57 protein-coding genes and 1 pseudogene (1 of these 58 running past the window's edge) are annotated in these 57671 nt (G+C 28.0%); 47 read left to right on the top strand and 11 right to left on the bottom strand.

Going from position 1 to position 57671, the window contains the following annotated elements:
- From GXK56_RS12565 to GXK56_RS12550, 4 genes are all read left to right on the top strand, one after another.
- A protein-coding gene (locus tag GXK56_RS12565; protein ID WP_160687818.1) for a diphthine--ammonia ligase crosses the window boundary here: on the top strand, nucleotides 1-363 show its 3' portion. The gene continues 297 nt to the left of window position 1, outside the view; 363 of the gene's 660 nt are visible here — the last part of the coding sequence; its start codon lies beyond the left edge, outside the window; the stop codon is at nucleotides 361-363.
- Between the two features lie 102 nt (nucleotides 364-465).
- Complete coding sequence (locus tag GXK56_RS12560) at nucleotides 466-1965, top strand: cobyric acid synthase (protein ID WP_160687816.1); 1500 nt, start codon at nucleotides 466-468, stop codon at nucleotides 1963-1965.
- 20 nt (nucleotides 1966-1985) lie between these two features.
- Nucleotides 1986-2501 carry a hypothetical protein gene (locus GXK56_RS12555; protein ID WP_160687814.1) on the top strand — a complete coding sequence of 172 codons (516 nt, stop codon included), beginning with the start codon at nucleotides 1986-1988 and terminating at the stop codon, nucleotides 2499-2501.
- A 36-nt stretch (nucleotides 2502-2537) separates the two neighbouring features.
- On the top strand, nucleotides 2538-3047 hold the full coding sequence (locus GXK56_RS12550; protein ID WP_160687812.1) for a hypothetical protein: 510 nt from the start codon (nucleotides 2538-2540) through the stop codon (nucleotides 3045-3047).
- 42 nt (nucleotides 3048-3089) lie between these two features.
- Here the strand turns inward: GXK56_RS12550 and GXK56_RS12545 are convergent, their stop codons facing one another.
- The 3 genes from GXK56_RS12545 to ytaF all read right to left on the bottom strand — a co-directional run bounded on the left by GXK56_RS12545 (nucleotide 3090) and on the right by ytaF (nucleotide 6208).
- On the bottom strand, nucleotides 3090-4154 hold the full coding sequence (locus tag GXK56_RS12545) for a response regulator (protein WP_160687810.1): 1065 nt from the start codon (nucleotides 4152-4154) through the stop codon (nucleotides 3090-3092).
- Nucleotides 4147-5217, bottom strand: a complete 1071-nt coding sequence (locus GXK56_RS12540; RefSeq protein ID WP_160687808.1) for an HD domain-containing phosphohydrolase — start codon at nucleotides 5215-5217, stop codon at nucleotides 4147-4149. Before GXK56_RS12540 ends, GXK56_RS12545 begins: the two co-directional genes overlap by 8 nt.
- Nucleotides 5218-5581: 364 nt before the next feature.
- Nucleotides 5582-6208 carry a sporulation membrane protein YtaF gene (ytaF, locus tag GXK56_RS12535; protein ID WP_160687806.1) on the bottom strand — a complete coding sequence of 209 codons (627 nt, stop codon included), beginning with the start codon at nucleotides 6206-6208 and terminating at the stop codon, nucleotides 5582-5584.
- A 235-nt stretch (nucleotides 6209-6443) separates the two neighbouring features.
- Between ytaF and yidA the strand changes: the two genes are divergently transcribed.
- On the top strand, nucleotides 6444-7250 hold the full coding sequence (yidA, locus tag GXK56_RS12530) for a sugar-phosphatase (RefSeq protein ID WP_160687804.1): 807 nt from the start codon (nucleotides 6444-6446) through the stop codon (nucleotides 7248-7250).
- Between the two features lie 205 nt (nucleotides 7251-7455).
- Entirely contained in the window at nucleotides 7456-8565 is a 1110-nt protein-coding gene (locus tag GXK56_RS12525; RefSeq protein WP_160687802.1) for an HD-GYP domain-containing protein, read from the top strand.
- Nucleotides 8566-8741: 176 nt separating this feature from the next.
- On the opposite strand, the gene ade is transcribed toward GXK56_RS12525, so the two are convergent.
- Both ade and GXK56_RS12515 read right to left on the bottom strand, forming a co-directional pair.
- Nucleotides 8742-10511, bottom strand: a complete 1770-nt coding sequence (gene ade / locus GXK56_RS12520) for an adenine deaminase (RefSeq protein ID WP_160687800.1) — start codon at nucleotides 10509-10511, stop codon at nucleotides 8742-8744.
- Nucleotides 10512-10911: 400 nt separating this feature from the next.
- Nucleotides 10912-11973 (bottom strand): lactonase family protein, encoded by a 1062-nt coding sequence (locus GXK56_RS12515; protein WP_160687798.1) that lies wholly within the window; start codon nucleotides 11971-11973, stop codon nucleotides 10912-10914.
- A gap of 452 nt (nucleotides 11974-12425) precedes the next feature.
- Here GXK56_RS12515 and metA point away from each other — a divergent pair, with 452 nt between their 5' ends.
- Both metA and GXK56_RS12505 read left to right on the top strand, forming a co-directional pair.
- On the top strand, nucleotides 12426-13340 hold the full coding sequence (gene metA / locus GXK56_RS12510) for a homoserine O-succinyltransferase (RefSeq protein ID WP_160687796.1): 915 nt from the start codon (nucleotides 12426-12428) through the stop codon (nucleotides 13338-13340).
- A gap of 158 nt (nucleotides 13341-13498) precedes the next feature.
- On the top strand, nucleotides 13499-14104 hold the full coding sequence (locus tag GXK56_RS12505; protein ID WP_160687794.1) for a DUF2238 domain-containing protein: 606 nt from the start codon (nucleotides 13499-13501) through the stop codon (nucleotides 14102-14104).
- A gap of 106 nt (nucleotides 14105-14210) precedes the next feature.
- Here GXK56_RS12505 and GXK56_RS12500 read toward each other — a convergent pair whose 3' ends face one another.
- Nucleotides 14211-14477, bottom strand: a complete 267-nt coding sequence (locus GXK56_RS12500; protein ID WP_160687793.1) for a DUF1294 domain-containing protein — start codon at nucleotides 14475-14477, stop codon at nucleotides 14211-14213.
- Between the two features lie 219 nt (nucleotides 14478-14696).
- Entirely contained in the window at nucleotides 14697-15338 is a 642-nt protein-coding gene (locus GXK56_RS12495) for an undecaprenyl diphosphate synthase family protein (RefSeq protein ID WP_160687792.1), read from the bottom strand.
- A 537-nt stretch (nucleotides 15339-15875) separates the two neighbouring features.
- Between GXK56_RS12495 and GXK56_RS12490 the strand changes: the two genes are divergently transcribed.
- From GXK56_RS12490 to GXK56_RS12410, 17 genes are all read left to right on the top strand, one after another.
- Nucleotides 15876-16700: a DNA-formamidopyrimidine glycosylase family protein gene (locus GXK56_RS12490; RefSeq protein WP_160687791.1), complete on the top strand. Its 825-nt coding sequence runs from the start codon at nucleotides 15876-15878 to the stop codon at nucleotides 16698-16700.
- A 167-nt stretch (nucleotides 16701-16867) separates the two neighbouring features.
- Nucleotides 16868-17683, top strand: a complete 816-nt coding sequence (locus GXK56_RS12485; RefSeq protein WP_160687790.1) for an EFR1 family ferrodoxin — start codon at nucleotides 16868-16870, stop codon at nucleotides 17681-17683.
- Between the two features lie 121 nt (nucleotides 17684-17804).
- A complete protein-coding gene (locus GXK56_RS12480; protein WP_160687789.1) occupies nucleotides 17805-18296 on the top strand; it encodes a GNAT family N-acetyltransferase in 492 nt (163 codons plus the stop codon).
- Nucleotides 18297-18323: 27 nt separating this feature from the next.
- Entirely contained in the window at nucleotides 18324-18737 is a 414-nt protein-coding gene (locus tag GXK56_RS12475; RefSeq protein ID WP_160687788.1) for a GNAT family N-acetyltransferase, read from the top strand.
- A gap of 29 nt (nucleotides 18738-18766) precedes the next feature.
- A complete protein-coding gene (locus GXK56_RS12470; protein ID WP_160687787.1) occupies nucleotides 18767-19180 on the top strand; it encodes a GNAT family N-acetyltransferase in 414 nt (137 codons plus the stop codon).
- Nucleotides 19181-19252: 72 nt separating this feature from the next.
- Nucleotides 19253-19882: an HD domain-containing protein gene (locus GXK56_RS12465; protein WP_160687786.1), complete on the top strand. Its 630-nt coding sequence runs from the start codon at nucleotides 19253-19255 to the stop codon at nucleotides 19880-19882.
- An 81-nt stretch (nucleotides 19883-19963) separates the two neighbouring features.
- Complete coding sequence (gene rfbC, locus GXK56_RS12460; RefSeq protein WP_160687785.1) at nucleotides 19964-20509, top strand: dTDP-4-dehydrorhamnose 3,5-epimerase; 546 nt, start codon at nucleotides 19964-19966, stop codon at nucleotides 20507-20509.
- A gap of 119 nt (nucleotides 20510-20628) precedes the next feature.
- Nucleotides 20629-21042, top strand: a complete 414-nt coding sequence (locus tag GXK56_RS12455; protein ID WP_160687784.1) for a GNAT family N-acetyltransferase — start codon at nucleotides 20629-20631, stop codon at nucleotides 21040-21042.
- 71 nt (nucleotides 21043-21113) lie between these two features.
- Nucleotides 21114-21617: a hypothetical protein gene (locus tag GXK56_RS12450; protein WP_160687783.1), complete on the top strand. Its 504-nt coding sequence runs from the start codon at nucleotides 21114-21116 to the stop codon at nucleotides 21615-21617.
- A gap of 414 nt (nucleotides 21618-22031) precedes the next feature.
- On the top strand, nucleotides 22032-23237 hold the full coding sequence (gene hemA, locus GXK56_RS12445) for a glutamyl-tRNA reductase (protein ID WP_160687782.1): 1206 nt from the start codon (nucleotides 22032-22034) through the stop codon (nucleotides 23235-23237).
- Nucleotides 23195-23875: an NAD(P)-dependent oxidoreductase gene (locus GXK56_RS12440; RefSeq protein ID WP_160687781.1), complete on the top strand. Its 681-nt coding sequence runs from the start codon at nucleotides 23195-23197 to the stop codon at nucleotides 23873-23875. The genes hemA and GXK56_RS12440 overlap by 43 nt, the downstream gene beginning before the upstream one ends.
- 29 nt (nucleotides 23876-23904) lie before the next feature.
- Nucleotides 23905-24780, top strand: a complete 876-nt coding sequence (gene hemC, locus GXK56_RS12435) for a hydroxymethylbilane synthase (protein WP_160687780.1) — start codon at nucleotides 23905-23907, stop codon at nucleotides 24778-24780.
- Between the two features lie 92 nt (nucleotides 24781-24872).
- Nucleotides 24873-26336 (top strand): uroporphyrinogen-III C-methyltransferase, encoded by a 1464-nt coding sequence (gene cobA / locus GXK56_RS12430; RefSeq protein WP_160687779.1) that lies wholly within the window; start codon nucleotides 24873-24875, stop codon nucleotides 26334-26336.
- A gap of 70 nt (nucleotides 26337-26406) precedes the next feature.
- Nucleotides 26407-27744 carry a UDP-N-acetylmuramoyl-L-alanine--D-glutamate ligase gene (gene murD / locus GXK56_RS12425; RefSeq protein ID WP_160687979.1) on the top strand — a complete coding sequence of 446 codons (1338 nt, stop codon included), beginning with the start codon at nucleotides 26407-26409 and terminating at the stop codon, nucleotides 27742-27744.
- A gap of 69 nt (nucleotides 27745-27813) precedes the next feature.
- A complete protein-coding gene (gene hemB / locus GXK56_RS12420; protein WP_160687778.1) occupies nucleotides 27814-28779 on the top strand; it encodes a porphobilinogen synthase in 966 nt (321 codons plus the stop codon).
- Between the two features lie 332 nt (nucleotides 28780-29111).
- Nucleotides 29112-30401 (top strand): glutamate-1-semialdehyde 2,1-aminomutase, encoded by a 1290-nt coding sequence (hemL, locus tag GXK56_RS12415; protein ID WP_160687777.1) that lies wholly within the window; start codon nucleotides 29112-29114, stop codon nucleotides 30399-30401.
- A gap of 282 nt (nucleotides 30402-30683) precedes the next feature.
- The gene (locus GXK56_RS12410; protein ID WP_160687776.1) at nucleotides 30684-31127 is read left to right on the top strand and encodes a TerB family tellurite resistance protein; all 444 of its coding nucleotides are present in this window, start codon (nucleotides 30684-30686) and stop codon (nucleotides 31125-31127) included.
- 190 nt (nucleotides 31128-31317) lie between these two features.
- On the opposite strand, the gene GXK56_RS12405 is transcribed toward GXK56_RS12410, so the two are convergent.
- Complete coding sequence (locus tag GXK56_RS12405; protein WP_160687775.1) at nucleotides 31318-31470, bottom strand: hypothetical protein; 153 nt, start codon at nucleotides 31468-31470, stop codon at nucleotides 31318-31320.
- 98 nt (nucleotides 31471-31568) lie between these two features.
- Here GXK56_RS12405 and hisS point away from each other — a divergent pair, with 98 nt between their 5' ends.
- The 3 genes from hisS to GXK56_RS12390 all read left to right on the top strand — a co-directional run bounded on the left by hisS (nucleotide 31569) and on the right by GXK56_RS12390 (nucleotide 34427).
- Nucleotides 31569-32864, top strand: coding sequence for a histidine--tRNA ligase (gene hisS / locus GXK56_RS12400; RefSeq protein WP_160687774.1), 1296 nt, complete (start codon nucleotides 31569-31571; stop codon nucleotides 32862-32864).
- A 227-nt stretch (nucleotides 32865-33091) separates the two neighbouring features.
- The gene (locus tag GXK56_RS12395; protein WP_160687773.1) at nucleotides 33092-33715 is read left to right on the top strand and encodes an epoxyqueuosine reductase QueH; all 624 of its coding nucleotides are present in this window, start codon (nucleotides 33092-33094) and stop codon (nucleotides 33713-33715) included.
- A 151-nt stretch (nucleotides 33716-33866) separates the two neighbouring features.
- Nucleotides 33867-34427 (top strand): DUF3867 domain-containing protein, encoded by a 561-nt coding sequence (locus GXK56_RS12390; protein WP_160687772.1) that lies wholly within the window; start codon nucleotides 33867-33869, stop codon nucleotides 34425-34427.
- Nucleotides 34428-34496: 69 nt separating this feature from the next.
- Here GXK56_RS12390 and GXK56_RS12385 read toward each other — a convergent pair whose 3' ends face one another.
- Nucleotides 34497-35471, bottom strand: a complete 975-nt coding sequence (locus GXK56_RS12385) for an alpha/beta hydrolase (protein WP_160687771.1) — start codon at nucleotides 35469-35471, stop codon at nucleotides 34497-34499.
- Nucleotides 35472-35945: 474 nt separating this feature from the next.
- Between GXK56_RS12385 and GXK56_RS12380 the strand changes: the two genes are divergently transcribed.
- From GXK56_RS12380 to GXK56_RS12365, 4 genes are all read left to right on the top strand, one after another.
- On the top strand, nucleotides 35946-36881 hold the full coding sequence (locus GXK56_RS12380; RefSeq protein ID WP_160687770.1) for a hypothetical protein: 936 nt from the start codon (nucleotides 35946-35948) through the stop codon (nucleotides 36879-36881).
- A gap of 162 nt (nucleotides 36882-37043) precedes the next feature.
- A complete protein-coding gene (thrC, locus tag GXK56_RS12375; protein ID WP_160687769.1) occupies nucleotides 37044-38498 on the top strand; it encodes a threonine synthase in 1455 nt (484 codons plus the stop codon).
- A 15-nt stretch (nucleotides 38499-38513) separates the two neighbouring features.
- The gene (thrB, locus tag GXK56_RS12370) at nucleotides 38514-39413 is read left to right on the top strand and encodes a homoserine kinase (RefSeq protein WP_160687768.1); all 900 of its coding nucleotides are present in this window, start codon (nucleotides 38514-38516) and stop codon (nucleotides 39411-39413) included.
- Complete coding sequence (locus tag GXK56_RS12365) at nucleotides 39413-39850, top strand: ACT domain-containing protein (RefSeq protein WP_160687767.1); 438 nt, start codon at nucleotides 39413-39415, stop codon at nucleotides 39848-39850. The genes thrB and GXK56_RS12365 overlap by 1 nt, the downstream gene beginning before the upstream one ends.
- A 389-nt stretch (nucleotides 39851-40239) precedes the next feature.
- Here GXK56_RS12365 and GXK56_RS12360 read toward each other — a convergent pair whose 3' ends face one another.
- Nucleotides 40240-40812: a zinc dependent phospholipase C family protein gene (locus GXK56_RS12360; RefSeq protein ID WP_160687766.1), complete on the bottom strand. Its 573-nt coding sequence runs from the start codon at nucleotides 40810-40812 to the stop codon at nucleotides 40240-40242.
- A gap of 618 nt (nucleotides 40813-41430) precedes the next feature.
- On the opposite strand from GXK56_RS12360, the gene GXK56_RS12355 reads away from it, so the two are divergent.
- The 3 genes from GXK56_RS12355 to GXK56_RS12345 all read left to right on the top strand — a co-directional run bounded on the left by GXK56_RS12355 (nucleotide 41431) and on the right by GXK56_RS12345 (nucleotide 44703).
- On the top strand, nucleotides 41431-42489 hold the full coding sequence (locus tag GXK56_RS12355) for a hypothetical protein (protein ID WP_347707952.1): 1059 nt from the start codon (nucleotides 41431-41433) through the stop codon (nucleotides 42487-42489).
- A 345-nt stretch (nucleotides 42490-42834) separates the two neighbouring features.
- Nucleotides 42835-43389 (top strand): sigma-70 family RNA polymerase sigma factor, encoded by a 555-nt coding sequence (locus tag GXK56_RS12350; protein ID WP_160687975.1) that lies wholly within the window; start codon nucleotides 42835-42837, stop codon nucleotides 43387-43389.
- A complete protein-coding gene (locus GXK56_RS12345) occupies nucleotides 43390-44703 on the top strand; it encodes a hypothetical protein (protein WP_243156108.1) in 1314 nt (437 codons plus the stop codon).
- 142 nt (nucleotides 44704-44845) lie between these two features.
- Here the strand turns inward: GXK56_RS12345 and GXK56_RS27795 are convergent, their stop codons facing one another.
- The gene (locus GXK56_RS27795) at nucleotides 44846-44998 is read right to left on the bottom strand and encodes a hypothetical protein (RefSeq protein WP_202127878.1); all 153 of its coding nucleotides are present in this window, start codon (nucleotides 44996-44998) and stop codon (nucleotides 44846-44848) included.
- A 391-nt stretch (nucleotides 44999-45389) separates the two neighbouring features.
- Here GXK56_RS27795 and GXK56_RS12340 point away from each other — a divergent pair, with 391 nt between their 5' ends.
- The 12 genes and pseudogenes from GXK56_RS12340 (at nucleotide 45390) to lon (ending at nucleotide 57366) form a co-directional block, all read left to right on the top strand.
- Nucleotides 45390-45833 carry a GNAT family N-acetyltransferase gene (locus GXK56_RS12340; RefSeq protein ID WP_160687765.1) on the top strand — a complete coding sequence of 148 codons (444 nt, stop codon included), beginning with the start codon at nucleotides 45390-45392 and terminating at the stop codon, nucleotides 45831-45833.
- Between the two features lie 47 nt (nucleotides 45834-45880).
- Nucleotides 45881-46284: pseudogene (locus tag GXK56_RS12335) on the top strand (VOC family protein).
- A 102-nt stretch (nucleotides 46285-46386) separates the two neighbouring features.
- Entirely contained in the window at nucleotides 46387-46881 is a 495-nt protein-coding gene (locus GXK56_RS12330; RefSeq protein ID WP_160687764.1) for a kinase, read from the top strand.
- Between the two features lie 165 nt (nucleotides 46882-47046).
- Nucleotides 47047-47478, top strand: coding sequence for a GNAT family N-acetyltransferase (locus tag GXK56_RS12325; protein ID WP_160687763.1), 432 nt, complete (start codon nucleotides 47047-47049; stop codon nucleotides 47476-47478).
- 159 nt (nucleotides 47479-47637) lie between these two features.
- A complete protein-coding gene (locus tag GXK56_RS12320; RefSeq protein WP_202127880.1) occupies nucleotides 47638-48129 on the top strand; it encodes a prolyl-tRNA synthetase associated domain-containing protein in 492 nt (163 codons plus the stop codon).
- 434 nt (nucleotides 48130-48563) lie between these two features.
- A complete protein-coding gene (locus GXK56_RS12315; protein ID WP_243156107.1) occupies nucleotides 48564-49640 on the top strand; it encodes an FIST C-terminal domain-containing protein in 1077 nt (358 codons plus the stop codon).
- A gap of 220 nt (nucleotides 49641-49860) precedes the next feature.
- A complete protein-coding gene (locus GXK56_RS12310; protein ID WP_160687761.1) occupies nucleotides 49861-50541 on the top strand; it encodes a response regulator transcription factor in 681 nt (226 codons plus the stop codon).
- Nucleotides 50538-51914 (top strand): HAMP domain-containing sensor histidine kinase, encoded by a 1377-nt coding sequence (locus tag GXK56_RS12305; protein WP_160687760.1) that lies wholly within the window; start codon nucleotides 50538-50540, stop codon nucleotides 51912-51914. Before GXK56_RS12310 ends, GXK56_RS12305 begins: the two co-directional genes overlap by 4 nt.
- A 101-nt stretch (nucleotides 51915-52015) precedes the next feature.
- Nucleotides 52016-52156, top strand: a complete 141-nt coding sequence (locus GXK56_RS27790) for a hypothetical protein (protein ID WP_202127877.1) — start codon at nucleotides 52016-52018, stop codon at nucleotides 52154-52156.
- A gap of 162 nt (nucleotides 52157-52318) precedes the next feature.
- A complete protein-coding gene (locus GXK56_RS12300) occupies nucleotides 52319-54136 on the top strand; it encodes a sulfite exporter TauE/SafE family protein (RefSeq protein WP_160687759.1) in 1818 nt (605 codons plus the stop codon).
- Nucleotides 54137-54313: 177 nt separating this feature from the next.
- Nucleotides 54314-54877 (top strand): TetR/AcrR family transcriptional regulator, encoded by a 564-nt coding sequence (locus tag GXK56_RS12295; protein WP_160687758.1) that lies wholly within the window; start codon nucleotides 54314-54316, stop codon nucleotides 54875-54877.
- 107 nt (nucleotides 54878-54984) lie between these two features.
- Nucleotides 54985-57366: an endopeptidase La gene (lon, locus tag GXK56_RS12290; protein WP_160687757.1), complete on the top strand. Its 2382-nt coding sequence runs from the start codon at nucleotides 54985-54987 to the stop codon at nucleotides 57364-57366.
- The last annotated feature ends 305 nt before the right edge of the window (nucleotides 57367-57671 follow it).

Below are 57671 nucleotides of genomic sequence, written 5' to 3'. Positions count from 1 at the left end.
ATAGAGCATCATAAAAAGTGGTGTTTAGATAGATGCAAGGCTGCTGAAATTAAAGGTATGTTTCCTTTATGGCAAGAAAACAGAGAAGGTCTTACAAATGAATTTATAGAATATGGATTTAAAGCTGTAATTAAAAAGGTTAATTTAAATTTCTTGGGTGAAGAATTTTTAGGTAAAGAGCTAGAAAAGGATGTTATCAATGAAATCAAAAATTTAGGATGCGATCCAAGTGGTGAAAATGGAGAATACCATACTCTAGTATTTGATGGACCTATTTTTAAAGAGCAAGTTAAATTTAAAAAGATTAGTAAAGAGATTTCTGGAGATTTTGGATATTTGACAATTGATAGTTCAAATATGTAATATAAATATTAATATTTAAGGATTTATTGTGACAACATACATAATACTTTAATTTTATTCACACAATTGGACATCGAAATTAAAGGTGATAGGAGGATAAAAATGAAAAAGAAGAGCATAATGTTTTTGGGGACAGCGTCTTCTGTTGGAAAAAGCACTTTAGTGACAGCTTTATGCAGATATCTAAAAAAACAAGGATTAAGTGTAGCTCCTTTTAAAGCTTTGAACATTTCATTAAATTCATATGTTACAAAAGATGGTTTAGAAATGGGGCGAGCACAAGTAGTTCAAGCTGAGGCTTGTGAAATAGAACCAGAAGCATTAATGAATCCTATATTACTTAAGCCAAGCGGAAATTATACTCAAGTAATAGTAAATGGGAAAGTTCATTGTAATATAGAACCTTACCAATATAAAGAATTGAACAAAGAGCTAAAAGCTAAAGTTAATAAATCTTACGATAAGTTAAGTAAAAAATATGAAGTGATTGTTTTAGAGGGTTCAGGAAGTTGTGCAGAAATTAATTTAAAAGATAGTGATATTTCAAATATGTATATGGCTGAGGCTTCTGAATCACCTGTTATTTTAGTTTCTGATATTGATAGGGGAGGAGTATTTGCATCTATTGTAGGAACACTTGCATTACTGTCTGAAGAGGAAAAAAGCAGAGTTAAAGGAGTAATTATAAATAAGTTTAGAGGTAATATAGATTTATTTAAACCTGCAATAAAACAATTAGAGGAAATTATTAATATACCTGTTTTAGGAGTTATGCCCTATGAAAAATTTGATATTGAAGATGAAGATAGTGTAACTGAAAGAATTAAAAATGAAAAAATAGAAGGAAGTTTGGATATTGCTGTAATAAGGCTGCCACATATGTCTAATTTTACTGATTTTAACATATTAGAAAGAGCAAAAGGGGTAAATGTAAGATATGTTACTGAACCTGAGGAATTAAAAAATCCTAATTTGATAATAATTCCTGGTACCAAAAGTACTATTGAAGATTTAAGAACTATAAAAGAAAATAAATTATATGACAAAATAAAAGAATTAAAGGAAAGTGGAGTTTTAATATTTGGAATATGTGGTGGTTATCAAATGCTTGGAACTTTAGTTCTGGATAAACTAGGAGTGGAAGGGCACATATCTCAAGAAGAAGGTTTTGGTTTTTTGGACATAAAAACAAGATTTAATGAGAGAAAAATTACGAAACAAACGAATGCTGAGATTTTATGTGATTTAAAAACAGTAAAGTCTATAAAAGGTAATACTATAAATGGTTATGAAATACACAATGGTATTAGTAAAGTAGGGAAAAAGTCGATTCCTTTTATAAAGGATAATGATGGAAATATTGTAGGGGTATGTGATGAAAATAAAATGGTTGCAGGAACCTATCTTCATGGTCTGTTTGATTCAGAAGAATTTATAAATTTATTTATAAGAGCTTTAAAGGAAAATAATAATATGACTATATCAGAAGATGCAATCATAGAAAAAGTAAATGAGTATAAAACTAATGAATATGATAAATTGGCCAAGAGCTTTGAAGAAAATATAGATATAAAGAAACTAATGGAAATAATTAATATTTAATAATTAGGGGTGGGATCTAAATGCTTACAGCTTCAGAAGAAAGATTATTGAAGTATATAGAAGATTGCGCAAGAAAAAATGTTGAGGGAAAAAGTTTTTATAAGATGACAGATATATTAGAACATGCTTTTTGGATATCAGAAGAAAAAGCCTATGAAGTATTAAAAAATATTATTTCCAGAAAAGATATTGGTAATTCTAAGAATGAAGTTATAAATGAGTATATTGATATGTTAAAAAAAGGATATGGTTCGATTCAAGAGCAAGTAGAGGTTTTTGGAGGGGATAAATATTCAAGTGTAGTATATACTGCAGAAAAAAGATTGAAAAAATATGGAGGTGGATCATTTTATGATGTCCTTAGAGAAGTTTATAAAGTTTCAGAAGAGGATATTCCAGAGCTAGTTGAAAAATACTTAACTTTTTTACATTCTGCATCCTTTGTATTTAGATTGGAAAAGGATACCTTTCATAAATTTTTACAATCTGATTTAGATGAATTAAATAAGCAATTTGAAAGATATGTTAAATTGTAATAAATTAGTAGAGAGTACATAAGGAGAGAAGTTATTATGGCATTGAGCAATCAGGAACTATTAGAATATATTGAAAAGCGTGCAAAGTACAATGTTAAAGATAAACAATTTTTTAGGAATACAGATATACTAAAAGAAGCATTTTTAGTATCAGAAGAAAGAGCATATGAAATTTTAAAAGATATTATGCTTAGAAAGAACATTAAAAATACTAAAGAAGCTATTATAAATGAATATTTATCTATGTTAGGAAATGGATATGCTTCATTAAAAGAACAATTGGAATTGTTTGGTGGGCATAAGCTTACTGCTATAAAAAAGGAAGCAGAAAGAAGATTAAAGAACTTTGATAAAGGATCAATTATAGATATTTTTAGTAAAGTGTATAATGTGGATGAAGAGGAAATTTCAGATCTTCTCATAAAATATATGAGCTTTATAAAAGCTACAGATTTTTCTTTTAAAGTAAATGAATCAACTTTTAATAAATTTTTAGAGGATAATTTTGAAGAAATAGATAAACAAGCTAAAAGATATGGTTTTTAGTAACAAGAATCCCAAAGACTTATAAAGTTTTTGGGATTTTTGTTAAGAATTTCTGTGCATATATAAGCTGTTTTTAAAATTTTTAATTTCGTTACTTGCATTATCATAATCGAAAATATTTATAAACGATTTGGTTTTTTCAATAGATGCCATTTCATATTGAGATAAATCATAATGAAGTAAATGATCTAAAGATTCATTGATTGCATCTAAATCAAAATTATCAATTGATTCTAAAGCGAAATTCGCTAAAGCATTTAAATCTTCAATAGTATAATTTTTATTTTTTTCTTTAATAACTAAATGTTCTTCAGGAAGAACTGATTTTATATTATTTAATAATTCATCATAAGAAGCAAGAAGAAAATCAACATTTTTTAAAATAAAGGAAAGATTATTATTTGTACCTGCAATTTCATGACGTTTTGATAACTGAGCTAGTTTATCATGACCGATTAAGTTTGCTACAGTTTTTAGCGCATGAACTTCAATTGTATAATTTGTAATGTCTTCTTTTAATGCATAATCCTTTATTAATTTAATTTTATTTTTACCATCATTATATGCAACTGAAAGCAAAGAAAGGTAATTATCTATAATCCCGCCACAATTTTGAATAGCCTTTTTTGTATCTACATCTTTTATTAATATTTCTCCTAATCCGCTTTCTTTATTATTAAATAATTTTGTTTCTATAATATATTTTCTTGGTAAATAAGTTCGAAGAAAATCATTTAATTTGAAAGTATTTATTGGTTTTTCTAAAAAATCATTAAAGCCATTTTTTATATATACAGAGTAGATATTGGGAGCTATGCTGGCTGATAAAGCAATAATAATAACATCTCTATAATAATCATCCTTCATTTTTCGAATTCTTTTAGTTGTTTCAATTCCATCCATTTCTGGCATTAAGTGATCCATAAATATAATGTCGTATCTATTAGCATTAAGTAAAGCTATACATTCTTTGCCACTTTTTGCAGTAGTTACATCCACACCATAAGATTTCATTAAGTTTTCTTCAATTTTTAGTGTTACAATACTATCATCTACTATTAATACTTTTGCTTTTTGATCAGTAAGAGGTTTATTATTTTCATTCATTTTCAATAATCTCCACCTTTTGTTTATATATTTCTGATATAACACTAAACTTATCGCTTATGGATTTAAATGTATCTACAATACAAGGTTCAAAATGAGTTCCAGAACCGCTTAAAATTATTTCAACAGCTTTTATGTGTGAATATGGCTTTTTATAGGGGCGTTCAGAAGTTAGAGCATCATAAACGTCAGCTAAAGCCATAATTCTTGCACAAAGAGGAATATTATATTTTGAAAGACCTGATGGATATCCAGTACCATCCCATTTTTCATGGTGACAAAGGGCCATATCCCTAGCTACGTATAAAAAATTTTCATTAGCAGTAGCATCGATTACTTTTTGAAGAGCCATACCTCCAAGAGTTGTATGCTGTTTCATGTAATCGCGTTCATTTTCATCAAAACTGCCTCTCTTAAAAAGAATTCCATCAGAAATTCCTATTTTACCTATATCATGAAGTGGAGCAGAACGTATAATGTCATGAATATATTCTTCTGTTAATTTCTCAGAATATACTCCTGCTTCTTTCATAGCATAAACTAAAATCTCAAGATATTTAGCAGTTCTTTTTATATGGCCACCAGTTTCTCCATCTCGGCATTCAACTAATTCAGCAAGACCAACAACCATACTATCTTGAAGATTTTCTATAGTTTCAGTTTTTTCACGTACAAGAAATTCGAGATTTTTTCTATAATTTGAAAGTTCTAAATGGGTTTTTATTCTACTTAACATTAATTCGGGAACAAATGGTTTTCCAATGAAATCTATAGCTCCAAGCTTTAAGCATTTTAATTCACTTTCAATATCGTTTAAAGCAGTTAAAAAGATTATTGGTATATTTTTCAATCTATCCATAGATTTAATGGTTTTGAAAATTTCATATCCATTTACTTCTGGCATTTTAATATCTAGTAATATTAAATCTGGTATATTTTTTGATAAAAATTTCATGGTTTGCATAGCAGAAGTTAGTAAAGTAACTTTATAATGTGGTTTTAATGCTTGCTCTGCAAATTTTAAATTTGTTACATTATCATCGACAACTAAAATATGTTCCACTAATCTATCCCCCTCATTAAAATGACATACATTCCCTTTAAATATTAAAATAAATTATTATGTTAATTTTTTATAAACAAAATTGCTATTAAAAGATTTAAAAAGTTGAATTTTGGTATAATAATTTTAAATGTTAATAATATCCTATTAATATTTTAACAGAAAGATAGAATTAAGTAAAAGATAATGTAATTTAAAAAATAAAATCAATAATTTCTTATAATTTGTAATAAAGAAATTATTGACTATATATTATTTTCTTATTACATACTTTGTAGTTTTGAATTTGAAAAATTAATAATCTATCATAAATTATATGAGGAAATTGTGCATCTACATCTAGGTAAAATTTTATGGAAGTAATTTATTTTATAATTCTAAGTATGGCTAGTAGGATTAGAAGGAAGCCAGAAAGCCATGATAACTCAAAAGGAAGTTTTTGAGCAAATTTTCGGCCAATCAATACTCCCAGTGATACACAAAGAACTCCTATAATAAAACATAATATTAATACTTCAAAATAGTTAATACTACATAAGCTGGAACCAAATCCAACTGCAAGACTGTCTAATGATAATGCTATGGCCAAATAAAAAGACTCTTTAATATTTAAGCATTTAGAATTATCAAAATCAGCTATAATTTCATTTGCATACACTTGTAAAACAAATTGAAAATCGAAAAGTTTAAAAGTTAATGGTTTATCTGATTTGGAATATTTAGAAATGTATGCTTTAAAGATACACTCAAACAATCTATATATTCCGATTATCATTAAAAGGAAAAATCCTAAAAACATAGGAATTCTACCTGGAAGGATGCTTTTAAAAATTGATCCCATGAATAATGAGCAGGCAAAGGTAATGGTACAGACTAAATTTATTATTATTACAGATAATGGAGGTATTCGGATTTTCGAGGTACCATAAGCGATGCTTGCAACAAAGGAATCTATACATATTGAAGCAACTAATAAAAGAGACTCAAGCATAAATATAACCTCATAAGTTTTAGATATGATTCATAATATGAATAAAAACTACTATTAGTTACAAATTTAGATGATTTAGAGTATTTTATATAAAAAGTAATTGGGTTAAATTTAAATTATATTGCATATTCCACTATTAAGTTAAAAATAATTTTATATGATAATTAGTGATATTAAGTATATAAATTTCATGATATAATTTAAAGAAGCACAATTGAACAAATGGAGGAATAATATGTATAAATTAATTGCATTAGATATGGATGGAACGTTATTAACGTCAGATAAAAAGGTATCTGAAAAAACTGAAGCAGCAATTAAGGCGGCTGAAGCAAAAGGAGTAAAAATAGTATTAGCATCAGGAAGACCACTGATTGGAATAAAGAGATATTTAGAGGAACTTGAACTTACAAAAGGTGAAGATTATGTTTTAAGCTTTAATGGGGGATTAGTCCAAAATACTAATACAGCAGAAATTGTGTCTAAGGTTTCTTTAAAAGGAGCGGATTTAAAATATATATATGAAATAAGTAAAGAACTTAATATTAATATTCATGCCTTTTCAGCTAAGGAAGGGTTAATTACTCCTAAAAACAGTCAATACACAGAGCATGAAGCTGAAATTAATGGTATTGATATTAATATAAAGGATTTTAATGAAGTTGATGATGAAGAAGATATTATAAAGGTAATGATGATAGATCCACAAGAAATATTGGATCCAGCTATAGAAAAATTACCAAAGGAAGTTTATGAAAAATACAGTGTATTTAAAAGTTCACCATTTTTCTTAGAATTTACTCATAAGGAAGTTGATAAGGGACTTGGCCTCAAAAGACTTGGAGAATATCTTGGAATCAAAAAGGAAGAAATAATTGCATGTGGAGATGCAGGAAATGATTTGTCTATGATTAAATATGCAGGTTTAGGAGTAGCAATGGATAATGCAACTAAAGAAATTAAAGAAGCAGCTGATTATATAACTGCTTCAAATGATGAAGATGGTATTGCTAAAGTAATAGAAAAATTCATTTTAGTTTAAATTTTACAATTATATCTTAGTAAATTAAAGTAATTTAAGGCATTACCGATAATAAAATAGTTGGAGAATGCAAAAATTTACAAGTATGCAAAAAGAAAAGGTTAAAGGCAAAAAGTAACAATTGGTATTCAAGACTTCGGTTATAACATAAATGTATATTAAAGCTATAGGAGCTGATAGCAAAGTTTAGGGGGAATATAGGCTAATGAGATTGGTTCCAATTGAAAATGTAAGACCTAATACAGTACTTGGGAAAACATTATATGATGTTGATGGACGTATTTTACTTAGAGCCGGGGTAGTTTTAAGAGAAAGTACAATAGCAAAAATAAAACAGATAAATATTTTATCAATATATATAGTGGATAAATATAGTAATGATGAAATTGAGGATATTATAAAACCAGAATTAAGACAAAAAGCAATTATAACTATTAAAGAAGCTTTTTCTAATATAGGAAGGCTTAATAAGGGCAAACCTGAAAAAAATGGTGAAGCTGATTACTCATGGCAGGAACAAAGCTATTTTTATAATATAGGAAAAATGGCAGTAAGTTTAATTGACGATATATTAAATCGCAAAGATGTAATGCTTGCTTTAGTTGATATAAGAAGTATGAATAACTATATGTTTTCTCACTCAGTAAATGTGGCAGTAATAGCCCTAACAATAGGAATAGCTTTTAAATTTCCTAAGAAAAAATTAGAGGCCTTATGCATAGGAGCATTAATTCATGATATTGGAAAATCTTTATTACCAAAAGATATTTTGGATAGAGAAGGATATTTGAATGAAGAAGAAAAAGATATACTAAAGCAGCATCCTAGGATTGGATATAAGTATTTATCTAGTACTTATAACATTAATAGTTTAAGTAAGTTAGTAGTACTTCAACATCATGAATGCATTAATGGAAGTGGTTATCCAGATGGATTGTCTAGAGATAATATTCTTGATTTAAGTAATATTGTTAGTATAGCCGATACATATGATAATTTATCTACAGATTTGCCAGATAAGAGGGCAATGTTTCCAAGCGATGTCCTAGAATATTTAATGTCAAACGCTGGTACCAAGTTTGATTATAATATTGTTAATACTTTTTGTAGGATTGTAATTCCATATCCTCAGGGAACTATAGTAGAAATAAGCACAGGAGATACTGCAATTGTAGAAGAAACAACACCAGGATTTCCATTAAGACCAAAGTTAAAAGTAATAGACAGTCCAAGAGTAACTAGAATTGGTGAAAAAGTTGATTTAATTAAGGAAATATCCATAGTTATTACTAGGGTAAAGTACGATTTAAATTAAAGGCATATAACTTTTTGGTATATTTTAAGTTAAAATCGAGTAAAAAAATAGTTTTTAGTAAAAGAGAGTGTAATAAAACAATCAAAAATTTGATAGTTCTATTACGCTCTCTTTTATTATGATAAAGCATTTAAATGATTGATTTAATAAAAATAAAATTTTGTTTAAATTTTATTTTATTCTAATATATCTATAAATTTAAAGTTAACAACATCAAATAGTCCTTTATCTGTAATTTTAATTTCAGGTATCACTGGCAGGGACAAAAAGGATAGTGTTAAAAAAGGATTAAAATCAATTTGAGGAGCAATTATTTTAACTGCAGAATGAAGTTTTTCTAAGTCTCCTTGGATTTCAGTATATTTCCTGTGTGTCATAAGGCCACCAATTTCAAGCTGAATATGAGCAAGAACCGTTTCGTCCTTTACAACAATAATACCACCATGAAATTTTTCTAATTCTTTAGCTGCAAAAAGCATATCTTTGTCATTAGTTCCAGCTAGAATTAAATTGTGAGAATCGTGAGCAATTGTAGTTCCAATTGCACCTTCTTTAATCCCTAATCCTTTTAAGATTCCAAGACCTATGTTTCCGGTAGCCTTATGTCTTTCAACAACAGAAATTTTAATTAAATCATCCTTAGGAGAACATTTGAAATATTCATCTTTACCACTTATTAGTGTATCAATATCAGATACATTGACTTTTAAATGCACACTTTCTAATTTATTTGGAATTATTTCTATTACATTTAATTTTGATGAAATCTTATTTGAAATGTGAATTTTAAAACTATCTTCATTCAAAGCTGGAAGATTTATTGTATTAACAGCTGAAGATTTTAAGTTTGAAACATTTACTAAATCATCATTTGAGTTTACGAGTATTCCATTTTCAACAACAAGTATTCCTTCTTTGTATACTCTAAATATATTAAAGTCTTCTAAATTATCTAATAAAATAAAGTCAGCTATATAGCCAGGAGCAATTGCGCCTTTATTGTTAATTTTGTATAAAGTAGCTGGGTTAATTGTAGCCATCTGAATAGCTGTTTCAGGCTTTAATCCATTATTAAAAGCATAGACTATTGAACTGTTAATTGAGCCGGTATTTATCATGTCATCTATATGCTTATCATCAGTGCAGAAACAAAACCTTGAGCTATTTTCTTCAGTAACTGCAGGTAACAGTTCCTTAAGATTTTTGGCTACACTACCTTCTCTAATCAATACATACATACCACGTTTAACTTTTTCTAATGCTTCGTCTGCATTATTACATTCATGATCTGTTAGGATATTAGCAGCTCTATATACGTTTGTCATCATAGGTGTAAGACCAGCACCATGTCCATCAATGACTTTATTGCTCTTAATAGCATCATAGAGTTTATTTATCATATTATCTTCACAATTTGAGACAGCTGGAAAATCCATTACTTCAGCTAACCCTAAAATTTTATCATTTTTATAAAAATCATATAAATCCTTAGCAAGGAGAGTAGCACCTGAATTTTCAAAACTAGTACCTGGAACACAGGATGGTAGCATAAAATAGGTATCAAAAGGCAAGCCTTTAGAAGAATTGAGCATTAATTCTATCCCATCAGTTCCCATTACATTTGCAATTTCATGAGGATCAGCGATAGCTGAAGTAACTCCATTTAATAAGGCGGCTTTATAATATTCAGCAGGAGTTACAAGACTGGATTCAATATGGCAATGAGAGTCTATAAGTCCCGGACATATATACTTATTTGTTCCATCTATAATTTCTGTTCCATCATAATCACCAATTCCAACAATATATCCGTCTTTGATACCAATACTGTCAACAAAACTACTTTTATTAAAAACATCAATTATTGTTATATTTCTAATTACTAAGTCGCAGTCTATAGTTTTGTTAGAAGCTTTTACATGATTTATTAACTTTTTCTTATCCACAATAAGTCCTCCTTTTGTCTAAAACTAGTATTATGTTTATATTTAAGATTTATTTTTACCCTATTGTAGCAAATGTTATTATGGCATTAAATTTTTATGCTTTACACTTCTTTTATATGTGAAAAGTTCCGTATTGCAGCATAGCTGCTCTTGCTATAGGTGTTTATTTTTTCTATTATATTTAAGTTAAACAACAATGTCAAAGTAAAAAAGGTTTACACTAAAAAATAATATAATTTTTACTGAAAATAATTTAAAATATATGTAAAATGTATATGAGTTTTGTAAGTAAAACGAAAAAATTGTATATATTTAAGGTTATACTGCTAAAAGTATTAAAAAAGGCTGAACAATAAGATTAATTAACTTAATGTTTCAGCCTTTGTTTTATTTAGAATTATTATGCAAATTCAATACAAATAGGAGTTGGAATATTTTCTTCCTTAATTAATTTTAATATTCCTGTTGTTTGATTGATAGAGAATATTGTAATGGTGTTAGAGTTTTCATTTGCGCAAAGCAAGAAGTTACCTGTAGGATCAATTTGAAAATCTCTAGGTGAATCCCCCATACATGAAAGGGTGTTAATGTGTTCTAAGGTTCCGTCCTTAGAACTAATGTAAAATAAACTTAAAGAATTATTTCCCCTATCTGAAGTATAGAGAAATTTATTATTTTTGTGAATACGTATAGCTGCACCAGATTTCTTACCTTTATATTCTATCGGTAAGCTGCTTAATACTTGAATATTCTTAAAAGGAGTTTTTGATTTAGAATCATACTTAAAAACAAAAATTTCAGAAGTCAATTCACTTATAACATAATAAAAAGGCTTATTGATAGAATATGTTATATGTCTTGGTCCTGTTCCTGGTGGGAAAGAATAACTCATATCATTTAATTGAATCAGCTCATTATTGTTATTTAAAGTAGAAACAATCATTTTATCTATTCCTAGATCAATTGACAAAATGTATTTTTCATCAGCTGTAAGTATAGAACAATGGATATGAGGTTTTTCTTGCCTTGTTTTATTTATACTAGAACCTTTATGGCTTCCAGCAATTGGTGAATTTAATATTAATCCATCTAAAGTACTATAAATAAGCATTTTATTTTCATGATAATTTGAAGTAATAGCTTTTTGTTTATTATTGCTTAAGCTTACGTGACAAGGTTGTTTTTCTTCTAAAAGGATGGAATTTATTAAATATAATTGATCTTTTTCTTGCCAATACTTAAAAGATGACAAGCCAGATTTTTCTCCAATTTTACAACTTGAATAAAGTATATGTTTTTCTTTATCAATAGATAAATATGTAGGATTTTCAATTTCATAACCTAGACATTGTTTCTCAATGCTACCAGTAACTGTGTTGAAATTTATGCGATAAATCCCCTTACTATTATTTTTTGTATAGGTTCCGACAAAACCAATTAATATATTAGATTTTAAAACCATTATACATGCCCCCTTTTTATAAATGTATATTTATAAGTATAGCATAATTGTGATTATAATAGTTGTTAAGACTATTCGGGAGTAATGAATAAATTTAATTATTTGAATGTTTAGAATAAAAATATAAAAAGTTTAATAATTATGCATGCAAATTAATGTTAAAAAAATATTCTAAGGTACTAAATTTTTAGAAATAGTTAATTGGATATTTTAGGATATGACATATTATTTACCATAAAATATGAAATTATTCTAGTAGTGTCTAATTAATTGCTTTAAGAAAAGCGATAATGTGATTTTATTTTATAATTAATTCAGCTCGTTACTTTGATTAATATAGCTACAATATATTTATTTTGTTGATAAGAAATAGAATTTTGATATAATAGTTATAATAAGTTTTAGCAATAGCAATTATAAACAAAAATTTAGACAGAAGGGGGACTTTAGGAATGCCAATTAAAATTCCTATAGAATTACCTGCATTTCAGGTTTTATCTAATGAAAATATATTTATAATGAATGATGAAAGGGCTAATACTCAGGATATAAGACCATTAAAAATAGCAATTCTCAATTTAATGCCAAAAAAAATTGTAACAGAAAATCAATTACTAAGATATTTGTCCAATTCACCGCTTCAGGTAGAAATAACCTTAATACAAACAAAAAGTTATGTTTCACAAAATACACCTTTAGAACATTTAGAAAGGTTTTATTGTTATTTTGATGACATTAAGAACCAAAAGTATGATGGGCTTATAATAACAGGAGCACCTGTTGAACAAATGAAATTTGAAGATGTTACTTATTGGGAAGAACTTAAAAAGATCATGGAATGGAGCAAAACCAATGTATTTTCATCGCTTCATATTTGTTGGGCTTCTCAAGCAGGATTATATTATCACTATAATATACCTAAATATGATTTAAAGGAAAAAATGTTTGGAGTATTTTCTCATACTGTAAATGATGAAATGGCTGATCTCACAAGAGGGTTAAGTGATATTTTTTATGCGCCTCACTCAAGACATACAGAAGTTAGAAAAGAGGATATAGAAAAGGTTTCTGATATAGAAATATTATCTGAATCTGAGGAAGCAGGCGTATTTATTGTTGCTTCAAAAGATAGAAGAAAAGTATTTATAACAGGTCACCTTGAATATGATAGAAACACCTTAAAAGATGAATATGTAAGAGATTTAGAAAAGGGAGATAAAATAGCTATTCCAAAAAATTATTTTAAAAACGATGATCCAACTCAAACTCCATGGCAAATGTGGAGAGGAAGCGCTAATATAGTTTTTGGAAATTGGCTGAATTATTGTGTATATCAAAATACACCTTTTGATCTTAACACACTTTAAATTCATTAAATTAGACATGCTTTGTTTAAATAATTTCATAAGCATGTCTAATTTGTTTTATATTGATTAATTTAGTGTATACAAAATTTATAATAAATAACAAAGGATAAAATAAAAAGAATTAAATATATATGAAATATGATACAGAGGGAACAATAATGAGAAAAGAGTTTTTTAACAAGATATTAATTATTAGTATATCAATAATTTTGATTTTATCTGCAGTTAATTGTCATGACTTATTTACATGGTTTTTAGAGGTTTTACCAGTTATTATAGCTGAAATAGTATTAGTAGTTACATATAAAAAATTTAAATTCACAAGTTTTACTTATATGATTATATGGATCCATGCACTTATATTAATAGTCGGCGGACATTATACTTATGCAGAAATGCCGTTGTTTAATTGGTTAAAAGATATTTTTCACCTTAGTAGAAATTATTATGATAGGGTAGGGCATTTAGCGCAAGGATTTGTACCGGCAATTGTTATTAGAGAAGTATTCATTAGGAATAAAATGATAAAAAACAAAGCATGGACTAATTTTATTGTAATCTCCATCTGTCTTGCAATTAGCGCTTCCTATGAATTAATAGAATTTGCAGTTGCAATGATTACAGGGGAGGCAGCAGATGCCTTTTTGGGGACTCAAGGAGATGTGTGGGATACCCAATGGGATATGACATGTGCATTAATCGGATCAATTTTTTCAATAATACTATTAAGTAAATATCAATATAAAATATTGGAAAAACTTTAAATTGTTCTAATAAATGATGTTGATTAGATTAAACTGAGTTATTAAACATTAATAGGAGAGGACAACAATTAATTGGTGTTTCCAATATCTATATAGCACTGATTATTTAATAATTAAAATATAGTACAATTAATCCGATTTGAATAAAGAGTATAAATGGCACACCATACTTAAATTTCACATGCTTTGTCTTGTGTCTAAAAGCAGACATGCCAAAGAGCATCCCAATAGAGCCTCCTGCTATGGAAATACCAATAAGAGTATTTTCGGGTATTCTCCATTCTTTGTGAACAGCTCTTTTCTTGTCAATAAGCATAATAATAAATCCAACAAAGTTAATTATAAGTAAATAAGTTATAATAATTTTAAGCATAAGTTTCACTCCTAAATAAGCAATGTAAATTAACATTATAATAATATACTCTATTTTAAAGTATAAATCTATTTAAGTCTATGAAATTAATGCATGAGAAAGTTTGTAGATGTAAAGATAAATCAGAAATAGAATGATGAACCTTTAAGTATAAAAAGGAGTTTATGAGAAAGATATGTTTTTCATATAAACTCCTTTTTACTATATTATATGCGTTTTTTATCCACCTAAAGTTACGTCTTGCTCATTGTACCAGTTTAATGCTTCATAAAAATCTTTTTCATTAAAATCAGGCCAGTAATTATCCAAAATATAAAAATCAGAATACACTGATTGAACGGGTAATAAACCGCTTAACCTTCTTCGGCCTCCCCATCTTATTATTAAATCTATTCTAGAAATATCTTTTGAATGTAAATAGGGTTGAATTTGTTTATTTGAAGAATTACAATTCTTTATTAAATTTAAGTCCCATTCCCAGCCGTAATTAATTAAAAAATTTGCTTTAATTCCCCCAGAACCAAATTTTTTTCTTTCAGTAAAAGGTAATAGTTCTTTAGGAAAGCAATTGGAATCGGTATTTCCCAAAACTAATATTTCGCAATTTTCTTTTGTTAGAAGCATAACAGAATTTATACAAGCTTTTGTAAAGGCCTCTTTTTGTTCTTTTGGGCGCTTAGTATTATCTACTGTAAAGCCATAAAAGGTCACTTCTTGAATATTTTCTTTTTGGCATAATTTAAAAACCTCAAGCCCTGGATTTATTCCATGATTATATCCTTTATCCTTAGTTAATTCATTAGCCAAAGCCCATCTTCTGTTACCATCAGGAATTATACCTATATGTTTTGGTATTCGCATAATTTTAATTCACCTACTCATCAATATAAATAATTAATTAATTAACATCACCTCTTAAGTGTACCCATGTTTTGAAAAAAGATACACACCTTAAAAAAGAGCAGCTATGCTGCAACCAAGGAACATTTCACCTTAAAAAAGAGCAGCTATGCTGCAACCAAGGAACATTTCACCTTAAAAAAGAGCAGCTATGCTGCAACCACGGATCATTTCACCTTATAAAAGAGCAGCTATACTGCAACCACGGATCATTTCACATATAAAAAGAGTGGCTATGCCACAACCACGGAACTTTTGCCCCCTTAAAAGGCTGCACCCCCCAATAAGAACTTTCCTACAATAAAGACCGTTTCATTTTAATATTCCATATAAACAAAGAAATATAAAAATAAATAACAGTTTAAAAGTTTAATAAGATATATTTACAAATTATGCTATAATTAGAAAATAACAAGAAATCAGATTTGTTTTTTCATCTAAAAAATTAGTAAAGAGTTTATTATTTAAAATATGATATCAAAAGGAGAGAAAAAAATTATGTTAGAATTTCCTGAAGTCTTGACTATCGCTAGGCAATTAGAAAAAACTATTGTAGGTAAAAAGATTAATAAAGTTTTGCCACCATCAAAAGTGCATAAATTTTGCTGGTATAATGGTGATCCTACTGAATATGAGGCTGCTATAAAAGACAGTGAGGTTATATCTGTAGCTGGGTTTGGAATATACGTTGAAATAGAATTTAGTAATGGTTATAAGCTTTGCTTTAATGATGGTGTAAATGCGCGAATTATGAACAACAGCACAACATTAAAAGGATATCAACTTTTGATTGAATTTGATGATGAATTAGTATTAGTTTTTACAGTAGCTATGTATGGAGGCATCATTCTTCATAAAGGGAATTATGATAATGAATATTACATAAAGAGCAGGAGTGCAGTAGATATATTTTCAGCAGAGTTTCCAAATTATTATGAGAAAACTCTTACTGAAGCTAAACAAAATCTGAGTGCAAAAGCTTTTATTGCAACAGAACAGAGATTTCCTGGCATTGGCAATGGAGTGCTGCAGGATATTTTATTTACAGCGTGTATTCACCCTAAGCGAAAAATTAGTACATTTGGAAAAGAAGAAAAAGATAGGTTGCTGAATAGTATAATTGAAGTTTTAGAGAATATGGTTAAAAATCATGGACGTAATACAGAAAAAGATATATTCGGAGATAATGGTGGGTATAAAGTACTATTATCAAGGAATACAGTTGGTGATGGCTGTCCAAAGTGCGGGAGTCAAATTGTAAAGGAAGCTTATTTGGGCGGAGCTGTTTATTATTGTCCTTCGTGTCAACCATTAATCAAGTAATAAGTGTAGTTGATCATAGTATTAAGAGATTAATATTATTGATAAGGAAAAAATTAATACTTCGTAGTTATATATGGAAAAACTATGATGGAATGTGGAAAATGCTTTTTCATCAAAGCACACCAACTTCTAAAATATTGAAATAAAATAAAAAACGGAGGATGAGTATGTTAATTGAGTCGATAACATCAATATATTTTTCACCAACAGGTACAACTAAAAAAATCATTAATTCAATTATAAGAGGAATGGAGATTGAGAATAATCAAATAATTAATTTGACTTTTCCTGAAGTAAGAAATACAAGTATTCCTTCAATTAGTAGTGACATGGTATTAATTGGTGTGCCTGTTTATGAAGAAAAAATTCCTGAAATAATATATGAAGTTTTAACTAATTTAAAAGGTAATGGAAAACCAATTGTACTTGTTGGTGTTTATGGAAATATTGGTGATGGTATAGTTTTAAACCAACTTGATTTCATAGCAAAAAATTCAGGCTTTAAGGTGGTTGCAGCAAGCTCTTTTATAGGTGAACATTCATTTTCAACAGATGAGATACATATTGCCCAAAACCGCCCCAATAATGATGATATAAAAAAGGCTGAAGAATTTGGAAAAAGCATAGCAGAAAAAATAAAGAGAACAAAAGATTTAAATGATATTTTAATTAAAATACCTCAAGGAAAATTACCATTGATGGCCAAGATAGTTCCTAAAAATAGTGCAAGATTATTTACGAAAACTCCTATAGTAGATATGAGCTTATGCACTCATTGTAATATATGTGTAAAATTATGCCCTTGCGGTGCTATAAATAAGGAGAATCTACAAATAAAGGAAGTACAATGTCTTCGTTGCTTCAGCTGCGTAAAAAGGTGTCCTAAAAATGCTAGAAAAATTGTTTATACTCCAAGATTTGTAGTTTCAAAAGTTCTAAAAATGAAAAATAAAGTTATAAAGGAACCTAAAATATATTTATAGAAGAGTACGTATTTTTGTACAGATTTAGACAAGGAGTTATTTGTGAAACTAAAAGAATAATACTTAAATACTAATTTAACATGTAATTAGTATTTAATACATAAATTTTGAGAGGATTATTATGATAAGAAAAGCAGAAGTAAAAGACGCATCTAGACTAGCAGAAATTTTAATTTTTACAAAAAGAATTGCTTACAGAGAAATATTTAACAATGATAAGGTTTCATTTAATGAAATGCAGGTTTTAGATTTGGCATTGGATTTTCGTGATAAGGAATCACAATTAGAAGATTTATATGTTTATGACGATGGGATTTTAAAAGGGTTGATTAGGTGGAGAAGGATTGACGATATAGATATAGAAAACAGCATTGAAATTTTTGAACTTTATGTTGAGACTTTTTTTCAAGGACAAGGCATAGGTAACATTTTGATTAAGGATTGTATTGAATATGCAAAAAAGCAAAGTGTTAATAAAATATTTCTATGGGTGTTAGAAAAAAACTATAATGCAAGAAAATTTTATGAAAAGCATAATTTTAAGCAAGATAATATTATTAAGTTTGAAGATGGTACTTCAGAAATACTCTTAAGATATAAACTAGAAATATAGAATCAATTTTAGAGGAGGACATTAATAATGAAAATTGAATATGCAAGTGAGCTAGACTTTGAATTTATACTTAATAATGATAGGCATGTTTCAAAGCAATTAATAAAAAATAAACTTAATGAAAAGGAAGTAATTATAGCAAAAAATCATAATAACGAGATTATTGGGTGGTTAAGATACAATTATTTTTGGGACAATACGCCTTTTATGAATATGTTGTATCTAGATGAAAAACATAGGAGCAAGGGAATTGGAAAGGAATTGGTTGGGTTTTGGGAAAATGAAATGAGAAGTTCAGGCTACGAAATGGTCATGACATCTACCTTAGCTAATGAACAAGCACAGCATTTTTATAGAAAACTAGGATATAAAGATGCTGGTAGTTTATTATTAGATGATGAACCTTTAGAAATAATTTTTACTAAAAGTATATTAATATAATTTATAAGATAAGGAGTAGCAGAATTAATATGAAGCTCAATATTACAGATAAGATAAAAAAGCAAGATGAAGAAACTATTTTTCGTGGATTATTAGAATATAATTTAGCTAAAATAGAAGATAAAAATCCCAAAGATTTAGGTGTTTATATGCAGGATGAAAATGGGGATATGATTGCAGGCTTGATTGGAAATACCCATGGCAATTGGATGACTGTAAAATACTTATGGGTAAGTGAGAAATTAAGGGGACAAAATATTGGAAGTCAGATATTAAAAATGGCTGAAGACACAGCTAAAAAGAGAGGATGTAAGTATGCATTTTTAGATACTTTTAGCTTTCAGGCACCAGAATTTTATAAGAAATATGGGTATAAGGAACAATTTGTACTCGAAGAATATCCAGTGGAAGGCAAACGTTATTATTTTACAAAAAAATTATAGATACTAAGAAAATAATAATTTGATATATTCATTTCAAAAATAATATTAATATTAAAAACGAGGAGATTTATAATGGAAAATAGTTACATAAAGGAAAGAATACCTTCTTTAGAAAAAGCAAAATTATTATTAAAAGAAGCGGAAGATTTAAATCCAGGACCTTGGGTAATGCATTCTATGAATGTAGCAGAAGGTGCAAAATTAATAGCAGAGCAAACTGACAATTTAAATCCTGAGGTTGCATATATTTTAGGAATGCTGCATGATATAGGAAGAAGAGAAGGTGTACATGCTATGAGACATGGAATAGATGGATACAAATATGCAATTAGTAAGGGTTATGATTTGGTAGGGAGAATTTGTTTAAGTCATACAGCATTTAGATATAATAATGAGGTCGTTATTGTAGGAAAATGGGATGGTACTCTTGAAGAATTAAATTATGTAAAAAATTATTTATCTAATACGGAGGAAACAGATTATGATAAATTAATAAAATTATGTGATTATTTATCATTGCCAAGTGGGTTTGTATTAATCGAGAAAAGAATTGTAGACATTGCATTAAGAGGAGGTATTAATGAATATACAATCCCACGATGGAAATCAACATTTGAGATTAAAAAGTATTTTGAAGAAAAGATAGGAAAATCAATTTACAGTTTGTTACCCAATGTGAAAGAGAATACTTTTGATTATTAAAGAATAGGGATGATATTATCAATACTGTGATAATTAATAAATTTAGAAGTAGTATCAATATTTATGCAGGAGAGATAAAGTATGAAGGTTACTAATACGGATTTAAAAGGTGTTTTGATATTTGAATATGAAGAAGGAGAAGATAGTCGCGGCCCCAAGTATTCAACTTTTTCTCAAAAGGAACTTATGAAATTTGGAATTGATTTTAAATATATTGAAGAAAATATATATTGTCCTTTAAAAGCTGGAACTTTATATGGCATCCATTTTCAAAATAATCCCATGTCACAGGCTAAACTGTTATATTGCATTGAAGGAAGTGGAATAGATTATGCTGTTGATTTGCGCAAAGAATCTCCAACCTATTTGAAGTGGACATCAGTAAAATTAAGCACGGAAAATCGCAGACAGATTTTTATTCCTAAAGGTTTTGGACATGCTTTCCTATCATTAGAAGATAAAACAAAAGTGGTTATGAGAATAGATAACTATTTTGATTCAAGGTATTCACGTCAAGTAGCTTGGAATGATTCAACTATAGGAATAAAGTATCCAGTTGATAATCCGATTTTAGCACAGCATGATATTAGAGCACCTAGATTAATAGATTGTGATATTAATTTGTAAAGATATAATATCCTGTAATATGATTAAAAGAAAAGTTATAACTTTTGAGGAGGTACAAAAATGATCAAATTAAGAAATTCTCTCTAATCATTTATTATTACTGAGAGGAGAATAAGAAAATGAAAATAACATATAAGATTAATGTAGTTCCTAAAGTTGAAGAGCTAATACAATTATACAACAATATTGGATGGCATATTTATACTCAAGATGCGAAAAAATTGGAACGTGCATTTATAAACTCTAGTGTTATTGTTTCAGCCTGGGATAATTATAAACTTGTTGGAGTGCTAAGAGCTGTTGGCGATTCTGAAACTATTATGTACATTCAAGATATTTTGGTAGATGAGATATATCAAAGTAAAGGAATTGGACGTCAGCTTATAGGTGAATTTATGAATGAGTATGAAGATGTAAGACAAATAGTTTTAATAACAGATAAAACACTTAAAACCATGCATTTTTATGAAGTATGTGGTTTTGATAAGGTTGAAACATATGATGGAATTGCATATGTTAAATATACAGTTTAATTGGGATAATGATTAAGTTTATTTGGTGATATAGAGTTGATGGAAGTAATATTTTAGTAGGAGTGGTTGTAATGAATAATGTTGTTAATCATGTTACAGATATGTTGGTATCCAGTAATTTATCATTTACGAAAAAGCCTATTCTTATTGGGGGGATGGCTATGGAGTTTTATGAAATGCGAAAAGCAGGTGCAGATATAGATTTGATAATAACGGATGATGATTATCAAATTCTAGCAGAAAAATACCCCGATAATAGAAAAGATTTGTATGGAGATTTGGGAATGGTAATAGGAAAATTTGAAATATGGAGAAGTATTGCACACCTAGATTATGATTTTTTCAAAAAAGATGCTATTGAGAAAGAGAATATTCTAATTGTATCAATAGATAGACTTTTATGGACTAGAGTGTGTGCAATGGAAGTGGAAAAGTATAGAAATGACCTAAAATTACTAAAAGAATATTATTATAAAAATTATACCAATTCAAAATATCATCAAGAAGCGTTAGCTCATGAAAAGTCTTATTTGAAAATGAATGGTGCGGTTTTTGCTGGTAAATATGATGATTGATAGTATCATATTCTAGTGATAATCTGATTTAAGTAAGTAGTTAAAAAATACAAAAAAGCTAAGTATAAGATAGGGAGGCTTGTACTTAGCTTTTTTGATTCTATAATTTACTATTTTATATTTAATAGGGGTAAATAATTAACTACTTTATGATATTATTATAATAGAGTTTTGTGTCAGAAATATGTCAAAGACAGAATAAATAATAATATTTTAAAGAAAAAATTGATATTACCTAGAATATATTATATATTTACTTAAGTAGATAACCAAAATCTATGATTTAGTGTGAATTAGTTAAGACAGATATCTAAAATCTATGATTTGATGATGATAGCTTACTCAATGAATAATTAAGAGGAGTAAGTCTGTTTTATAATATTACGAAGTTAAAAATATGTGAGGTGACAAGCATTGATAGGCTTAATAGGTATAAGAAAAAATACACCTTTAGAAGTTAGAGAAAAATTTATTATAAAGCCAAAAAAATATAATGAATATGTACAACAATTACTTGAAGAAATGCAGGAGGTAGTTATTTTAGCTACTTGTAATAGAACAGAAATTTATTTTAATGCTTCTTTTAATGAGGAAGAATTATTAAAAAAGATTTTTGGGATTTTCAGCTGGAATTATGATTATAAGCAATATGTTTTTATAACTAAGGAGAAAGATGTTTACAGACATTTATTTGAAGTTTGTTGTGGTTTTCATTCTAAAATATTAGGAGAAGATCAAATTTTAGGGCAAGTAAAGGATGCTTATGAACAGGCTTTAGATATAGATGCAGTTTCATTGGAATTACATAGATTATTTCAAGAGGCAATAACCTGTGGTAAAAGATTTAGGAAGGAAGCTAAATTGTTTGAAATACCAGTATCTTCAGCTTCCATAGTGGCAAATGAAGCTTTTAATCATGGATGTACTAAATATATGGTTTTAGGATATGGAGAAGTAGGAAAGCTTGTTTTAAAATATCTTCTTTCTCATAATATTAAACTTGTCTATTTAGTTGTGAGAAATAATAAAATTAAAGAAGAGATTACTGATGAAAGAGTTAAAGTAATCAGTTTTGAAGAAAAAAATAAATATATTGATGAGATTGAATGTATTATAGGATGTACTTCAGCTCCACATCCAGTAGTAAAAAAATCAGATATTAATGAAGAAGGGCATAAGCTAATAATATATGATTTATCGGTTCCAAGAGATGTTGAAAAAGAAGTTGCAGTGTTAGATAGAACTGAAGTATATAATATAGATACTATAAGTTACATAAATGATAAAAATAAAGTACTTAGAAAAAACAAAATGGAAGAGCATAAATTCATAATGAATAAATATTTGAAGGAATATGAAGAGTGGCTTAAATTAAGAAGTATTTCACCTGAAATTAAAAGATTAAAAAGTTTGGGTAACGAAATATCTCAAAAAAGAATTGAAACTTTTAAGCATAAGAGCAGAAATGAAAAAGATGTTCCATTAGCTGAAAAATTAATTAAAAGTGCTTCGGATTTTTATATAAACAGGGCTATTGAAGTTATGAAAGAAGAAACCTTAAAAGGGTGTGAAGAAGAATGTTTGAAAATAATAGAGAAGATATTTCAAGTGAAGAAATAAGATATTCATATATTTCATTTATATCCAATAAACTTAGAATTGGTATAGTTGGAGGCGGAAAAGCAGGGACAATTAAGGCAAGGCATTTTATTAAGGATAACGTCTATGTTGAAGTTTTATCTAAGACTTTTACAGAGGATTTAATAGAGCTTTCAAAAGAATCTGCAAAAAAACTTAAACTTATAAGTGAAGAATTTAATTATGATTTTTTAAAAGATAAACATCTTATAATTATTGCAATAGAGGATAAAAATGTAATTGATAAAATAAAATATTACTGTGAGGATAATTTTAAAATTTATATAGATTCCTCTGATTTTAAGGGTGGAATGGGAGTTATTCCAATTGAAAGAGACACTAAAAATATAAGTTTTGCATTAAACACAAAGCAAGGAAATCCTAAAGGTGCTGTTTTAGCAGCAGAAAAAGTAAAAAGCTTATTAGAAGAATATGATGATTTCCTTAGTTTTATGGGTAAAATAAGAACTAAAGCTAAAAAGTATCCAGAATATAAGAATTTGATACTGAGTTTTATAGGAAATGACGATTTTAAGATACTTTTTGACCAAGGAAAAGCAGAAGAAGCATTAAGGATCAATTTCCCAAAGGAAATCATAGATGATCTGTTAAAATTATAGATAGAACAAGGTGGAGGTAATAATAATTTATGAATAAACTAATTATAGCAACAAGAAAGAGTAAATTGGCTCAAACACAAACAGAAATAATAATGAAGAGTTTAAAAGATCAATTTAACATAGATAGTGAAAAATTACTCATAGTTACTGAGGGAGATAGAAAATTAGATGTTTCTTTAGCTAAAATAGGAGGAAAAGGATTATTTGTTAAAGATATCGAATTGGCACTTTTAGATAAAAAAGCATCTGGAGCTGTTCATAGCATGAAGGATGTTCCTTATGAATTAAGTGAGGAATTTGAAATTGCTGCTATAACAGAAAGAGAAGATATAAGAGATGTGCTTATTTCAAAGGATAATATACCTTTTAAAGAACTAAGAAAAGGCGCAGTTATAGGAACTAGCAGTATAAGACGTGGGTGTCAGCTAAAACTCCTTAGAAATGATTTGGAGATAGTTTCAATAAGAGGAAATGTTCAAACAAGACTTGAAAAAATGAAAAGTCAAAATTTAGACGGGATTATTTTAGCTTCAGCAGGCTTGAAACGATTAAATGAAGAACATTTAATAACAGAATATTTTGATCCAACTGAATTTATACCAGCAGTTGCTCAGGGAGCTTTAGGAATAGAATGTTTAAAAACAAGTGAAGCTAGAGAAGTTTTTAGAAAATTAGAAGATCCTAATGCAAAGCTTACAGTAAATGCTGAAAGAAGCTTTATGAAGAGCTTAAATGGGGACTGTCACAGTTTAATTGGAGCCTACTCAGAAATTCAAGGAAATGATTTATATATGATAGGAATATATGATGTAGGTGGAAAAATAATTAAAAAAGATATTTTAGGCAGCAAATATGATAATCTTCAATTGGGAGAGAAACTAGCTAAGAAAATATTAGAAAGTTAATTTAGATTTGTGGCAGTGTATAAAAAACTATAGATTTAGATTATTATAATGATAAAATTTAAGTAAGATTATTGAAATAGGAGAAAAAAGATATGAGCAAAGTTTATATAATTGGAACAGGCCCAGGAGATGAAGAATTATTAACACTTAAGGCCGTAAGGGTTTTAAAAGAATGTACAGCTGTATTATATGATAGATTAGTTTCAAATAATGTATTAAATTATTTAAATGAAGATTGTGAAATTTATTATTGTGGAAAAGAGCCAGGAGCTCATTCAAAAACTCAAGAGGAAATCAATGAGCTTATAGTTAAACTTGCAAAAGAAGGCCATGTAGTTGGAAGAATAAAAGGTGGCGATCCTTATGTTTTTGGAAGAGGTGGAGAAGAAGTTCTTGAAGTAGTTAAAGAAAATATTCCATTTGAAGTAGTTCCAGGAGTAACTTCACCTATTGCAGTATTAAACTATGCAGGAATTCCAATAACTCATAGAGGAATGGCACAAAGCTTCCATATTGTAACAGGGAAATCAGCACAGGATTTAAATGTTAATTTTAAAGCTTTAGCTGGGGAAGAAGGAACTTTAGTTTTCATGATGGGCTTAAGCAATTTAGAGAATATAGTAGGTCAGTTAATAGCTAATGGAAAATCTCCATTAACACCGTGTGGAGTTGTTATGAGAGGTACTTCAGCTAAGCAAAAAAAAGTTATAGGAACTTTAGAAAATATTTCACAAAAAGTAAAAGAAGCAAATTTAAAATCACCTTGCATAATAGTAGTTGGAGAAGTTGTGACCTTAAATGAAAACTTGAGCTGGTATGAAAATAAACCTCTTTTTGGAAAGAATATTTGCATTACAAGAACAAAGAAACAATCAGAGAATCTTAAAAATAAATTAGTAAAATTAGGAGCAGAGGTTACAAGCTTTAATTCTATAGAAATAAAAAGCACTTCTGATAATTTAAATGAATATATAAATAAATTAGAAAATTATGATCATATAGTATTTACTTCAGCGAATAGCGTAGATACATTTTTTGATTATTTAATTGAAAAGGCTTATGATATAAGAAAGCTAAAGGCAAAAATTTCAGCTATTGGCAAGGCAACAGCAAATGCATTAAATAAAAGAGGAATTGTATGTTTTGCTAAGGCTAAAGAATTTGTAGGTGAAGGTTTAGTAAGTATTCTAAAGCCTCATTTAAAAGAAAATGAAAAGCTGCTTTTACCTTGTTCAGCTAAGAGCAGACAATATATATATGAAGAATTAGCTAAAACAGGTGTAGAAGTAGATAGAGTATTTATCTATGATACTGTTTGCGGAAATGTAGCAAATAAAAAATCCTTTGAAGAAGTTGATGTGGTATTTTTCACAAGTCCATCAACCGTGAAAAACATGGTAGATATGCTTGGAATGGAAGAAATAAAAAAGAAACAAGTTATAGCTATAGGACCAAAGACATATGAGCCATTAAAGGAATTGGGAATAGAGGCTTATGTATGCAAAGAACATTCTGAGGATGGTTTTCTAAAGGAAATAGAAAACTTATTTATATAATCTTAACTGTCCAAAGGATATCATAAGGGCTAAATTACCAACTATTAACTGAATGAATGGAGATGAGTTAGTGAGCAATAATAAGAAAGCCTTTGTTTTAGGAATGGCTAGAAGTGGTTATGAAGCAGCAAAGTTGCTGGCAAGCAAGGGATATGAGGTTATTGTTAATGATGCTAAAGATGAACAAAATTCAGAACAAATTCATGAGCTGCAATCAATTGGAGTAAAAATTGTTACAGGCAGTCATCCAGATAATTTATTTGATAATACTTTCGAAATGATAGTTAAAAATCCAGGGATTTCAAATGATCATGAGTATATAAAGAAAGCCATAAAATTAAATATACCAGTTATAAATGAAATGGAATTAGCATTTAAATATTTTTGCAAAGGTATAACAATCATTGGTGTTACAGGAACTAATGGAAAAACAACGACGACTACATTGATATATGAGTTTTTAAAGAATGCTTTTAAGAGTGCATTTTTAATGGGCAACATAGGATACCCAGCATGTTCTTTTGTATCAAAATTGAAAGATGGAGACATTGCTGTTATGGAAGTTTCAGATCATCAATTATGCAATGTGATAGATTTTAAGACTAATATATCAGTATTAACCAATTTATCTGAAGCACATCTTGATTTTCATGGCACATATGAAAATTATAAACTTATGAAAAAGAAAATTTTTAATCATCATACTGAACTAGATATAGCCATTATTAATTTAGATGATGAGAATGTAATTGAATTAACCAATGATATTGAATCCACTAAGAAATATTTTTCATTTAATTCATGTAATAAATTAGGCTGTTCAATAATTGATGGATATATTTGTTATAATAATAATAAAATAATAGATTTGGATGAAGTGAAAATTAAAGGGAAGCATAATTATGAAAACATTATGGCAGCTATTGCAGTGGCGAAAGAATTTGATGTAGATAATGATGTTATAGTTAGAGTTTTAAAAGTTTTTGGTGGCGTAGAACATAGATTAGAATATGTTAAAACAATAAAAAATATTGATTTTTATAATGATTCTAAAGCAACTAATATAAAGTCAACTCAAACAGCCTTAGCTTCTTTTGCTAAACCAACAATATTATTGTTAGGAGGATTAGATAGAGGTCAAAGCTTTATTGAATTAAAGGAATTCTTAAAAAATGTAAAATTAATTGTAGCTTATGGTGAAGTTAAAATAAGAATAAACGATTTTGCTATGGAGTGTGATATTTCTTGCGAGGTTGTTGATAACTTAGAGGAGGCTACTAAAATAGCGTATAATTTTGCTAAAGAGGGAGATGTCATACTTCTAAGCCCTGCATGTGCTTCATGGGATCAATTTAAAGACTTTGAAATACGTGGAAATATGTTTAAAGAATATATAAATAATTTATAAAGAGAGGAAGTGTATCTTTTAGTGAGAAAATAATATTTGTTATTATTTTATAGTCGCTAAAATTAAATTATGATTAAAAGAGGAAGAAGACTTAGAGCAAATTCAGCCATTCGTGATATGGTTAGAGAAACAACATTAAATTCAAAGGATTTTATATATCCTATTTTTGTTGTAGAAGGAGAAAATATTAAAAATGAAATTTCTTCTTTAGAAGGAAATTATCATTATTCAATAGATAGACTTCATGAGGTTATAAAAGAAGTTAAAGATGCTAATATTGCAGGAGTATTGCTTTTTGGAATACCAGAACATAAGGATGAATGTGGTTCGGAAAGTTATAATGATAATGGAATTGTTCAACAAGCTATAAGAAAAATAAAAGAAATAGATAAAGATATATTAGTTATAACTGATGTTTGTATGTGTGAATATACTTCACATGGTCATTGTGGAATTATTCATGGTTCAGATGTAGATAATGATGAAACTTTAGATTATTTAGCTAAGATTTCAGTATCTCATGCAAAAGCTGGTGCAGATATAATTGCTCCATCTGATATGATGGATGGAAGAATTGCAGCTATAAGAAATGCATTAGATAATAATGGTTTTAAACATATAAGCATTATGAGTTATTCAGCAAAATACTGTTCAGCTTTTTATGGACCATTTAGAGATGCAGCAAATTCAGCTCCACAATTTGGGGATAGAAAAACTTATCAAATGGATCCAGCAAATAGGATGGAAGCAATCCGTGAAACACAAATGGATATAGAAGAAGGAGCAGATTTTATTATGGTTAAGCCAGCTCTTTCATATTTAGATATAATTAGAGATTGCAGAGAAAACTTTAACCTTCCGTTGGTTGCTTATAATGTAAGTGGAGAATTTGCAATGGTAAAAGCAGCAGGAAAGCTTGGACTTATAGATGAAGAAAGAGTTATGATGGAAACATTGACTTCAATTAAAAGAGCTGGGGCAGATATAATTATTACTTACCATGCTTTAGAAGCGTCTAAGGTTTTAAAAAAATAGATACCAATAAAAAAGCAGCTATGCCACAATATGGATCTTTCCTGCAAATAAGAACATTTCACAAATAAAAAATAACTGTCATGTTAATAAGAAATTTTTGCATGTCTGTAAAGTTATTATAGTTTAATATTTAAATATTAATAAAGATAGCTATATAACTATAAACATATAAAAATACTTTAATATAAATAAATTTATCTAGATAAATATAAAAAAATAAAAATAGATAGATACTTAAATATGAAAAAATTTAAATATATAAAAAGTTATCTATTTAAATATATAACTATATAAATATTTATAGTTATTATGCGGGCTAAGGAGGAATTACAATGAAAAACCTTGATATATTTAAAGAATCTGAAAAGTACATGCCAGGTGGAGTCAATAGTCCAGTTAGAGCATTTAGAGGAGTGAATTTAAATCCTCCTATTATTAAGTCAGGTGAAGGTGTAATTATTAAAGATGAAGAAGATAATGAATATATAGATTTTGTATTAGCATGGGGTCCACTAATTCTTGGGCATTGCGATGAAGATGTGGTTAAGGCAATTCATGAAACTAGCTCAAAGGCTTTAGCCTTTGGAGCTCCAACAAAATTAGAATTAGACTTAGCAAAATTTATGTGCTCAAATTTAGATAGTGTTGAGATGATAAGAATGGTTAATTCAGGAACAGAAGCTACTATGAGTGCTGTTAAACTTGCAAGAGGTTATACAAAGAAAAAGAGGATAATAAAATTTGCAGGCTGTTATCATGGACATTTTGATGGATTTTTAATTGAAGCAGGTTCGGGTGTAATGACAGGAGGGATTCCCGGTTCTTTAGGCGTTCCAAATGAAAGCATAGAAAATACTTTGATTGGAATATATAATGACAAGGACCAAATAAGAAAGCTTTTTGAAACTTATGGAGATGAAATTGCAGGAGTTATTATTGAACCTATAGCTGGAAATATGGGAGTAATAAAAGCAGAAGAAGATTTTATGGAAACTTTAAGAGAACTATGCGATTCTTATGGTGCATTACTAATTTTTGATGAAGTAATGAATGGATTTAGGGTTGCATTTAAAGGTGCTCAATCTTTATTTAATGTAAAGCCAGATTTAGTTACTTATGCTAAAATAATGGGTGGAGGACTTCCTTGTGGAGCATATGGTGGAAGAAAAGAAATAATGGAAAACTTAGCACCACTTGGTGGTGTATATCAAGCAGGAACTATGTCAGGAAATCCAATTGTTATGGCATCAGGTCTTGCAACCTTAAATAAGCTCAAAAACAATTTGACATATTATGATCATATTGAAAATATAGGAGCTAAACTCGAAGCAGGAGTTAAAAATATATCAGAAAAATATAATCTTCCTGTTGTAATGAATAGAGTAGGTGGAATGATGACCATATTCTTTACTGAATTAGAAGAAGTTAGAACTTATGAAAATGTTAAGACATGCAATGTAGAAAGATTTAATAGATATTTTGAACATATGATAAAAAGTGGAATAAATATAGCACCATCTCAATTTGAAGCAATTTTCTTAAGCGTAAAACATGAGGAAAATCATATTGATACCTTCTTAAAAGCTTTTGAAGAATTTGCAGTTAATGAAAGTAATAATTGAATTAAAAGCAAATAGTTTTTTGATAGTACTCTATTGTATAATGATTTTTTTAATATTAATTTCGGTATGGATATTATTGGGGAATATATAGAAAAATAGGTTTGTTAATTGTATACTTAAATAAGTGGAATAAAAAGGTTGCTAATTAACTTTGTTAAATGGAAAGAGAAATATATGAAGCAAGTTTAAAATAAAAAAAGGATATATGATTATAGATCCAAAATCGATTTGTTCATGTATATTTAGAATAGCAACGATATTATAGAATGGAGTGTGTTAATCATGGCAATTGGAGAATGGTTAAAAGAGCAAAAGGATAAAACAGAAGTGAGTTTAAAACAGTTTGCTAATAAAGATTTTATGGAAGCAACTGCAGCAAGTTGTGCATTGATTGCATGTGGTGATGGAAATATTAGTTCAGAAGAAAAAGAAAAGATGGTTAGATATATCAATCTTAATGATTCATTAAAAGTATTCGATTTAGATGATGTTTTAACTAGATTTAATCATTATGCAGATATGTTTGAATTTGATTATAATGTTGGAAAAGCTGAAGCTATGAATGCAATTGTTAAAATGAAAAGTAAGCGAGAGGCTGGAAAGGCATTAATAGCATTATGTTGCTCAATAGGTGCCACTGATGGCGAATTTGACAAAGCTGAAATTGCTTTAGTGAAAGAAATGTGCACAGCACTTCGTGTAAAGCCAAAGGAATTTAATCTTTGATAATATATAGGATAAGTATCTGAGTGAATTATTTATAGTACCATATGTCCAATAGAATGGACATATGGTACTATTTATTAAAGGAAGTTAATAAATTGCTATTGAAAATAGGAAATTAATGTTATATAATAGAAACATTAAATTTTAGGAGGAAATATTATGAAAGCATTTAATTTTAAGATAATTAATTTTATACACCATCATCATCAGTAAGACTTGGTCTGTTTAAAGGCAGATACAAGTCTATAAATCGTAGGCTTGTATCTGCTGGTGATGACGAATTAAATGTTAGTAATAATTTGTTGAACCATGTGGGATATAAACCTGCATGGTTTTTTTGCATATAAAAATAAGTAAGTTGTAAGATTTTATTGATATTAACTAATGAAAATGAGGAAAACTGATAAATTTAAATAATTAATAGAAAAGGAGAAAGTTAAAATGAAAAATAATAAAATACAACCAAGTATATTACCAGGATTTATGGAACTACTTCCAAAGGAGCAAAAAATATTTAATGATATAGTAAGAAAGATTACAAATATATATGAGGAAAATGAATTTCAACCAATGGACACTCCAATAATAGAAAAGGCAGAAGTTCTTCTTGCCAAAACAGCAGGAGAAACAGAAAAACAGGTTTATAATTTTAAGAGAGGAAGTAATGATTTAGCTTTAAGATTTGATTTAACAGTACCTTTTGCAAGATTCGCGGCTCAATATTTTAATGAGCTAACCTTTCCTTTTAAAAGGTATCAAATAGGAAAAGTTTATAGAGGTGAAAGAAATCAAAGAGGAAGATATAGAGAGTTTTATCAATGCGATTTAGACATAATTGGAAATGGAAAATTAAGCATAGATAATGATGCGTTAGTAATAAGCATAGTATCAAAAGGTTTTAAAGCTATAGGGCTAAAAGATTATAAATTTCAAATAAGCAATAGAAAGATACTTTCTTCAATTTTAGAAGAAATAAACATTGTTCCAATAAATGAAGTTATGATTTTAATTGATAAATACGATAAAATTGGTGAAGAAGAGTTTAATAAAGCTCTTGAAATGTTAGTTGGAAGCGAAAAGACAAATTTTATTAATAAGATTATAAATATAAAAGGAAGTAATGACGAAATAATTACTCAATTAAAACAATTAGAATTAGTAAGTGATAAATTAATAACTGGAATAGAAGAAATAGAAACGGTAAGAAGAGTATTAAAATTTTTAGGAGTAGAAGAAAAAGAGTATATAATAAACTTAAAAATTATAAGAGGCTTGGATTATTATACAGGAACAGTTTTTGAAACTTTTTTATTAGGCAACGAAAGCTATGGTTCTATTTGTTCAGGTGGAAGATATGATAATTTAGCTCAAAATTATACAGATAATATTTTACCTGGCGTGGGCATATCTATAGGACTTACAAGATTATTTTTTGTTTTAAAAGAAATAGCTTTTATTGATAATTATAAGATGGAAAACTCAGTAGAGTATTTAATAATATCAATTGGAAATACTTTAGAGTATTGTAGTTATATTTATAAGAAATTTCAAGACAAGGGTAAAAAAGTTGAGATTTATTTAGAAGATGATAAACTGAAGAAAAAATTAAATTATGCAAATAAATTAGGAATAGAAAAAGTAATATTAATTGGTGAAGAAGAAGTTATAAAAAATGAAATAAAAATTAAAGATATGCTTAGCGGAAAAGAAGCTATATTAAGCTGTGGAGAAATTTAAAAATACTATTTTGTAAATATACAATTGATATATATAGTGGATGTGTTAATATATAGATTGAGAATGAAGAATAGTAAATGGAGTTGGGATTGATTTTAAGATAGTTCAAGTTTCAGAGGAAAAGAGATTGATTAATAATAGAAATATTTTCGGTGTTTATATTTAGTTAACAGTAAAATATAAATAGAATTTTCAAATATAAAAACATAAGAAGGAATGAATTACACATGAATAAAATTAATTATCAGAAAGAATTAGATTTACTAATTGAAGGTTTAATAAAAGAAAATAATACACCAACACTATTACTTCATAGTTGCTGCGCACCTTGCAGTAGTTATGTTTTAGAATACCTATCACAGTATTTTAAAATAAGCATCTTGTTCTATAATCCTAATATTTATCCTCTGGAGGAATATTCAAGAAGAGTAACTGAGCAAAAAGGTCTCATTACTGCTTTAAAGGTTAAAAATCAAATAAATTTTATTGAAGGAAGATATGATACAGAAAGTTTTTATAACTTATCAAAAGGATTAGAAGAAGACAGAGAAGGCGGCGAAAGATGCTTAAAGTGTTATGAACTAAGACTTAAAGAAGCTGCTGTAATTGCTAAAGAGCAGGGGTATGATTATTTTACAACTACTTTGTCAATAAGCCCTCATAAAAATTCTCAAATTTTAAATGAAATTGGAAAGAAGCTATCTGAACAATATGGGGTAAAATACTTGTATTCTGACTTTAAGAAAAAGGAAGGCTATAAGCGTTCAATAGAGCTTTCAAAACAATATAATTTATATAGGCAGGATTATTGTGGCTGTGTATTTTCTAAAAGAGAGAGTATGAATAGATAAAATATAAAATTTCTGTGAAATATAGCATGAATAGTATAAAAAGTGGTATATTTAATTTATACACAATGAAGAGAATAATATAATGATAGGGTTTCATGTTATTTTTTTAAATTGTATTAAGAATATTCTAATATGGAAAGGTTGGATTGATATGTCTGATGAGAAAATAATAGATTTTAATGAATTAAAAAACAAGGCAAAGGATAAAGACATAGATAAGTTCGAAGATTATATATATTCTTTGTACTACAAGCTTGCTGAAGGCAAAATGAACATGGCTGATTTTTCAAAGCATATAATGACATATATGCAGGAAAATGATATATCTCAAGATAAATTAATCAATATACAAAAAAAATTCTTAGAGAGATATGGTTTTGATTCTGCATCAATAGATGAACAGTTTAAAATTCCAGGCTTTGATATGAGTGGGATTGGCACAAATTATGAAGCTATGAAGAAAACACTTAGCTTTCAAGAAAAGTATAAGAGTAGAATAGCAGCAAAAGCCATGTCTGAATATTTCATTAAAAATGAGAGAAATGACCTTAAAGTATTATTAGACAAAGAGGATGTATTATTAATAAGTGAAAAAACAATAGATTTAAATGATAATGAATTAAATGAATTTTTATGCTCATATAAAAAGGTTATTGAAGATAAGAAAATAAATATAAGACTTTGCGAAAATACGAAGTCTTATGAATATTAATATTAGTATAAATAAAGGGTACTGTATTGTAGGGTAACATTACAGTACCTTTTATTATTTAGGTTTGTCCTAAAGAGGTGAATTAAATATTATAAACTTTATTAATCCTTTAGAAATAGCAAGAATATCATCATTAGAAATACTTGATAAGTCATGAGCAGTACTATTTAAAGTAATTAATTCAGCATTAGCCTTTTTTGATATCAATTGATCATATAGTTTTTTAGAGCTTTCATAAGGGACTAATGAATCCAAATTGCTGTGAATTATCAAAGTATTTGGACTTTTAGAATTTATATAATCTATAGGATTATATTTTTGGAGCAGATCATTTTTGTCTTTTATTGAAGTAAAAATTTTAGATAAATCGTAATTTAAAGCACTTGTATCTAAAAGGCTTAAATCTGTTGGACCTGCAAAATCAATTAAATATTTTATATTTGAAGGATACTTACTTAATTCAATATCGTCTGTAAAATCAGTATTACTGCTGTAACCAGCCATAAGTGAAAGGTAAGCACCTGAAGATATTCCTATAACACCAATTTCATCAGTATCAAAATTGTAATCAGTTTTATTTTTATATATCCAGCGAAGGGTATCTTTAATATCTGAAACCTGCTTATTAAAACTTTCTTTATTTCTCATAAGCTCATAAGAAGTGCTTATGATTGTATAGCCTTGTTCCCTGAAAGTGTCTAATATTGGAGTTAGGGTTTCAGGAATATTTTTATTTCCATAAGCAAAACTTCCACCATGTACGTATAAAAGTACTGGAGATTTCTTGTATACTTGTTTCAGAGGAGTATACACATCAAGAGTTAATGGAACATTATTAGTATTTTTATAAACAACATCTCTATATTCCATAGAAGTTGCAGATTTCTCTATATCTACTTCTTGGGTTGTCCATATGTTGTTTTTTAAAGTAAGGTATTTATTCACAATTTCATAAGATAGAATTATTCTCTTGTGAAATACTATGAGTAAAACAATAGTTGTGACAATGAAAAATAATGAAAATAATTTTATAAACTTCTTCATAATAAAACACATGCTTAAGAGTAAAATCTATATTATAAGTTTCAATTAAGATTAATTTGATTAGTAATGAAAAAAATCCTTTTGTCATTAATAGAAATTGATTAATTGGAGCTTATATATGTCAGATTTAATTAAGCAATCTCCTTTCTTTAAAGACTTTATATAATAAAATTATAGCACAATTAATTAAAAAAACTCGGAAATTAAGAAATTTGTAATTTTTTAGAAAAAATTTATGGAAAATATTATTTTGAATTAATGATTATTATTAAGAATATACTATATAAAGTAGATTATTAATAAATATGTTTGTTATATATAATATTAATACAAGAAATATTGTTCATCAAACTAGAAGTTGATTAGCAGTTAAGAGTTAAGGGTGAAATCTCAAAAAGGGATTTCAGGAAAGTTCCGTTGTTGTGGCATAGCCGCTCTTTTTATTGGTGTATAATGTTTTTGAAAGGGGTAATCATGAATAATCCTTTTGAAATATTGATTTATTTAGATGAAAATTTAATTAGAAATTTATCTTCAATTACATTAACTGGTTTTATAGAAACAATAACTAAAACTCAGGCCTTTGATAGAACTTTATCTACAGGGGTGCATGAAGGCAACAGGCTTGATAGCTTTAATGAAAATCGCATTATTAGAAATGAAAGAGAAGGTTATAAAGACAAAAATAAAACAGAAGGAAATAATAATAATTTAAATCATCATATGGATAAGGATATTGATTTGAGACAATGTATAAAGGAAGAGGAACAAGTGAAAACAACTTATACAACTTTTATGTTAAATCAAAAGTTAATTCAACAGCTTAATTCCAATCAACAACTTTTGCATAAAAATCAGAAGGATATAGAAAATAATAATATTTTTTCAGGAGATATAATAGAGATTGAAGGAACAATAACCAATCAAGGTGTTGTGCCATATATTGATGCACTAATAAATTTAATAACCATATTTGGATGTGAATATTTAGATGGTTTGTTTAAAGAGTTCAATGAAAAGTTCAATTTTTCAATTTCACTAAAAATGCTCACATATTTAAAAAGCATTTTAACTTTAAATAACACTCAGGATTTAATTATGAAGACAGAAAATGGAATGATTGTTTTAACAGTGAACAGGGATAATTTTATGGGAAGTAGATGTAATTTATTTGATAATATTAACTGCCATTGTAAGGTTATAGGAAAAGTTATAAAAACCTGCAGTAATGGGGAGTGTATAAGTCTTCTTAGGAAAACAGGCCAAGAACAATTTTATGAAAGCTTTTTCGAAAAGTGCAAAATATTATTAGAATGTTTGAACAAAAATGAAATTATTGTACCAGAATGTATGGATTTAATAATAAAAAATAATGCAGTGCAAATAATTCCTTTAAATATTTACATGTAAATATTTTCAGAAAAATATTTTTCGTGTATTTTACAGAAAAACACTTGTGTATCTATAAAATACATGATAATATATATTACAAGTCAAATATGTTTTTATATATTAATTTTTGTTAATAAATATAATACATTCATATTTAATACAATTTTGAGGTGAGAAAAGATGAAGTTTAGAAGTACTAGGGGCTTAGAAAAAGACATAGCTTCAGCTAAAGCAATAATTAATGGAATTTCTAAGGACGGTGGGCTATACGTTCCAGACGAATTTCCTAAGGTATATGATGATTTAAAGAAGGATACTAAAGTTAAATACGAAGATTTAGCATTTAAAGTTATCAATGAATATTTTACGGATATTGATGATGCAGAATTAATGGGGGCAATTAATGATGCATATAATGATAGATTTAGCGTAGAAGTAAAAAATAACTTCTTAGAGTTATATCATGGACCAACTTGTGCATTCAAAGATGCAGCATTATTGTTTTTACCACAAATTATGAAAAGGGCTAAAAAAATATGTGGTGTTAATGAAGATATAACAATACTTACTGCAACCTCGGGAGATACAGGAAAAGCTGCACTTGAAGGTTTTAAGGATGTTGAAGGCTTTAAAGTTGTAGTTTATTATCCTAAAAATGGTGTGAGTGCAATTCAAGAAAGACAAATGTCAAGTCAAGAGGGGAACAATGTTAAGGTCATTGGAATAAAGGGGAATTTCGATGATGCTCAAACAGGAGTAAAAGAAATATTTGGAGATGACAACTTTAGAGCAGGGCTAACTCAAAAGGGATACATATTATCATCAGCAAATTCAATTAATATTGGAAGACTTGTACCTCAAATAGTGTATTATTTTTATGGATATTTCAATTTAGTAAATCAAGGGGTAATAAAATTAGATGATGCTATAAATGTAGTAGTTCCAACAGGTAATTTTGGAAATATCTTAGCTGGGTATTATGCAAAACAAATGGGATTACCAATAGATAAGTTTATTTGTGCATCAAATGAAAACAAAGTTCTAGCAGACTTCTTTGAAACTGGGGTATATGATAAGAAGAGAGAGCTTGTTTTAACAGAATCACCATCAATGGACATACTTGTTTCATCAAATCTTGAAAGATTATTGTTTGAAGCAAGTGGAAGAGATACTGCAGTTGTAAGTGAACTTATGAAGGATTTAAATACTAAGGGTGTTTATGAAGTAAATGATAAGATTAAAAACTTCATAAAAGAATTCTATGGTAATTTTGCAGATACAGAAGAAGTTTATACAGCAATTAAAGAAGTTTATGAAAAAGATAATTACTTAATGGACACTCATACAGCTGTAGCATATGTAGTTAAAAAGAAATATGTAGAAGAAACAAAGGATAATAAACCAGCATTGGTAGTTTCAACAGCAAGTCCATTTAAGTTCCCAAGAAGCATTTGCAATGCTCTTAATATTGATGTAGAAGGAGTAGATGATTTTAAAGTACTTGAAAAATTATCGAAAGAAACAAATAATAAAATACCAAATAGCTTAAGTACATTAGAAACAGCTAAGGTATTACATGATGAAGTTTGGGATAAGTCAGAGATGAGGGATGCTCTACTTTCTTACTTAAAGTAATAGGGGAATTTAAGTATGATTAAAGTTAGAGTACCAGCTACATCAGCAAATATGGGTCCAGGGTTTGATTCATTAGGCATAGCATTAAGGCTTTATAATGAGTTTGGGTTTAGGGAATTAGAAGAAGATGGATTAAAATTTAATGGGATGCCAGAAGAGTTTTGTAACGAAAATAATATAATATATCAAGCAATGAAATTTTGTTTTGATAAAGCGGGCTATAAAATAAAAGGTTTAGAAATAAGTGAATTAACACAAGACGTTCCAGTATCAAGAGGTCTAGGAAGCAGTTCTACATGTATAGTTGGGGGACTAGTAGGTGCTAACGAAATCTTGGGGAAGAAGTTTTCAGATGAAGAGTTATTGGAGATGGCTGTAGAAATTGAAGGCCATCCAGATAATGTTGCACCAGCATTACTTGGGGGTATGGTGGTTGCAATAGTTGATGAAAACAAGACCTACTATGATAAAGTAGACGTTAAAAAAGGAATTAAGTTCGTTTCGATAATTCCTAATTTTAGATTATCAACAAAAAAAGCTAGAGGTGTTGTTCCGCAGCAAATAAGCTTAAAAGATGGAGTTTATAATGTTTCAAGAGCAGCATTAATGGTAGCATGTTTTTCAAGTGGTAAATATGACTTGATTAAATATGCATGTAAAGATGCCTTTCACCAAAATTACAGGGCGAAATTAATACCTGGTTTTGAAGAGGTGTATAATAAGAGCTATGAATTAGGAGCATGGGGGTGTTACCTAAGTGGTGCGGGACCAACAATCATGGCAATTATTAACGAAGAGGACGAGCGCTTTAGCAATAGGCTTAGAGAGTATTTAAAAATAAAAGGATTGGAATGGGATATATTAGAGTTATCTATAGATGATGCGGGGGCAACCATTATAGAAGGTAGAAAATAATGAGTGGAGATTATTTAGTTATAGATAAGCGAGTTTTACCAGACGTTTATGAAAAAGTTCTTTATGCCAAAAAATTATTAAAGGATGGCAAAGTAAAGGAAATAACAGAAGCTGTAAAAATAGCAGGCATAAGCAGAAGCGTATATTACAAATATAAAGACTTTGTATTTGATTTTTCAGAAACTTCAAGAGGAAGAAAAGTTACTTACAATATCATATTAAAAAATGAAAAAGGAGTCTTATCAAATATTAGTAACTATATAGCAGAAAAGGGCGGCGACATTTTGACAATAAATCAAGGTATCCCACTTAATGGATATGCGAACTTAAGTATAACGATAGATCTTTCCACAGTAGATGGGGATATTAAAACATTAACGGAAGGTCTGCTTAATCTTAGAAATGTAGAAAAGGTAGAGTTTATCGGGATGGAATAGAGAGGGAAACCTCTCTATTTTTGTGCCAATTAGCATTTTAAGCAGATAAACATTATAAGTTATGTGAAATTTACAGTTTGTTTATTGTTATTTCATTAGAAAAATATTACAATAGCATATAGATGGAGGTATTAAACTATGCTCAATATAATAAAGAAACTTAAGTATCTACTAATTGTAGTAGTTTTTTCTGCAATGATTTATGGCTTTATTTATTACTTTTTACTAAGTAATTTCAAATAATAAATTTAGGTGAATATGACCAACATATAAATAATAATAAAAAACAAAAGCAAGGGAGATTCGAAAAATTCCCTTGCTTTTGTTTTTTGAGGTATATATATGGTTACAGTAAACAATTTAATAGTTTTATTTTGTTCTTGTGATTTTTACTCAGTTGGAACAAGAATATTAGATGAATTAAAAATAACAGCACAGACAAATGAGCTGATTTCTACACAATGTTTTACATCCCAATGTATTGAAGCATCCCCCTTAATGTAATTAAGAAGAGTTTTATCAATTGAAGCTTTTATTGAAGCTAAGTTGTGTAATTTTGTATTTATATTATTAGATTTATTATGAATTTGAGTTTTTAATGTATCGAAATTTTCTAATAAATATTTTTGTAAATCACGTTCATATTTTAAATGATAAGAAACATTTCCAATTGAGCCTGTAATATGAGAATTACAACAGAAATCGCAAAGGTAATGAATAACTATTCCAAGCTGTAATGAATGGTACGCATTAAATTTTTTTATGGAAAGCAGCTTTTCTATTTTCTTATTAATGTATCCAAGAGATTTTTGTATATAGTGAGGATGAGTTTTGATAAGCCAACTTTGATCAACCATTACAAGACCAAAATTAAACATAAATTTGGAAAATCCCTTTGGAATATTAGTTAGATTCTTAATTAAAGACAATTCTGCCAATTTAACATGGGTTCTTACTTTCATATAATCCTCCTTGCAACAAATAAGTTGTTATTATTTTATATAAATTAGTAAAGTATTCTTATTTAAATATTTAAATTTATTATAAACTACAACTATAAATTTAAATTAAATTAAAAATAAACAAAATATTAATTAAATTACTCTACATAAAATTCTTATAAAAATACCAAGGTTTTATAGCAACATATAATGAAAATGGAATTTTATTTTAGAATTGAAAGGTATAGATAAACTCTTACAATTCAGGGGTTTGACTGCTAATATTGTAAGAATAAAAAGGAAATCTATATGACAAAATTACATCATATATACTATAAAATAAATATAACACATTAATATTTCAAATTACAACTAATAAAAGCAATTTGTCGATAAAAATCAGAAAATTAACATGATTTTAATAAATCACCATTATTTTTAATATACTTCCTTAAAGTACCTAGTCAGATTGTTTGGGTATTAAGCGAAATGTATATTGTAAATCAAAAGTTTTAATAAAGTATGATTGGTTTACATGAAAATTATAAAGATTTTCTCATAACCTTAGTTTGAAAATTAATACTGAAGATAAAAGTCATCTAGATGCATATGGATGATAAAAAATATTAGGAGGGATTAATGGTGGAAAATGTTTTGATTAAAAAATTGGAAGAATTAAATATTAATGAAACAGCTTTATTATTAAATGAAGATGTAAATTTATCAGTAGACTATCTTACTAGGAAACGCATTGAGAAAGCAGTAATGAAAAAAACTTATAGATACAGTAAAAATAATATTTTAATACATAAGATGAATGACATATTAGGAGGAATTATTATGAAGAAAAAAATAGCATTAGCATTATCAGCAGGAGTGATTTTTAGTTTAGCAGGAGGAACTTATGCATATGCTAAAACACCAGTAGCTTATGTGAGCGTGGATATTAATCCAAGTGTAGAATTAGGGGTAAATGCATTTGATACAGTAGTATCTGTTGAAGCATACAATGAAGATGGAAAAAATGTTTTAGAAGGAACAAATTTAGTAAATTCAAAAATTGATGATGCAGTTAGTACTGTAGTTACAAATGCAATCAAAGAAGGTTATATTAAAGAAGATGGGTCATCTGCAATAGAAATTACTACAGCAACTGATAAGGAAAAAGTTGCAGATGAGCTAGATGAAGAATTAAAAGGAAAAGTAGATAAAACATTAGATGATAATAATAAAGAAGCAAAAGTTGAAAGCGAAAAAGTTGCACTTGCAAGAAGAGATGAAGCAAGAAAGCTTGGAATAACGCCTGGTAAGCTTAATCTTATACAAAAACTTCAAGAATTAGATCCAGCAATAACTGTTGAAGAGTATAAAGATAGTTCGGTAAAGAATATTCAAAAGAAATTTAAAGAACTTAAAAAAGACATTAAGAATGATGAAAAAGCTGTTAAAAACGAAGATACAAATATAAATACAACTTCAGATAAAAATACAACTGTTGAAGAAAATATTACTCATAAAAATAAAGTTGAGGATACTAATAAAGAAGTGAAAAATATTTCAAAAGAGAAAAAAGAAGATATAAAAAATGAAAAAGCAGAAGAAGCTATTCTTAAACATGAAAATAACTCTAAGCAAGGGAATGGAAATAATACAAGCTCACAAGGAAATAGTAATAAGGAAAAAAATAAGAATAATTAATTAAGCTAAAAACTATTAAGCATAATTTATAGCCATTCATATGAAATGAATTTATCATGTATGTGTTAAGGTATATTCGTTCTATGAATGGCTATAATTTTATATTAATATAAAGTTATTCTATACAGAACTAAATTCGAATTTTTAGAAAAAATAAATGAAATTATTAATTTTGTAAATATTAATTATAGAATTTTCAATAATATTATTATCATATAACTAATAAACAATATATAAGAAAAATATAGAATAAAATAATTTTTTTGTGAAGCTTGTCAGATTTTTTTTTACTATTACGAAATATTAAATATAAAGAAGGATATATTCTTGGAAAGAAGGTGCACTTTGATTTCAGATATAGAACTACTTAACATATTAATTCATAAGCCTGAAGCAGGCTTAAAGAAGATGATGGATGATTATATGGCGCTTGTATACACAATCATTTTTAATCAGCTTTCTAATAGTTATTCCAAAGAAGACATTGAAGAGTGTGTAAGTGATGTGTTTTTTGAAATGTTTAATAATAGAAATAAAATTGATCTTACTAAAGGATCAATTAAAGCATTTTTGGCAGTTATAGCAAAACGAAAAGCTATAGATATGTACAGAAAAAACAAAAGTAAAAATCATATTCCAATAGAAGATGTTGCTGAAAGTTTATTTACACCTTCAGATGAGGTACCAGATTTAATATTAAAAAAAGAAAGCAATTCAGTATTAGTTGAAGCAATTAAATCTTTAGGAGAACCTGATAGTGAAATAATCATAAGAAAATATTATTTACATCAAAGTTCAAAAGATATTTCTAAGGATATGGAGATAAAAGTAAATACAATTGATAAAAAGGTATCCAGATGCATGCAAAAGTTAAAAAAAATACTGGGAGGTAATGTATAGGTGGAAGATAAATTATTTGAAAAGTTAAATGATTTGAACATGAAAGACACCAAATTATTGCTAGAAGGAAATATTGATTTATCAATGGAATCAGCAGCTAGAAAACGTATTGAAAAAGCAGTAATTAAAAAAGCTGGATATAATGAAAAGCAGTCTCAAAATAAAATAAATCATATTTTAGGAGGAATTCTTATGAAGAAAAAGATAGCATTATCCTTATCAGCAGCATTTGTTTTAAGCTTAGCAGGAGGTGGATATGCCTACGCTAAAACTCCAATAGCATATGTAAGTGTGGATATTAATCCAAGCGTAGAATTAGGAGTAAATGCATTTGATACTGTAGTATCAGTAGAGGCATATAATGAAGATGGAAGTAATATATTAGCAGATACTAATTTGCTAAATGTTAAAGTTGATGAAGCAGTAAGTACTGTAGTTACAAATGCTATAAATGATGGTTATATTAAGGAAGATGGTTCTTCAGCAATTGAAATTACGACCTCTACTGATAAAACAAAGGTTGCAGCTGAGTTAGATGAAACCTTAAAGGATGTTGTTGATAAAACCTTAAATAATAATAATGTAGAAGCAGAAGTAGAAACTCAAAATGTTGCTCTCGCAAGAAGAGATGAAGCAAGAAAATTAGGAATAACACCAGGTAAATTAAATCTTATACAAAAGCTTCAAGCTTTAGATCCAGCAATTACAGTTGATGAATATAAAAATAGTTCTGTTAAGGATATACAAAAGAAAGCTAAAGAAATAAGAAAAAATGGTATTATTGAAACTTCAACTCAAGATAGTACAAGCGCTGCAACTACAGCTACTGATGCAACAACTAGTACAAGTGATAATACTACTACAACTAATACTTCAGAAAGCACTGCTGAAGCTAAGGCAGGAGCAACTGTTTCAACTAAAGCAAGTACGAATGAAGAAGCAATTACACAAAAAGAAAATAAGAAAACTACAAATGATAAATCAAATAATGGAAGCAGTAAAAAAGAAGAAATAAATACAAGCCAAGAGAAAATATCAGAACCTGTAGTAGAAAAACAAAATAAGAGCGAAAATTCAAATTCACAAAGTTCAAATAATTCATCAAAAGAAGATAAGAATGTTAATATAAAGAGCGATAGCAGTAACAGCAACAGTTCATCAAAGCCAGAAAATATCAGTAAAGGAAGTTCATCAAAATCAGAAAATAATAGTAAAGAAAGTTCATCTAAGTCAGATAATGGTGGCGGAAATTCTTCTAATTCAAGCAATAGTGGAAATGGGGCTTCAAGCTCTCAAGGTAAAGGAAAAAAATAAATAGTAAAATTAATAATATGTGAGTGTCGCAAAATGATTTAATCAAGAGCGATGCTCATTTTATTTTTTACAAAAAAAATTAGCTGCTACAAAACTAACCTAACTAGCTTTGCAACAGCATTTTATATTATATATATTCATATTATAAAAATGTTCTTCTTGATGATATTAATTTTAGTTCAGTAGTATCAGTTACATCATAAACCCGGTTTCTATCATATACATAATCTCTATTGGAAAATATTGTGCTAGAAATAAAATTAAATACTTTTGATAAATGTAATTTGTTATTCATACTAATCCCTCCAATTTGTTATGTTTAATAATAGTTCGATAACTTTTTTTACTATACTTATAATATAAATGAATATTCTGAAAATTTCACCTCTTTAGTATTTCCTATTTAGCAAAAAAGTAATCAAATATCTGAATAGATATAGATAAAAGAAAATCCTTTTTGTTCATATTATAATAAGATGTTAGAAAAACTTAAGAATTAATAAAAATAATAGAAATTATAATATTTTAAGTTAAAATTATAGATTCAAATAACTAGTTAAAAAAGAATTGAAATTATAAAGTTTGTCATTAAATATAGAGAAAAGTGTATTAAGTATGGAAGATATGTTATAATTTTCATAATTGCATAATATTACATATATAGTTTTGAGGAGAAATAAGTTCAAATGTTTATAATTAAAGAAGTTAAAAATAATAAAAAAGAATATCTACAATTTCTAATACTTGCAGACCCTTCTGAAGACATGATTGATTTATATATTAATAAAGGTGAAATGTATGTATTAGAAGAGGATAACAATATTATTTGTGAAGCTGTTGTTGTGAAAGTATCAGATACAGAATGTGAATTGAAAAATATCGCAACAAGTGAAGAATATCAAGGAAAAGGTTATGGGAAAAAGTTTATGAATTACCTTTTTAATATGTATAGCAGAAATTATAAAGTCATGTCTGTAGGAACTACAAGTTCAACAGCACCTTTTTATAATAAATTAGGATTTGAATATTCTCATACAGTGAATAACTTTTTTACAGATAATTATCCAGAACCAATTTTTGAAGGTGAGATTCAGTGTGTCGATATGATATATCTAAAAAGAAAATTATAGCATGTTAGTTGTTTGAAAAGAATTAAAAGTAGTTTGGAGGTAATATTATGGGAATAAGGATGATGCATCATGTTTGCATTCAAACCAACAGTTATAATGAATCCTTAGAATTTTATACTAAAGTTTTAGGTTTTAGAATTGTACAGGAAACTAAGGATTTTCACAACAGAGAATATAATACCTGGTTAAATTAGGTGATTTTTTTATTGAACTGCAAACAGGTAAGAAAGACAAAAATTTAAATAATTGGAGTGAATCAAATGAAGGAATAGTACATATGTGTTTCTTAGTTGATAGTGTACAGGAGGAGTTTAATAGAATAAGAGAACTAGGCTATAACAAATTTAAGATAAAAAATGGTGAGCCTATTTATAAAGTTGAAAATGGGTACTTATTTAAAATTAAAGCTCCTGAAGGTACAGAAATTGAAATAAGGGATGGGGACATATAATGGAATTCAGAGAAAAAATTATCTTCCCTATGATAATTAATCCTTTGCGTAAAACAGTTGATTACATTAATTTTAGAAAGAAGAGATTATTAAGTGGACAGAATGACTAAGTTAATAATATTAAGAGGTAATTCTGGAAGTGGTAAAACTTCTACTGGTAAGGCGTTACAAAGAAAATTTGGACATGGTACAATGCTAATTTCACAAGATGTTGTTAGAAGAGAAATGCTATTTGTGAAAGATGGGCCTGATACAGAAGCAAGTCAGTTATTATTGGAACTTGCACTATACGGAAAAAAGCATTGCAATATAGTGATTTTAGAAGGCATTTTAAATTCAAAATGGTATGAAAGATTATTCGAAAATTTATTATGTGAATTCAATAAGCAAATTTTTGCATACTACTTTGATATACCTTTTGAAGAAACTTTAAATCGGCATAAGTTGAAACCCAATGCAAATGAATTTGGTGAAAAAGAGATGAGAAAATGGTGGAATGAGAAAGATTTATTGGGTATTATTCCTGAAGTTTGCTTGCAGAAGGAATTATGTTTAAACGAAATAGTAGATATGATCTATCAGGAAGTTATAAAGTAAATAAAATAAATTTCATTGTAGTCTCCGAAGTATAAGTGAACCAGTGCTGCAGTATTTTGTAATTATGGGGATATAAATTATAGTAATAATTATGATGTATGAGATCCTTAGAAGATTAGTCATTACAAGATTTCTGTTTGGAATTAAGAAAGGAAAGAATAAATAATGATTATTGAAAAATTGAAAATTGAAGATATAAAGGAGTTATTAGAGTTATATAAAAAACTAGCTCCTTTTAATAATTTATTAGAAGAATCAATTGAAATATATAAGGAAATGCTTAAAGATGAGCAATATTTAATTTTAACAGCAAAAGAGGAAGGAAAAGTTATAGGTTCAGTATTAGGAATATGTTGTAAATCTATTGCAACAGGAGGAAGGCCTTTTTTGGTTATTGAAGATGTAATTGTGGATGAAAATGTAAGAGGGAAAGGAATAGGAAGGAAATTAATTAGTGCAATAGAGGCGTTTGGTAAAGAAAAGCATTGCGCTTATGGAATTCTTGTATCATCAGGTTTTCGAAAAGAGGCTCATAAGTTTTATGAAAGTTTAGGCTTTGTTGAAGATGTAAGAGGCTTTAGAAAAATGTATGATTAAAGTTTAAGAGGCGTAAAGCTTTTTACCTGATGGATATGAATTTTAGACGAAAAAGAAATTATATAGATGAAACAGAGCGCGTTATAATTGAAAAATATATTAGCGTATGCCTTGAAAATTCAATTATAAAAGCTTTATAAAACGGAGTTGAAGAAAATGATATTAAGAGAAGAACAAGAAGTTTATTATGTTCTAAATTTATTAAATATTAATTATACAAGGTATGAACATAAAGCGATATATACAGTGAATGAAGGAAAAAAATTAGAAATATCAATTTCAGGAAAGATGTGTAAAAATCTTTTTCTTAAAAATAGTAAAGGAGATACCAATTATCTTCTAATTTTAGATGAGGATAAGAGTGTAAATTTAAAATTACTTGCTAAACAAATTGGAAGTACACGATTATCTTTCGCTTCAGAAGATAAATTATTAGAAAAGTTAAAGCTTACTTCTGGATCTGTTACTCCTTTTGGATTAATAAATAATGCTGATAAGGATGTTGTAGTTTTAATAGATAAAGAATTAAAAAATGAGGAAAAAGTAAATTTTCATCCTAATACCAATACAGCAACAATAGGAATATCATATGATGGTTTGGAAAAATTTATTAAATGGCATGGAAATGAATTCTATTGTGTTGAAATATAGTGATTACTAAAGTAAATGATTACTATTAATCATGAATGGACTCATAATATGAAGTGTAATTTTATTGTTTTATATTTGTAGTAATGATATGAAGATGGTAATTGTTTTATGAAGAATTACTTAATTAAGCAGTAGCAATTCGTGGTGAAATTTACAGTGTATTTAATATTAATAAGTTTTGATGTATAACCGATGTGAAAAGAAATTGTATAATACTCAAGCAAAAGTGATAACAAGTTATTTGGAGAAAAGGAACTAATTTTAAAATCTATCTTTAAAATCACATATGCAAGAATTTGCGAAAAAGTATGGAATAATAATACATAAGTATAATTTTGTAAATTTATACAGGTAAATGTTTACAATTATATTTCCTAGTAATATAATTAAAGCATGGTATTAAAAAAGTATAAATTTCATGAGGGGGTCATATTATGTATTTAAGCACATTAAATGATTTAAAATATTATGTTGAAGAGCTTTCAATTAATAGCGATGAAAGATTAATGATTTATGTTGGAGATGGTTGCGAAAAAGAAGTACAGGATATGATGAACTATCTAAATTCAAAAAATATATTATTTTTTGGAGGAATTTATTCTAAATTATTAGTAGGTGACAGAAGTTTGTCAAAAGGTTATATAGTAAATAAAGTCAAGCCGGTCTACTGCTCAATAGTATTGCCAAATTTAATGAGGTTTAATAAGGAATTAGATAAAAATGAAAATTATACAGCATTAGTAATAGCAGATGGTCTTTCAAGCAGTTTTAAAGAATTAACAGATACAGTATATGAAAAGCTAGGGAATAATGTTAAATATTTAGGCGGAGGAGCTGGTTTTTATAATTTAAGCCATAAACCATGTATATTTGATAACGATGGGATAAGTATGGACACATTATATTTATGCATCATTAAATCAGATACTAAAATTGCAGTTGAGCACGGATGGAATATACTAAAGGGGCCTTTTAACGTTACAGAAGCTAATGAAAATATACTTTCAGAATTAGACGGAGAAAGTGCATTTGAAAAGTATAAAGAGATCTTAGAAGATGAAACTGGACTTGCCATATATAGAGAAGATTTTTTTACATATGCTAAGGAATACCCATTTGGAATAATGAATGGAACTAATTTAGAATTAGTAGTTAGAGATCCTATATCTGTTAACGATGAGTCAGATATAGTATGTGTAGCGGATATCCCAAAGGATTCAAATTTATTTATTCTTAGTGGAAATTCAAGAACTCTATTAGAAGCATCATTAACTATTGCAGATAAATGCAGCAAGATAGCACCGAAAAAATATAAATCATTATTATTTGATTGTATTTCAAGAGGTATGTTTTTGGAAGAAAACTTTGCAATAGAACTTGCTAATATACAAAATAGAATGAATTGTACTGTAGAAGGTGCCTTATCAATAGGAGAAATAGCTTCTAAAAGTGATGGAAGTATAGTTATACACAATAAATCTACAGTTCTTGGTTTGATAGAACGACAATAATATATATCCTATGGATTAAAGTATAGAAAAATTTTATTCCATAGGATATTTTTATATAAAATTAGCTAAGTACACATAAAATTCATAATTTTATGTTAAGTTATTATAAATAGCATATTTTAATATAATTGAAAAATAAGTTTGACTCATAATAACAATTATATTAACTATATCTATAAACATTATGTAATATATTTGGAAACTAAATGGGGTGGAACAAATGAACAATATTTTAATAATTGAAGATGAAAAAAGCGTATCAGAAATTTTAAAGGCTTATTTAGAAAAAGAAGGCTATGGAGTTTATGTTACTGAAAGTGGAATTGAGGGCGTAGAAATATTTCGAAAAGAAAAAATTAATCTTGTAATTTTAGACTTAATGCTTCCGGATATTGAAGGGGAAGAAGTTTGTAAGATACTTAGAAGAATTTCAGATGTGTATATTTTTATGCTTACAGCTAAAAGTTCACTAAGTGATAAAATAGAAGGATTAAATATAGGCGCGGATGAATATTTAACAAAGCCTTTAAGTCCAAGAGAGCTTACAGCGCGTGTAAATGCTTTGTTTAGAAGACTTGGAGGTAAAGACAATAATATTCTTTTGGTTGATAATAATATGATAATTGATTATGATAAGAGATTAGTTAAACTAGAGGGAGAAGAAGTTAATTTAACTCCAAATGAATTTGATATATTATATCTTTTGGCATCAAACAGAGGAAAAGTATTTACGAGAGAAGCAATAATAGAAAGAATATTTGGTATTGATTTTGAAGGATCTGATAGGAGTGTTGATGTTCACATTAAGAATCTTCGTAAAAAAATTGAAGAGGATAGCAGAGCACCTAAGTACATTATTACAGTTACAAAAGCTGGTTACAAGTTTGGTGATGAAAGATGAAGCATAGTATTAGAGAACGCTTAAGTATAATAATTATATTTTGCACTATAGTATCAGTTTTATTGTCTGCTTTAATAGTTAATATGGTAGTAACAAATACATTTAACAAATATATGGAGGATATACAAAGTAAAAGAAATATAAGGCTTGTGCAATATTTTCAACAGATTTATAAAAGAGATGGAAATTGGAATTCATCTTCTGGAGAAGAAATGATGCATGAAGCTTATATGAGTAATTATTGTTTAAGTTTATTGGACGAAAATGGCAAGATAGTATGGGAAATGAATCCTAACGATATAAAATATAAAAATCATATTATGATAAATGGTGCTGAAGAAAAAGGTGTTTATACTACTAGCGCTTTTAATATAAATGTAAATGGGAAAATTGTTGGATCTATCTTAGTAGGTCAATATTCTCCTGTTTTATTTTCAAAGGAAGATATTAATTTTAAAACTGAAATTAATAAAGGGATTGTATTTAGTGGATTATTAACCATAGCAATTGTAGGAATAATAAGTATTATTTTATCAAGACAATTCTCAAAGCCACTAAAAGAAGTCTCGAAGACATCAGTGCATTTATCAAAAGGTAATTATGAATCAAGATCAAATATAAAAAGTAATATTGAAGAAATTAGAAATTTGATTGACAGCATAAATTCTTTAGGAGAAAAACTTAATAGTCAGGATTTGCTAAGAAAAAGACTTGTATCAGATATATCCCATGAAATAAGGACACCGCTTAATGTATTACAAAATAACATAGAAGCAATGATAGATGGTATTATTCCAGTAACAACAGAAAAACTTAACAATTTAAATGATGAAGTAATAAGATTTGGCAAACTTTTAAATAATTTAGATGCTTTAAAGCAAATAGAATCAGAGGAAATACCTATTAATTTAGGGTTGGTAAATATTGAAGAGCTTCTTTCTTCAATAATAAGTGATTTTTCTTTTGATGCTTCTGAAAAAAATATAAAATTAATTATGGAAAAAGATGAAAAAAAGAAATTTATAGTCATTGGAGATTATGATAAGCTAAAACAAGTATTTATTAATTTAATATCTAATGGTATTAAATTTACAAGTGAAGAAGGTTATGTTCATGTAAGCTTAAAAAGTAATGGGGATTTTGTTGTAATTGGAATAAAAGACAATGGAATTGGTATTAAGAAAGAAGATTTGCCTTTTATTTTTGAAAGGATGTATCGCAGTGATAAAAGCAGGCATAAAACAGAAGGCAGTGGTATAGGATTAACTATTGCAAAAAAAATATTATCACTACATTCAGCTTCTATAGATGTAGAAAGTAAGGAAAATAAGGGGACTACATTTATTATAAGCATACCTAAAAGCAATGAATAAAATTTGTCACCGTCACCAGTTTTACAATTGATTATATGGAGATTTTTAATAAAACGTATATATAATTTTCGATTGGGAAAATCTAAAAAGAGGTGATATTTATGACGAATAAAAGAAAAACTACAAAAAAGCAAATGGCTTCACTTGGATTAAAAAAAACTCAAGATGGTGACTATACTTATATAAATCCAGAAGACAAGAATGGATCATATAAACCTGTAAGAAATAAAAGCGAAAAGTAATTATTATGCTGTCTTAAAATGAATTAAATTTCTTTTAAGGCAGTTTATTTTTAATGTATTCATAAAATCTTCATAACTTTTAATTATAATTAGTATATATAAGGACGAATTATTATTATAGTATATTACCAGAGAACAATATGGTAATAAGATGGAGGAAAAATGAGCATTAAAAAAGTAAATATTAAGGTTTATGATATGACATGCACTTCTTGTGAGCAAAGGGTAGAAAGAGCAGTAAAGAAGGTTTCTGGAGTTTTAAATGCAATGGCAAGTTATAGTGCTGAAAGCGTAACTATAGAATTTAATGAAGATATTTGTACTAAAGAAGAGATAAAGGAAGCAATTAATAGTGCAGGCTATAGTACAAAAAAATCAAGTAACCTAAAATTTGCTGGATTTTTTCTTATAGTTGCAGCAATTTTATTACTTGGTAATTCTACCTATGGATTTGACATGAGCGAACAATTAAATAATGCATCTTACTTTGTATTGTTTATTGTTGGAATGCTTACTTCAATACATTGTGTGGGAATGTGTGGGGGAATAATGCTTACACAAAGTGTATCTAAAAATAACAATATAAATATAGAAAAGAATCATTCTAAAAATTTAATGCCTGCAATTTTATATAATGCAGGAAGAGTTACTTCTTACACAATAATTGGAGGCATTGTAGGGGCTTTAGGTGCTGTGTTATCTTTATCACTTAATGTAAAAGCTGGATTTCAAATATTTGCAGGAATTTTTATGATTGTAATGGGAATAAACATGGCTGGATTTTCTTTACTTAGAAAATTTAATATTAAATTGCCATGGTCTACATGCAAAATTAAGCAAAAACCCAAAACACCGTTCCTAATTGGAATGTTAAATGGATTAATGCCATGTGGACCTTTGCAAACCATGCAGCTTTATGCGTTAGGTACAGGTAGTGCCATCTCTGGGGCCTTATCTATGTTTTTATTTTCACTGGGAACTGTTCCTCTTATGCTATTATTTGGTTCTATATCAAGCATTTTGAGTAAAGGATATACTAAGCAGTTATTAAAGTTTAGTGGAGTATTAGTAATAATACTAGGAATCATAATGGGAAATAGAGGACTTGCTCTTGCAGGAGTTTCGGTTCCTAATATGATGGCATTAAAGCAAAGTATTTCAGGAACTGAAGCTAGTGCAGCAACTTCTAATATATCTAAACCTACTATTGAAAATGGAGTACAGGTAATAAGAATGACAGCTGATAATAATGGTTACACTCCTAATGCTTTTTATGTTGAAAAAGATAAACCAGTAAAATGGATAATTACAGGAAGTCAGCTTAATGCATGTAATAATGCAGTAGTAGTACCTTCATTAAATGTAGAAAAAAAATTGAAGTCTGGTGAAAATATAATAGAATTTACGCCTAAAGATGGAGATATAAACTTTAGCTGTTGGATGGGGATGATAAGAGGTGTAATAAAGGTTACTGATAATCTTGATTCTGTAGATATATCACAGGCTGATTCATCAATTCCGGCACCAAGTAGCGGAATGAGTTGTTGCACTGGAGGTCCAGCTGGAGGCGTTCCTCAAACACCAAGTATATATGGGGATGACTTGAGCAAAGTGAGTACAGATAGATTGATTAAAAAAGCTGAAATTTCAGGAAATTCCCAAAGTGTGAGTATAAAAGGAAAAGGCTATGAGTTTGAACCTCTTGTAATAGTGGTAGAAAAAGGATTTAAAACTAAACTTTCAATAGATTTTAATGACTTTGATGATGTTAATGGAAAATTTATTATAATTAATGCTGAAAATAATAATGAAATTACTTCATTCACAGGTAAAAAGGGAATTGTCAATGTAGAATTTAATTTAGATAAAAGTGGAACGTATCTAATTGTTAGGGATAATGTAGCTGTACTTGGAATTGAAGCTGCAGAATCAATAAAAACAGTTGATTTGGAGCAAGTTCGCAAAACTTATTTAGGGTAGACTATTTGCTAGAATTGTATATATATGTCTAAGAAATTATGGAGTCTTAATTTGAATCACGAATTAAGACTCTAATTTCATTTCTAAATTAAATTATACTTAAAAAATATTAATATAAAAATTATTGACAATAAGTGAATGATCGTTTATTATAGAATTATAATAGAGGTGTTATATATGAGAATAAAAGATGGTCAAAAAGAAAAAAGCATAAAAGAAGCGGTTATTAGATTAATACTTCGAGAAGGATTCCACGGTACTTCTATTTCAAAGATTGCAAAAGCTGCTGGTGTATCTCCTGCTACTGTTTATATTTATTATGAGAATAAAGAAGTTATGTTTCAAGATATATATATTGAATATTCTGAAGAAATTTATGAATATTTGTTAGATAAACTTAGGAATGTCAGTAGTGGAAAAGAATTTATAGAGACACTCGTTAAAGAATATTATAGCTATATTAAGAAAAATGATGAAGTTTTTCATTTTATAGATCAGTTTTCAAGCTGTCCAGCACTTATAAGTCAGTGCTTAGAGCAAAAGGGAACACGTAATCTTATTAATTTGTTAGAGAAAATGAAAGAAAATAAAATATTAAAGGATTTTGAAAATGACAATTTAATAGCAATACTTTTTTCACCAATAAAAAATATTGCTATAAATAAATATATTGATGAATTGCAAAAGATAGAGCTAATTAAGGAAATGACTATAATCATGCAGGAAACGTTGCTAGTATAGTTTAGGCGAGAGAATTTTGAAAAATAATATCAAAATATCTCGTTAATATTTTTAAAATAAATAAATGAACATTCGCTTAAAAATCGATTGAAGAGGGGATGATTTAAATGATGAATTTTGATGAAAAAATTAAAAAGGGTGCAGTAATGCCAATATCAAACATGGTTTTACTGCCAGGAATGATCCATGTATTAAGACTTAATAAGATGGGAGCCGAAGAGCTTGAAATATTAAGTAAAGAAGATCAATATAGTATTGCATTGCCACTTATGAAAAATTTTGAACAAGGTAATTTAAAAATAGAAGATTTTCATAAAGTAGGAGTTTTATTTAAGTCTGATGGAATTGAAAAAACAGAAAGAGGATACAAAGTAAAAATAAGGGTATTAGAGAGAGTAGAGATTAAAGAAATAGCAATAGGCAATGATGCTATTATAGCTGATTTCGAAATAGCACCAGATATTGTTGACCTTACTGAAAAGAGCCAAGAGGAAATGGTAGAATATATTAAAAAGGTTACTAGAGAAATCAGTGAAAACTTTAAAGGTTCTGAAGAGTTTATGAAAAAAGTAGATGAGCATAGGGAATTAAATAGACTAATAGGGTATTTAACACAATTTATGCCTCTTTCAAACGATGAAAAATATGATTTGTTGGAAACTCAATCCATAAAATCAAGAGGTCTTAAGTTTATGGACTATATGCTAAAACAAAAAGAAACATTAAGATTACAGTTTGAAATGACAGAAAAATTAGCAGAAGCAGCTAATAAAAATTATAGAGAATCTGTATTAAGGGAACAATTAAAAGCTATACAAAATGAATTAAATGAAGGCAAGAGTAACAGCAATAAAGTGCAAGATTATCTTGCTAAAATAGAAGAAGCAGAAATGCCAAAAGAAATAAAGGAAGCAGCTTTAGAGGAATTGGAAAAATTAGAAAACCAAAGTCAAAATAGTCCTGAATATAATGTTATACGTAATTATTTAGAATTATTAATTCAACTTCCTTGGAAGGAATCTATACCTAAGATTCCTAATTTAGAAGAAGCAAGACATATTTTAGATGAACAGCATTATGGTCTTCAAAAAGTGAAAGACAGAATAATACAACACTTAGCAGTAATGCAGCTTAAAAAGAATAAAAAAGGATCAATTTTATTATTAGTTGGTCCTCCAGGAACAGGTAAGACAAGCTTAGGAAAGAGTATTGCAGAAGTTCTTGGTAGGAAGTATACAAGATTAAGCTTAGGCGGTGTACGGGATGAAGCTGAAATAAGAGGACATAGAAGAACTTATATAGGGGCAATGCCTGGTAGAATCATTCAAAGCATAAAAAAAGCAGGAGAAAAAAATCCAGTAATGATTTTAGATGAAGTTGATAAGCTTATGGTTGGTTATAATGGAGATCCAGCTAGTGCATTATTGGAAGTGTTAGATCCAGAACAAAATGATACTTTTACTGATCATTATTTAGATTTACCATATGATTTGTCAGAAGTATTCTTTATAGCTACAGCTAATTCTTTAGACACTATTCCAAGACCTTTATTAGATAGAATGGAAATAATTAATATATCAAGTTATACAATGAATGAAAAATTTCATATTGGAAAGAGACATTTGATTCCAGAAGTATTTGAAGAACATGGATTAACTGAAAAACAATTGATTATTGAAGATGAAGCATTAGAAAGAATTATAAATGAATATACTTTAGAAGCAGGTGTAAGAGGCCTTAAAAAGCAAATAGCTACAGTTGCAAGAATAGTTTCAGAAAAAATTGTATCAAATAAAGTAGAATTACCATTTAAGGTTGCTGTAGAGGATTTAAATGATTTACTTGGTAAAAAAGTTTCTACTCATGATAAAGCTCAAGAAGATAATCCGCCTGGTGTTGTTACAGGACTTGCATGGACAGCTGTTGGTGGGGAAATATTATTTATTGAAGCGACAGATATGCCAGGAGGTGGACAAGTTACCATAACTGGTCAGTTAGGAGCAGTTATGAAGGAATCTGCAATGATTTCCTTGAGTTTATTAAAATCTAGATTACCAATGAGGGCTGTAAACTTTAAGGAGAGGGATCTCCATATCCATGTTCCTTCAGGATCTGTACCTAAAGATGGACCTTCAGCAGGAATAGCATTATTTACTGCATTAGCATCTCTATTTACAGGTATAAAGGTAAATCCAAAGCTTGCAATGACAGGAGAAATTACTTTAAGAGGTGCTGTACTTCCAATAGGAGGGCTTAAGGAAAAATTACTTGGAGCACAAAGAGCAGGAATAACAAAAATCTTAATACCAAGAGAAAATATAGTTGATTTAAAAGATATACCTGAAGAGGTTAAAAATGAATTGACTATTGTGCCAGTAGAAACTGTGGAAGATGTGTTAAGAGAAACTTTAGCAATATCATTACCAAGAATAGAGCATGCATTTGATCCACAAAAGCTTATTGAAGGATCTTATAGTGTTACTCAATAAATGATTAATTGAATATTAGAATCTAAAGACCTCTATCCGTATATGGATGAGGTCTTTAATCGGTTAAGAGTTGCGCATATAAAAAAATGAATAAAATAATACGAAGTTTAAGTTTGATTGAAAGATCAGGGACCAAGAAACTTTTGCTTAATGTATTAATAGCAACAATTAATTAATGTGTGCTATAGTAAAAACTAGTATTAAGAATTATTTTATTTAGATTTATCTATAAATGAAATATATTTACAGAGTTAGAGTATAATTTTAGTAGGCAAAGGCAGTAATAAAAACTGTATAAATAGTGA

This window comes from Clostridium sp. C2-6-12 (assembly GCF_009928485.1).
In the GTDB taxonomy this organism is placed as follows: domain Bacteria; phylum Bacillota; class Clostridia; order Clostridiales; family Clostridiaceae; genus Clostridium.
The sequence above is the reverse complement of the archived record's forward strand: the minus strand, read 5'-3'. Positions and strand labels throughout refer to the sequence as shown.

What these genes read in the sequence shown, in the direction of transcription:
- GXK56_RS12560 (WP_160687816.1), top strand. Translation starts at nt 466, where the DNA reads ATGAAAAAGAAGAGCATAATGTTTTTGGGGACAGCGTCTTCTGTTGGA.
- GXK56_RS12555 (WP_160687814.1), top strand. Translation starts at nt 1,986, where the DNA reads ATGCTTACAGCTTCAGAAGAAAGATTATTGAAGTATATAGAAGATTGC.
- GXK56_RS12550 (WP_160687812.1), top strand. Translation starts at nt 2,538, where the DNA reads ATGGCATTGAGCAATCAGGAACTATTAGAATATATTGAAAAGCGTGCA.
- GXK56_RS12545 (WP_160687810.1), bottom strand. Translation starts at nt 4,154, where the DNA reads ATGAATGAAAATAATAAACCTCTTACTGATCAAAAAGCAAAAGTATTA.
- ytaF (WP_160687806.1), bottom strand. Translation starts at nt 6,208, where the DNA reads ATGCTTGAGTCTCTTTTATTAGTTGCTTCAATATGTATAGATTCCTTT.
- yidA (WP_160687804.1), top strand. Translation starts at nt 6,444, where the DNA reads ATGTATAAATTAATTGCATTAGATATGGATGGAACGTTATTAACGTCA.
- GXK56_RS12525 (WP_160687802.1), top strand. Translation starts at nt 7,456, where the DNA reads ATGAGATTGGTTCCAATTGAAAATGTAAGACCTAATACAGTACTTGGG.
- GXK56_RS12515 (WP_160687798.1), bottom strand. Translation starts at nt 11,973, where the DNA reads ATGGTTTTAAAATCTAATATATTAATTGGTTTTGTCGGAACCTATACA.
- metA (WP_160687796.1), top strand. Translation starts at nt 12,426, where the DNA reads ATGCCAATTAAAATTCCTATAGAATTACCTGCATTTCAGGTTTTATCT.
- GXK56_RS12505 (WP_160687794.1), top strand. Translation starts at nt 13,499, where the DNA reads ATGAGAAAAGAGTTTTTTAACAAGATATTAATTATTAGTATATCAATA.
- GXK56_RS12500 (WP_160687793.1), bottom strand. Translation starts at nt 14,477, where the DNA reads ATGCTTAAAATTATTATAACTTATTTACTTATAATTAACTTTGTTGGA.
- GXK56_RS12495 (WP_160687792.1), bottom strand. Translation starts at nt 15,338, where the DNA reads ATGCGAATACCAAAACATATAGGTATAATTCCTGATGGTAACAGAAGA.
- GXK56_RS12490 (WP_160687791.1), top strand. Translation starts at nt 15,876, where the DNA reads ATGTTAGAATTTCCTGAAGTCTTGACTATCGCTAGGCAATTAGAAAAA.
- GXK56_RS12485 (WP_160687790.1), top strand. Translation starts at nt 16,868, where the DNA reads ATGTTAATTGAGTCGATAACATCAATATATTTTTCACCAACAGGTACA.
- GXK56_RS12480 (WP_160687789.1), top strand. Translation starts at nt 17,805, where the DNA reads ATGATAAGAAAAGCAGAAGTAAAAGACGCATCTAGACTAGCAGAAATT.
- GXK56_RS12475 (WP_160687788.1), top strand. Translation starts at nt 18,324, where the DNA reads ATGAAAATTGAATATGCAAGTGAGCTAGACTTTGAATTTATACTTAAT.
- GXK56_RS12470 (WP_160687787.1), top strand. Translation starts at nt 18,767, where the DNA reads ATGAAGCTCAATATTACAGATAAGATAAAAAAGCAAGATGAAGAAACT.
- GXK56_RS12465 (WP_160687786.1), top strand. Translation starts at nt 19,253, where the DNA reads ATGGAAAATAGTTACATAAAGGAAAGAATACCTTCTTTAGAAAAAGCA.
- rfbC (WP_160687785.1), top strand. Translation starts at nt 19,964, where the DNA reads ATGAAGGTTACTAATACGGATTTAAAAGGTGTTTTGATATTTGAATAT.
- GXK56_RS12455 (WP_160687784.1), top strand. Translation starts at nt 20,629, where the DNA reads ATGAAAATAACATATAAGATTAATGTAGTTCCTAAAGTTGAAGAGCTA.
- GXK56_RS12450 (WP_160687783.1), top strand. Translation starts at nt 21,114, where the DNA reads ATGAATAATGTTGTTAATCATGTTACAGATATGTTGGTATCCAGTAAT.
- GXK56_RS12440 (WP_160687781.1), top strand. Translation starts at nt 23,195, where the DNA reads ATGTTTGAAAATAATAGAGAAGATATTTCAAGTGAAGAAATAAGATAT.
- hemC (WP_160687780.1), top strand. Translation starts at nt 23,905, where the DNA reads ATGAATAAACTAATTATAGCAACAAGAAAGAGTAAATTGGCTCAAACA.
- cobA (WP_160687779.1), top strand. Translation starts at nt 24,873, where the DNA reads ATGAGCAAAGTTTATATAATTGGAACAGGCCCAGGAGATGAAGAATTA.
- hemB (WP_160687778.1), top strand. Translation starts at nt 27,814, where the DNA reads ATGATTAAAAGAGGAAGAAGACTTAGAGCAAATTCAGCCATTCGTGAT.
- hemL (WP_160687777.1), top strand. Translation starts at nt 29,112, where the DNA reads ATGAAAAACCTTGATATATTTAAAGAATCTGAAAAGTACATGCCAGGT.
- GXK56_RS12410 (WP_160687776.1), top strand. Translation starts at nt 30,684, where the DNA reads ATGGCAATTGGAGAATGGTTAAAAGAGCAAAAGGATAAAACAGAAGTG.
- GXK56_RS12405 (WP_160687775.1), bottom strand. Translation starts at nt 31,470, where the DNA reads ATGCAAAAAAACCATGCAGGTTTATATCCCACATGGTTCAACAAATTA.
- hisS (WP_160687774.1), top strand. Translation starts at nt 31,569, where the DNA reads ATGAAAAATAATAAAATACAACCAAGTATATTACCAGGATTTATGGAA.
- GXK56_RS12395 (WP_160687773.1), top strand. Translation starts at nt 33,092, where the DNA reads ATGAATAAAATTAATTATCAGAAAGAATTAGATTTACTAATTGAAGGT.
- GXK56_RS12390 (WP_160687772.1), top strand. Translation starts at nt 33,867, where the DNA reads ATGTCTGATGAGAAAATAATAGATTTTAATGAATTAAAAAACAAGGCA.
- GXK56_RS12385 (WP_160687771.1), bottom strand. Translation starts at nt 35,471, where the DNA reads ATGAAGAAGTTTATAAAATTATTTTCATTATTTTTCATTGTCACAACT.
- GXK56_RS12380 (WP_160687770.1), top strand. Translation starts at nt 35,946, where the DNA reads ATGAATAATCCTTTTGAAATATTGATTTATTTAGATGAAAATTTAATT.
- thrC (WP_160687769.1), top strand. Translation starts at nt 37,044, where the DNA reads ATGAAGTTTAGAAGTACTAGGGGCTTAGAAAAAGACATAGCTTCAGCT.
- thrB (WP_160687768.1), top strand. Translation starts at nt 38,514, where the DNA reads ATGATTAAAGTTAGAGTACCAGCTACATCAGCAAATATGGGTCCAGGG.
- GXK56_RS12365 (WP_160687767.1), top strand. Translation starts at nt 39,413, where the DNA reads ATGAGTGGAGATTATTTAGTTATAGATAAGCGAGTTTTACCAGACGTT.
- GXK56_RS12360 (WP_160687766.1), bottom strand. Translation starts at nt 40,812, where the DNA reads ATGAAAGTAAGAACCCATGTTAAATTGGCAGAATTGTCTTTAATTAAG.
- GXK56_RS12355 (WP_347707952.1), top strand. Translation starts at nt 41,431, where the DNA reads ATGGTGGAAAATGTTTTGATTAAAAAATTGGAAGAATTAAATATTAAT.
- GXK56_RS27795 (WP_202127878.1), bottom strand. Translation starts at nt 44,998, where the DNA reads ATGAATAACAAATTACATTTATCAAAAGTATTTAATTTTATTTCTAGC.
- GXK56_RS12340 (WP_160687765.1), top strand. Translation starts at nt 45,390, where the DNA reads ATGTTTATAATTAAAGAAGTTAAAAATAATAAAAAAGAATATCTACAA.
- GXK56_RS12330 (WP_160687764.1), top strand. Translation starts at nt 46,387, where the DNA reads ATGACTAAGTTAATAATATTAAGAGGTAATTCTGGAAGTGGTAAAACT.
- GXK56_RS12325 (WP_160687763.1), top strand. Translation starts at nt 47,047, where the DNA reads ATGATTATTGAAAAATTGAAAATTGAAGATATAAAGGAGTTATTAGAG.
- GXK56_RS12315 (WP_243156107.1), top strand. Translation starts at nt 48,564, where the DNA reads ATGTATTTAAGCACATTAAATGATTTAAAATATTATGTTGAAGAGCTT.
- GXK56_RS12310 (WP_160687761.1), top strand. Translation starts at nt 49,861, where the DNA reads ATGAACAATATTTTAATAATTGAAGATGAAAAAAGCGTATCAGAAATT.
- GXK56_RS12305 (WP_160687760.1), top strand. Translation starts at nt 50,538, where the DNA reads ATGAAGCATAGTATTAGAGAACGCTTAAGTATAATAATTATATTTTGC.
- GXK56_RS27790 (WP_202127877.1), top strand. Translation starts at nt 52,016, where the DNA reads ATGACGAATAAAAGAAAAACTACAAAAAAGCAAATGGCTTCACTTGGA.
- GXK56_RS12300 (WP_160687759.1), top strand. Translation starts at nt 52,319, where the DNA reads ATGAGCATTAAAAAAGTAAATATTAAGGTTTATGATATGACATGCACT.
- GXK56_RS12295 (WP_160687758.1), top strand. Translation starts at nt 54,314, where the DNA reads ATGAGAATAAAAGATGGTCAAAAAGAAAAAAGCATAAAAGAAGCGGTT.
- lon (WP_160687757.1), top strand. Translation starts at nt 54,985, where the DNA reads ATGATGAATTTTGATGAAAAAATTAAAAAGGGTGCAGTAATGCCAATA.